The sequence below is a fragment of the Ruegeria sp. CK1 genome (assembly GCF_056536545.1).
Window position 1 is genome coordinate 167539 of the sequence record NZ_JBQFPX010000006.1, and the last position, 55254, is coordinate 222792.

Genomic DNA, 55254 nt, shown 5'->3' on the forward strand with positions numbered 1-55254 from the left:
GCGGCACCCTTGTTGTCTACGCTGGCTTTGGTTTTGGCCGGGATCGCCGCCCCGTCTTGGGGTTTGGCGATCGCGGCCGTGTTAATCACAGGCGGTGCGTTAATTGCGGCACGCGCCAGTATCAGACGCTAGTTAGACAGGCGTTCGATCTCTTCTTTTAGCCGAAGCTTCTGCTTTTTGAGTTGAGCTATATGGAGATCGTCGATGCCTGGCGAGCGTTGGGCTTGTTCAACTTCAAGACCGAGATTTTCGTGCTTTTTCTTCAGTTCGGTCAGATGTGCGCTCACGCTCATGGCGATACTCCTTTGTTGGTGTCTGAGTTTCACGTAGGAATTTGACCACATCGTTTCCAGCCTGTCACGCTGCAGACGCACAGAATCTGCAATAAATCCGACAAATTCGGCTGGTTAATGCCTATTGGCTGAAAAAATCGGTGATCGCTGCACCTTTGCGCAGCACGGCCGAGACCTGAGTCGTGTAGCTGTCACCATCTTTTTCGTGACGATCCCCGGCGTGCAAAATAAGCGGCGCATGCAGTCGAAATGCTGCTTTTCCACCCTTTTTGGCCCGTAAAATCACCAATTCTGCACTTCGACCGGCTCGAGCCGCCAGCGGCAGCACTTCAACCGAACCCAGACGCCCTACGCAAGCTGCAAGCATCTCGGGCAGGCGATCAGCCCTTTGGATCATATGAAGGTAGCCACGAGGCGCGAGGCGCTTGGCAGCCGTATCGAACCAGACATCAAGTGGCGTCACCTCACCTAACGCAACACTGCGCCCTTTGTCTGCCGCAGAGCTGTGCGCGCCGGCACGATAGTAGGGCGGATTGGCAATCACGTGGTCGAATTGGCGCTGTTTCAGATCTGCTGGCAAGGCGCCGATATCGGCCTCGACCACGTCCAGTTCTAAGTTGTTCTCAGCCGCGTTTCGACGCGCCAATGCGGCATATGGTGCCTGCAATTCAACCCCAACCGCTTGCAGTCCCGGCACTCGCGTCATCAGGCATAGGATTGCTGCACCGGCCCCGCAACCCAGCTCGAGCACGGTGTGACCACGTGTTGCCGGAATTGATGCTGCCAGCAGCACCGGGTCTACCCCAGCACGATAGCCCGAACAGGGCTGCCACAGACGCACCCGACCACCCAAAAAATCGTTACAGGTTAGGTCATTATCGGAAAACAGGCTCATCGGTCCAGTGGGATGTCATTGTCGCGCATAACCCGTTCGGCACGGATCAGGTCGTCTGCCCGAACCATCAGTCGACGAGGGAAAATTCCGATACCGCCTTCGAGGATGCTCATATTTACGTCCATTTGAAAGCAGTCTATATCCTCACCCTCAAGAAGTGCTGAAGCAAAGGCTAGGATCGTCGGATCGGTGCTGCGCAAAAGTTCTTTCATGGGGATGGATGTAAGGGCAAGGTACGCTGAAAGTCGAGCCTTGTATCAGGAGTTTGATGAATATCGACACGGTTACTAAACCGCATGAGCGACTAGCCGAGCTTCTTGCCGGCGAGATGGATGCGGTAAATGAGCTAATCCGCACGCGCATGGCCTCGGAACACGCGCCACGCATTCCTGAAGTTACAGCACATCTGGTCGAGGCAGGCGGTAAACGCCTGCGCCCTATGTTAACATTGGCGGCAGCGCGTTTGTTCGATTATTCCGGAGACCACCACCTGCGCTTGGCGGCAACGGTAGAGTTCATCCATACCGCGACACTACTGCATGACGACGTGGTGGACGAAAGCGCCCAACGGCGCGGACGACCAACCGCGAACCTTCTTTGGGACAACAAATCCAGCGTACTCGTTGGTGATTACCTGTTTTCCCGCAGTTTCCAATTGATGGTTGAGACTGGATCGCTGCGTGTTCTGGACATTCTGGCAAATGCCTCGGCCACCATTGCCGAAGGTGAAGTGCTGCAGATGACTGCCGCCACCGATCTTGGCACGGACGAGGCAATATACCTGCAGGTCGTGCGCGGTAAGACTGCGGCCCTGTTTTCGGCTGCAACTGAGGTCGGTGGTGTCATTGCAGGTGCATCAGAGGCACAAGTCAACGCGCTGTATGATTACGGCGACGCATTGGGGATCGCCTTCCAGATCGCTGATGATTTGTTGGATTATCAAGGTGATAGCAAGGCAACCGGCAAGAATGTCGGTGACGACTTCCGTGAGCGCAAGCTGACCCTTCCTGTGATCAAAGCGGTCGCGCAAGCCACTGCCGAAGAACATGCATTTTGGGAGCGTACAATTGGCAGGGGCCGTCAGGAAGACGGTGATCTGGACCACGCGCTTAGCCTGATGAACAAATACGGCACCCTCGAAGCCACACGATTGGACGCGTTGAATTGGGCATCCAAGGCCAAAGCGGCGCTGGACACTCTCCCAGATCACGAAATCCGCACGCTGCTGCGTGATCTGGCCGACTACGTGGTTTCGCGCCTCAATTAAGCTGCGTAGCGCGGCACCACCAATTGGGGTGGGCCGCGCCGATCTCATAAGCTGCGAAATGCGCGTCTTTCATGCTTGGGTAAATCGCAAAACAGGTTGAACCTGAGCCTGACATCCTAGCCAGCAGGACGTTTTTGGTATCTGCCAATTCCTCAAGAACTTGGGCCACGCCGGATGCCAATCCCATTGTCGGCAGCTCTAGATCGTTGCGTTGCTCCCTCAGCCAGACAGCGCACTCCTCGGGGGTTGCAAATACAGGAATATCCTCGGGCATTGGGGTGTTTTCTCGACTGTCCAAGGCTGAAAACACCGACCCTGTAGGGATTTCGACACCCGGATTGACCAGTAAAGCAGGTAATGAGGGTAAGGCGACCGGGGTCAGCTGTTCGCCAATACCGCGCATTCTAGTAGACCGCGCCAGCATGCATACGGGCACATCGGCACCAAGTGACAGCGCGGTGTTTTGCTGGATTGTCGCGCCCTGAGCCGCAGCCATCCTTAAGGTTGCAGCGGCGTCTGATGAACCTCCACCAATTCCACCGCCGTGGGGCAACACTTTGTTCAGACTGATCTGCCCGATCCAACCCGCTGCTTCAGCCGCTTTCCACACCAAGTTACGGCTGTCGGTGGGCACACCCGTTGCATGCTCACCAGTGACAGAGACTGAAAGCGCAAGTCCGGGTGTAAATTTCAGCGTGTCACCGACATCTGCAAACGCCACCAACGAATCCAAAAGGTGATAGCCGTCCGCCCGTCGGCCGGTCACGTGTAGGGTCAGATTTATCTTGGCGGGCGCGAAGGCCTCAATTGCCATTGGCAACCTTTAGCGGTTCCGCGCCTTCCTCAGCCAGCACGGCGTCCAGGCCGATTTCCAGCTTGCGACGAATGCGCTCGGGATCAGCCTCACCGTCCGTGTCTTCGGGGTCGATGAAGGACAAGGCGCGTTTCCATTGGAACTCTGCCTCGCGCGCGCGCCCGACAGCCCAGTAAACGTCGCCAAGATGATCATTCACAACCGGATCGACCGCCATCAACTCGACAGCGCGTTCCATGTGCTCAACCGCTTCGTCATACCGACCCAGACGGAACAAGACCCAGCCCAGACTGTCCACGATATAGCCACTTTCAGGTCGCGCGGCGACCGCGCGTTCAATCATCTCAAGCGCCTCGTCCAGCTTCTCGCGCCGTTCAACAAGCGAATACCCCAGATAGTTCAGCACCTGCGGTTGATCCGGGTTCAGCTCTAGCGCACGGCGAAAATCAGCCTCGGCCTGATCCCATTGTTTAAGCCGCTCATGCGAAATCCCCCTCGCATAGTGCAGGAACCAATTGCCGTCAGAGTTGCCCTCAGTCAGCTCTATGGCGCGATCGTAAGAAGCAACCGCGCTCTTGTATTCCTCTTCCTGGCGTTGAAGGTCTGCCAACGCGACATGAACACTAGGGAGATTCGGGTTTTGTGTTGCCAGAGTCTGCAATACCTCAGCTGCCGCACCCTTCTTACCTGAACGACTTAGCACTTCGGCCCGCCCCAACTCGGCTGCGTGGTAGTCGCTGCTGCTGGCGGGAACCATGCGATAGGCATCCACTGCCAGATCATATTGTCCCAGCGCGTCCAGAAGATCAGCGCTCAGCAAGATCGCATCCACATGGTCCGGGCGCAGGAACACAGCTGTGCGGACATACAGCAGAACATAGTTCTGAGACGCTTCGTTGCTTAGCGCCGCACCCACCGAAAAGAACACCTCGGCCATGCCATCCTGGGCAGATTGCACGTGAGTAAATGGTAAAGTCTCACCAGCCGTCAGGCGTGCGACATAGCCTTCAATAGAAGGATCGCTACCCGCGGCGAATACGTCTTCGACGAATTGCAGCGCTTCTTCATTGCGATCCAACTGCGATAGAACTTCGGTCCGCGCCAAAGCTGCACGGCGGGAAAAACGGCCAACAGCGCCATTATGCGCTGTGAAAACTTCTTCGGCTCCTTCGAAATCGCCGACCGAGGCCAGTGCCAGTGCTTTGTGATACAACGCAAAATCGCGCAAACCATCCTGCGTCGCAACTTCGTCAAACGCCTCCATCGCGCTGGTCATCGCACCTTGGCCAATATAGGCCCAACCTTGCATCAACCCATCAACCAAAGGGCCCACGCCCTCATTTTCAGGGTCGCGGTTCAGCAGTTCCTCTAAGTCACCTTCGGAGGCCAGATTGGCGTAGATCACCATTCGCGCCGCTTGGCTGGGTAAACCGGCGTCGTCAATCGCTTGCGCGATCGGCAAGGCACGCTCCACCTCTCCCAGAGACAGGCGGGCAACGACAACGCTTTCCAACAACGTTGCATTTTCGGGATCAGCCTTCAGGGCCTTGGCGTAATATTTCTCAGCTGCCGTATAGTCGTTCTCATAAATCGCCTGACGGCCAGCCAAATACGATCCCGAGCCGGTATCCGCGTAGACCGGAACCAGAATTGACGAAGTGAACAGCGCAGCCAGTGCTGCACGACGAACCAGAGAAGCCACCAAAATCCTGCCCTGTTAATTTGCTCTGCGAAACAAGCTAGGGCTTTGGTTGGCAAGAGGCAATGGCAGAGCCTTCACGACCCTGCCAGTGCCCGGTTTTTTGCTTACATGTTGGGATAGTTCGGGCCATCCCCGCCCTGAGGCGTGGTCCAGGTGATATTTTCGCTTGGATCCTTGATATCGCAGGTCTTGCAGTGGACGCAGTTCTGGAAGTTGATCACAAAGCGCGGATTGCCTTCATCCGCGACCATCTCATACACCCCTGCCGGGCAATAGCGCTGCGCTGGTTCGTCAAACTTGGGCAGGTTCACTTTGACCGGGATTTCAGGATCGGCCAGCTTCAAATGGCAGGGCTGGCTTTCCTCATGGTTGGTCATCGCGAACGAAACGTTTGTCAGACGATCAAAAGACAGCGTGCCATCCGGTTTGGGATAGTCGATGGGCTCATGCTTGCTGGCCTCTTCGGTCGATTGCGCGTCATTCTTACCGTGACCAACTGTGCCAAAGAGCGAAAAGCCCAGCGTATTGGTCCACATATCCAAACCACCAAGCATCAGAGACGCGGTGAGGCCGTATTTCGACCAGATCGGTTTGACGTTGCGCACTTTTTTCAGGTCGCTGCCGATGGCACCGTCGCGAACTTCGACCTCATATGCGGACAGTTGGTCGCCCGAGCGCTCGGCCTTGATGGCATCATAGGCGGCCTCGGCCGCGGCTTTACCCGACAGCATTGCGTTGTGGTTGCCTTTGATACGCGGCACGTTGACCATGCCAGCCGAACACCCCAACAGCGCCACGCCCGGCGCGACCAGCTTTGGCATCGACTGATAACCACCTTCGGTGATTGCGCGCGCACCGTAAGCCACGCGCTTACCACCTTTGAGCAGCTCGGCCACCATCGGATGGTGTTTAAAGCGCTGGAATTCCATGTAGGGATAGAGGTATGGGTTCTTGTAGTTCAGGTGAACCACAAAGCCGACATAGACCTGATTGTTTTCAAGGTGATAGATGAAAGATCCGCCACCTGCGTTGCTGCCCAGTGGCCAGCCCATGGTGTGCGTGACCGAGCCTTCTTTGTGTTTGGCCGGATCGATCTCCCAGATCTCCTTCATGCCGACGCCGTATTTCTGCGGCTCCTTTCCGGCGGAAAGGTCGTATTTGGCGATGACTTCCTTGGACAGCGAGCCGCGCACGCCTTCCGACAGGAAGACATATTTGCCGTGCAGCTCCATACCCGGTTCAGTGTTCGGACCGTAGGATCCATCGGGTTCAAGACCAAAGACACCGGCAACGACGCCTTTGACTTCGCCGTTCTCACCGTAAACCAGCTCGGAACAGGCCATGCCCGGGAAGATTTCAACGCCCAATTCCTCGGCCTGCTCAGCCATCCAACGGCAGACATTGCCCATGGAAACGATGTAGTTGCCGTGGTTGTTCATCAGCGGCGGCATAGGCCAGTTGGGGATGCGAACCTTGCCCGCCTCGCCCAGCATATAGAAGTTGTCTTCGTGCACTGGCGTATTCAGCGGAGCGCCTTTTTCTTTCCAGTCCGGAATCAGAGCATCCAAACCACACGGGTCCAGGACCGCACCCGACAGGATATGCGCGCCCACCTCAGAGCCTTTTTCCAAAACAACGACGTTCAGGTCTGCATCAAGCTGTTTCAGACGGATGGCTGCCGACAAGCCCGCGGGGCCTGCACCCACGATCACCACGTCGTATTCCATCGCTTCGCGTTCAATTTCGGCCATCGCGGGCTCCCTAGCTAACTTTCCGAATTGGCGCTTTCTTCGTGCGTTCGGCGCAATTTTGTTTCACGGCTGATTACCTGTTTGGGCAGACCTTGGTCAATCGAAACACGGCGTAACATAGTCACATTGCGGCAGTTCAGGTGTCTGGTGCGTCTCCCATCAGATATCTGGGGCCAGTGCCATGCAATTTGGCCCTGTCATCTGGGTTGTAAAGCGCGCATTTCGCAAGACTTAAGCACCCGCATCCGATGCAACCGTCAAGATTGTCGCGCAATCGCGTCAATGTGGCGATTCGCTGATCTAGACGGGCGCGCAAGCCGACGCTGATATTCTTCCAATCCTGAGGGGTTGGCGTTCGATTCCCCGGCAAGCCGGATAACACCTCACGAATCTCGGGCAGGGATAGACCAAATTGCTGCGCGATCATCACAAAACTCAGCCGCCGGATATCGGCGCGCTGGTATCGCCGCTGCCCACCTGCGTTGCGCCATGGCGCGATCAGGCCCTGCGCTTCGTAATACCGAATTGCGGAAACCGCCAATCCGGTGCGCCGGGCCAATGCGCCGATTGCCAACCCCTCTGAAACCACAATGATTTTCCTTCAATTTATACCTTGACCTAAAGTTAGGTTTAGAAATTACTGTGAGTCGGGACAAGCCTCAAATCACAAAGGAGATCCCATGATGGCAACGCTTGAACACACCAATTTCACTGTCCGCGACCCGAAGGCTTCCGCCGCTTGGATGCAAAAGGTGTTTGGTTGGAAAACTCGCTGGGAAGGTCCCGCGATTGCGGGCGGATACACTGTGCATGTGGGCAGCGCGCATACCTACTTGGCGCTATATGCCCCCAGCGATCCGAAACCATCTGTTGAAAGCAGTTATGACATTGTCGGCGGCCTTAACCATGTGGGCGTTCTGGTCGAAGACATCGACGCTATCGAACAAAAGGTGATCAATGCAGGATTCACCCCAAAGTCTCATGCGGATTACGAACCCGGCAAGCGGTTCTATTTTAACGATGACAACGGAATCGAATTCGAAGTGATTAGTTACAACTAAGCCGTAATCCGCGCGTTGCGCGGCCAAGCCCTCTTGCATTTCACGCTTCATTTGGGTCAGGTATTTGACGACCCAACAAATCGCCCCGACGCTGTCCTTCTGCGGCGGGGCGCATCACTTTATGCGTGGACGACAAGAACATGGAAAAAATTCCGATGACGCCTTCGGGCAATGCCGCGCTCGAGGCGGAACTTAAGAACCTGAAGTCCGTCGAGCGCCCAGCGATCATCGAGGCCATTGCCTCAGCCCGCGAATTAGGTGACCTGAAGGAAAATGCCGAGTATCATTCAGCCCGTGAAAAACAGGGATTTATCGAAGGCCGCATCAAGGAGCTGGAAGGAATCCTTTCGCTGGCTGATGTGATTGATCCTGCCAAGTTGTCAGGTGCCATCAAGTTCGGTGCAAAGGTCACGTTGGTCGATGAAGACACCGACGAAGAAAAGACCTGGCAAATCGTGGGCGAATACGAAGCCAATATCGAAAACGGACTGCTGAACATCAAATCCCCCATCGCCCGGGCCCTGATCGGCAAGGACGAAGGTGACAGCGTCGAGGTACGCACACCCGGTGGTGTGCGGTCCTATGAAATTCTGAGTATTGAGTACGCCTGATCGGAGCATTCCAATGTCCGAGCACACACCTGAGCACGAAATCGAACGGCCGACCCCATTGGGCGTTTATGACAAGCCAACGCGGCCATCTGTGACATCGATCGAGATTGCAGCCTTCGTGCTGAGCGTGGTTTGGCTGGTTTTTGCAGTTTTGTTTCTGGTTATTCCAGACAATGTTCAGGGTGGCGGGTTTGTGATCACGCTGTTGGCGGTTTTCATGCCGGTGGCGATGATCTGGGTCGCCTCAATGGCCATGCGCGCCAGCCGTATCATGCGCGAAGAAAGCGAACGCCTTCAAACGGCCGTTGACGCACTCCGGCAGGCTTATGTGGGGCAACAGCAACGTGCAGCGATTTCTCAGGAACCGGCTGTCAGCAAAAAACTGGACGAAATCGCGGAATCCGCGAAAAAGACCGAAAGCGCGCTGGCGACGTTTTCTACCAAGCGTGCAGACCCTGCGCCAGCGGCATCACCGAACGGAACAGGCGACCAAACCTTGCTGGAACTTGGCACCCAGGCCGAGGACATTGCTCCACCGTTGAGCACTAATATATTCATCCGCGCGTTGAATTTCCCCGAAACACCAGACGATACCGAGGGCTTCAACGCCCTGCGTTTGGCGCTGAAGGACCGTAAGACCGCCCAACTGGTACAGGCGTCGCAGGATGTTCTGACTCTGCTCAGCCAGGAAGGCATCTATATGGACGACTTGCGCCCTGACATGGCCCGTCCTGAGATTTGGCGCCAATTTGCGCAAGGGGCTCGTGGCCGATCTGTGGCGGCTTTGGGCGGTATCCGCGATCGTTCTTCGCTGGCGCTGACGGCAGCACGGATGAAGCAGGATCCCATCTTCCGTGATGCCGCACATCATTTTTTGCGCCGCTTTGACCACATGATTGTCGCCTTCGAACCCGAGGCCAGCGACGCCGATTTGACCGATCTGGGCGAAACCCGCACCGCGCGGGCCTTTATGCTGCTTGGACGCGTGGCTGGGACCTTCGACTAAAGTCCGAAACTTCCGTATGGGAAAAACCGGACCATGTCGCCCGGTTTGATGTGGCGTGCGCCGTCTTCAATCTCAACAAGCCCTTCGGCCCAGCTCAGCCCGCTGATCCGGCCCGATCCTTCCGAAGCAAACACCTCGGCCTGACCATCCCGGACGCGGGCGCGCAGATACTCACGGCGCCCTGGTTTTTTGCGTTTTTCGAACGCGGCGGGCAGGTCGAACCCCTGCGGATCCTGCCAACCTTCGCCCGCCATCAAGCCCAATGCTGGGCGCGCAAAGATCAACGTGCAAACCATTGCCGCGACCGGGTTGCCCGGCAGTCCAAAAACTGGCCTTCCATCCCACAGACCCAGCGCCAGCGGTCGACCCGGCTTCAGTGCAATACGCCACTCCTGCATCGCACCGGCCTCTTTCAACAGGGCCGAGACATGATCTTCATCCCCCGCCGACGCCCCACCGCTGGTGATAATCACATCCGCCTGCTTTGCCGCCGCGTTCAGGTGGTTATGCAGGGCCTCACGATCATCAGGCGCGCGCCCCATATCCACTGACTGAAACCCCATCCGATCGATCAACGATAACAGCATCGGGCGATTGGCATCGAATATTTGGCCCGGCCCGGCAGTGTCACCGGGTTCGACAAGTTCATCACCGGTCGACAACACCGCCACGCGCAACGTTTTACGCACCTGCACCACAGAATTGCCTGTTGCGGACAACAGGGCCAAGTCGGCAGGCGTAAGTCTGCGCCCTGCGGGCAGCACCGGATCGCCTTCGGCCACATCTTCACCGGCGCGCCGGGTGTTGGCGCCAAGTTTCAAAGGACCGTGAAAAGCGATATGGCCATCCTGAACGGTGACGTCTTCTTCTAGGATGACAGTGTCCACCCCATCGGGCAGGGCCGCGCCAGTCAGGACGCGCAGTGCCTGGCCATTCGGTACTGCTCCATCAAATGGAATACCCGCTGCGGCGCGCCCAGGATGTAGCGGTATCACATTGGGGCCTTCCGGCGCGGCACCTGCAAACCCATAGCCATCGACAGCTGTATTTGGCTGCGGCGGGTTTGAGCGTTGCGCAATGACGTCCTCGGCCAAAATGCGACCTGCAGCCTGAGCCAACAGTGCGTCTTCTACCGGGGTGACCACTGTCAACCTCTCACGCAGCAGCGCCAAAGCGTCGTCCACCGGTGTCCAGTTCACTCCGGCTGGCAAAGCAAAGCAATCGTTGCGCAACGGAGGCGGCGCGATGTTCGGTTTGCTCTGAGAAACTCCCAAAATCCAGCCTTCTTCTGCTGCGGTGACGTCCAGTTGCTTTGCGAGATCTTCGGCCGACATACCGGCCACTGACAACGCTATCTGCTCAACCTGCCAGGCGTCCTTGATTCGACCATCCGGTCCAGACCCAAGAGTAAGCGAGGGCCAGATTTCCACGAAGGCCACCGGCTTGTCCAGCGCTTCGAATGGCCAGACCGAAACCTTTCCCGCAAATTCGCGAAGTAAGCGGTTCAACACTGGCAGGCCGGTCATAACCTGACCACCCACTGCACCGGCACCTCCCATTTGCCAGCACGTAAAACTGCCTTTGGCTTCAGGCGTTAATTCCACGACGCGGCGTTCCGGGAAAGGGTTTTGATAGTTGGACTTGTTCTTGGGCAAACCATCGATACTGCGCTGCAAACCATTGAACCAGAACGGCCCTCTGCCACCAAATCGGCGATTGATCTCACCGGCCAAATCAAAGCGGCTATTGGTTTTGGGCGTGTCCTCGATTCGAGATTCGAACCACTCCCACACTTGCAGCGGATCATCCGATCCGGTGAGCGCTCGGGCAAAACCCTTCGGGTAACCGAACGGAAAATCAAACCCAACAAACAACCGCCGCCCTGCCGCAAGTTCAGCTGCGATCAAATCAAGCAGCCATTGCTCGGCGATTTCTCTGTTTCTGAGGTAGGTTGGTTCCTCTGCCTGTCCCTTGCGCACCACGCATGCCCAGATCGCATCTTTGCGTGGACGAGGACCGGTGTCATTGCCACCGGACCAATCAACCATGGCAAAACTATCGAAATCGGTCACAAACCGACCTCTTGCAGAATGAAGTCTGCGATCGCAGCCGTATCATCCAGATCGAAAACCGGCACCTGTATGTCCAAGGGCATATCGCTGGCCACGGCGCGAATTGTAGCGTTGTCCGGGGCCATCAGCGGGTTCCCGGCCTCAGCGCGATATGCCTCGACCTTGGGATGGGCTTCACGCTTGAACCCTTCAATCAGCACCAGATCGACTGGGGACAAGCGTTCCAGCAAGTCAGCCAATGCGGGTTCCGGCGCCCCGCGCAGCTCCTGCATGATCGCGACACGCTGCCCCGAGGCCAATAACACCTCGGACGCCCCGGCTGTCCGGTGCCGGTAGCTGTCGGTACCCGGTTGGTCGACATCAACACCATGATGAGCATGTTTCAGCGTCGAGACAGTGAATCCCCTACCGGTGACCTCGACCAACAACCGTTCCATCAACCCTGTTTTACCCGCGTTTTTCCAGCCGGTGACTCCGTAAACCCTCATGCCTGCTCCAGCAGTTTTTCTGCCTGCGCCAAATCTTCGGGTGTGTTGACGTTGAAGAAGGGATCGAAAGGCTCAGCAGAAAACAGCGCCTCGCGCCCATCGTGCTTGTCGGTCCAAAGCACAACCTTGCGCAAGCCATCGTTCAACGCGTCTCGCAGATCATTTCGCAAGGCTACAGGCCACAGCCCAAAGGTCGGGTGCCGATTGACCCGCTTCCCTCCGCCGGACTTCAGCGCCTCATCCCCAGAGCGCGGCGTAGTGGCCAGCACCAACGGATGCGCCTGTCCTTCTGCAGCTTGCGTGAGACGCGCCACCAGATCACGCGGGAAGAAAGGAGTGTCCGCGGCGGCTGTGACAATGCTGTCGGCGCCTTGCTCTTCCGCCCAGTCCAGCCCAGCGAGAACGCCCGCCAGAGGACCTGCGAACCCTTCGACCGTATCAGGAAGGACAGGCAGGTTCAGATCCGCAAACCGTGCGGGATCACCGTTGGCGTTCAAGGCAAGGCCGCCCACTTGCGGACCAAGCCGGTCGATCACGTAACCCAACAGGCTTTGCCCGCCAATCTGCAACAGGCCTTTGTCACCGCCACCCATTCTGGTAGCCAGCCCACCTGCGAGGATCACGCCAAGGGGATTGCTCATGTCCGCACCCAGTACCTTTTGTCCCAGCGATCAGTCATCCGCAGCTTTGTAGATCGAACTTAGTTCAATTGAAACGCAGTTGGGTACAAATGGTGCAGGACAAACAGCCACAGGATCAACGTGCCCACAGATAAGAAAGATGTTGCCGATACAATATGAGCCGCAAGCTGCGGTTCCTGGTCATAATGCTTTGCCAGCAGAAAGATGTTTTTAGCAGTCGGCACTGCCGAAGAAATAGTTGCGGCGATAGTCCACAACGGATCGAGCCCGATGAGATGCGCAGCCAGTAAAACAAGCCCGGGTGCCACGATTAATTTCACCAATGTTAGAAACAGGATCAACGGCCCCGTTTGAACAATCGTCCGCACGCTGGTTGTAAACCCGATCGCAAATAGTGCGACGGCGGCCAATGCCTGGCTTAGCAATTCCAGATAGTCTGAAACAGAGTCTGAGAACCCAATTCCCGTAAAGGAATAGGCAATTCCCAAAAGTGTCGCCGCGATAATTGGGTTCTTAAGGACATTTAGCAGTATCTTATAAAGCGGGGTTTTAGCAGTTGCCTTATGCCCGGCCGAGCTTTCGAGAACAGTGGTCATAACCAAAAGCAAAATTGCGACTACCAAGTTAGCCAGTACAGCTGGCAAAGCACCTTTAGAACCGAAGATTGCGTGAAGAACAGGCAGGGCAATCAACGCGGTATTCGATGCGACACCTGCGAATGCCGCAACTGTTGCCGACCCGACCTGAAGATTAAGAATGGTTTTCAGGCCTACAAACAACACAACGAACAAAACCAACAGCGTACCGCCGTAAGAGATGTAAAAACCATAGTTCAGAAGGTTCTCAAATTCCTCTTGCCCGATCAGGTAGAACATGATCGCCGGGATCAGGACATACACTGCAAATTGCACCAGTGCGTCCGAAGTGTCTTTGCTCAGAAGATTCGTCCACGAAAACACATAACCCGTCAGGATCACCGCAAAGACCGGAGCAATTAGGTTGATCAGTTCCATAGCTCTCCTAATTCGGCGTCACATACACCTCTTGCCGCTACGGTCGAGCTTAGGACACATCTGATTGAATTCGAAGAATTTTTTGCGGAAAATCTTTTTGATATATAAACTTAGTTCTGAGAGCTTTTTCGTTTGTGCTTTTTGTCTTCACTTGGAACAGTCGCGGGGTCCACGTCGCGCAGCAACCGGTCTTCACCCGACAAGCACACGAACCGCTGCCCGCGCATGCGGCCAATTAGGGTCAGGCCAACTTCTCGGGCAATCTCAACACCCCATGCCGTGAACCCTGAACGCGAGGCCAATACCGGGATACCCATCATTGCCGTCTTGATTACCATCTCAGACGTCAATCGACCCGTAGTGTAGAGAATCTTGTCTTCCGCCGCCTCACCTTCGGACAGCATCCAGCCCGCAATCTTGTCAACAGCGTTGTGTCGGCCAACATCTTCCATATAGACCAAAGGACGATTTTCGCGGCACAACACCGTGCCGTGGATCGCCCCGGCTTCAAGATACAGCGACGGGGTGCGGTTGATCTTGGCGGCCAGATCATAAAGCCACGAGGTCCGCACCTGAACTTGGGGCAAGCGAACGTCTTCCAGCCCCTCCATCATGTCGCCGAAAACAGTGCCGACCGCACAACCACTAGTGCGGGTCTTTTTCTTTAACTTGTCTTCATAAGAGGTTTCGCGTGCCGTGCGCACCACTACGGTTTCCAGATCGTCGTCATAGTCGACCCGCGTGATGTCATCATCCGGCAGCAGCATGCCCTGATTGCGCAGGAACCCAAGTGCCAGATACTCAGGGTAATCGCCGATAGTCATCGCCGTCACGATTTCCTGCGAGTTCAAGTAAATCGTCAGCGGGCGTTCTTCGACCACCGAGATTTGGCTGACCTCGCCATTCTGGTCCACGCCCTCGACCGCACGGGTCAAGCGGGCCGCGCCTGGATCAGGCGCGATGATGTAATCCGAAAGATCCAGTTCCCTAGCCAATTGCAACCCTTTCTCAAGACCGCTACTGCTGCGGTTGACACCATAGGATTTAGCCATGGCAGACACCACATCCAAGTCCTACTATTGGAAGGGTTTTCGCGACGGAACCCCATTCATCTTCGTGGCTTTCCCGTTTGGCATGCTGTTCGGTGTTTTTGCGACCGAGACAGGGTTCAATATCGTCCAGACCATGGCTTTTTCCGTCGCCGTGTTCGCGGGGGCCGCGCAATTCGCTGCCCTGCAATTGCTACAAGAAAACGCACCGACGGTAATTGTTCTAATCTCGGCCCTTGCCGTGAACCTGCGCGTTGCGATGTATTCCGCGTCGCTGACGCCTTACATGGGCGCGGCACCGTTGTGGCAACGGGCCTTTGCCGCGTTTCTGATCGTTGACAATTCTTACGCCAGTTCAATTGTGCAATTCGAAAACGAACCGCAGATGACAATACCACAACGGGTGGCCTATTTCTTTGGGTCGGTAACGCCTGTAACGCCAACCTGGCTTATGGCCACGTATTTGGGGGCAATGCTGGGAACGCAGATTCCAGAAAGCTGGGCACTGGACTTTGCTCTTCCGATTACCTTTCTAGCGCTGATCGGCCCGATGATGCGAACACTTCCTCATTTGGTTGCCGCTGCAGTTGCCATCATCGTAGCCCTACTGACGATCGGCGTTCCGTTCAATTTGGGCCTTCTGATTGCCGGGGCGGCGGGCATGATGGCAGGCGCACAGACCGAACTGGTGCTGGAGCGGAGAAACGCATGAACCAAATCGACCCCGTCACAATTTGGATCGTTATCTTCGGGCTGGCCGTAGGCAGCTATGCGTTGCGGTTCACCTTTATCGGCCTCGTGGGCGACCGTCCGATGCCGCCTTGGCTGCTGCGCCATCTGCGCTATACCGCAGTGGCGATTCTACCCGCGTTGATCGCGCCGCTGGTGGTATGGCCGACAGCAACTGAGGGCCAACCGGACATTCCGCGCATGGCGGCAGCGGCAGCAACGTTAGTCGTGGGATTGATTACAAAGAACGTGCTGGCCGCGATATTTTTCGGGGCAGCGACACTTTACGTGCTGTTGTATCTACTGGGCTAAACCCGCGTCCTGTTGGTTCAGAAGGGCGTTGTTTGCTGCCAGTCCGGCTTGCAGGTCAGCGTCGTCATTCTCGCGATACTCGGTGGTGGTTACCCCCGGCAGCTGACCAAACTGTTCGGACAGCTTGACCGGATAGAACGTTACGTCGATCTGTTCGAACCCCGGGACTTGCTGCAACAGGCGCGCGGTCGAATTTGCACAATATGCCCCCGGTACCGGCCCCATTTGTTTGGCCAGTTGAAGCGCAGTCTCGGCCTGTTGAGGGGTCACTTCTATGGTCTGAATACGCGCATAGTGTGTTTCACGGGCGTGACTGCTGCGATAAGCCCGTTCGACATTTGGCGTGATGCCGTAAAGCACGTCATCCTTGATCGGCACTACATCCGCACGGAACGAGCCCGCAGGATCAAAGATCACCCGCTCACTGCCGCTTATCATCAGCGACGTATGGGCACCCGAACCTGTTCGGGTACTGATCATCGTGTACAAGGTCAGAGTCGAAGGCCCAGGATCACGGTAGGACCGGGCCACGATCTCAGATTGATCCGCCTGAGGTCGCTGCGATCCTGTGCAGCCCGCCACTGTTGCTGCCAGAAGGCAGGCAAGCAATATCCTGATCACAATCGACCCCGATTTGGATTAGGCTGCGAAGACCGCCAGGAATAGGCAGAGGAAGGCAATGGCAACCACACACCATGTGGTGGCCTTGATGAAGCCGTGGAAGGTTTTTTCTTGGACTGTGATGTCCATTTCGCCGTGCTTGTGTTCAGCCATGACTCAGAGATTCCTAATTCGCGTGTTTAGAATGTTGGATAAATGAAAATCCGAGGGCTGTCACCACGTCATTCGCGCGCAGGGGTCACGGGCTTAAACACAGAACACCCCGGATACCCAAAACCCCATCGCCAAGGCAGACCAGAACACGGGCCACCACCCAATCTGACGGCGGCGTGCATGGCCTCGGCCGTGACGGAATGGGCCGTGCGAACCTGATCAGGCGTCATTTCGTAGCGATCCGCGAATTCCTCGGCATTGTCTTCTCCGTGTTTCTTGACGCAAGCGCGCAACGCATCATCCGCAGACACGCGCGCATCGAAACTGTCCTCGGCCTGCGACGCACCACCGGCGTTGTGGTAGGCGCGATCATGAAACACACAACAATACTCCCACGGCGGATGCGCCTCATAGAGCGCGCTGAACTTAGGAAACGTGTCAGCCACAAAACGCCAACTGGCAGACAAACCGCCCGAACACCCATCCGTCTCGAACGGGATTGGTTCGGCCTCACCCCGCTGTGCAATCAAAGCGCGGTGCGCAGGCATTTCGATATTACGCATAAAGTCCTGAGCCACCGCCGGAGTGGCAAGAAACGCGACCAAAGCCACAATCTTACGGACTCTCATCACGCATCGCCTGTGTATCAACGGACATGCCGAAGGTGGTAGCCATCCACAGCAGCAGCCGCTCTGCCGGACCCATTTCAGCACGCACCCGCAGAACTTCATTTGCCATCGCTGGACGATCTGTGATCAGGCCATCTACCCCCATAGAGGCCATGGCTGACATCTGCAGCGGGTCGTTCACCGTCCAGACATAGATATCCTTGCCCGCCTCATGGACCGAACGCACCAGTCCCGGAGTCGCCATCGCAGCGTTTACGGCAATGAAATCGCCCTCAAGCCCGGTCAGATCACCGACTGCCGTTGCCGCCAAGACCCCGGCGCGCCAATCGGGGCGAAGGGCCTTCAATTTTTGTACAGCAGGGTATTTCAACGACATGGTGGCGATCTCGTCCTGCATCTCCATCTCTTCGACAATAGCGGCGACCCGGTTTTCCAAGTCGACGTCATGACCGTAGTATTTCAGCTCGATGATGACCTTGGCTTTACCCTTCGCTGCCTCAAGCACGTCACGCAACGTGGGTGTGCGCTCGTCCGCGTATTCAGGGCCAAACCAACTGCCGATGTCGATCTGTTCAATGTCCTCCATCGTCGCGTCCCAGACCTTCAGGTCAACGCCCGCCAATTTCATAAAATCACTATCATGGGCAACGATGACCTCATCGTCCGCCGACTCTTGCACGTCAATTTCAACCCAGTCCGATCCATCTTCGATTGCTTTCAGCACCGAGGCCATGGTGTTTTCCGGTCTCAATGCAGCGGCGCCTCGATGGCCAATCACCTCAGCCCGGTCAGGCGCCTGTATGCGTTCCAGGATATGCTGGCCGAACCAGAGCCCGATCAACACAGCCACGACCGCCGCGCCAAGACCTGCAAACAATGGAATCCGAAGGCTACCAGGTTCAGGATGAGGCGGTTCTGATGTCTTGATCTCAAAAAAACTGTCCAGCAGCACCGCCAACGCGCCAAGGGCGGTCGCCGCCAGAACCAGCCCCGCCAGAGACCAAACTCCCGCCACTAAAAGGCTGTAGGTCAGTGCCAATCGCAGATGGCTGCTGCCTTGCAGCGGCACCAGAGCGAACAGAATACCGGCTACCCAGGCAATCAGACCCGCAATAATCAGCCGCAAAACCAGCCAAAGCGCCAATTCGATCTTTAAACGGCCCCGCTTGCCCTCCATCCGCGTGGCACTGATGTTGAAGGCATGTGCAGGATGAACGCTTTCAAACAGAACCAAATGCAAGGAAAGCGCCCAAGCTGACAGGCGCCGTATCAAAACCCAGGCCATGATCAAAACCACCGCGCCGATCAGCACAACGGCAACCCAGAAGGAGGGCGGGTGAAACGTCAGATAATAGTTGATGTCGTATTCGGTCAGCGTCCACCACGCGATCACGGCCGAGATCACTGCGAAGGGCAGGATAAGTAAAAGAACCCTCAGCACGAACCTTACTGCAAAGCTGAACAAAGAGGGCAGTCGAGATAGTATCAGCCCAATGGCGGAGCTTCCCGCGCGCCATGGCTCGGATTCTCCCATCCGCAGCGAACCTGCCATGACCGAGAAGACAAACACCTCTGCCAGCAGAAACAGACTGAGTACCACGATCGCTGCGATGAACCCGACAGGCGAAAGAATGAACGCTGCGATGGCTTGATCGGTCAAAGCAGTCTGGTTTGAAAGCGACACCGCAAGGTTTACGGTGATCGCCACGCCCGGCGCGATCAGTGCCACCAGTAAAAGGCGCACAACGATATAAATCGGCACGAATACGCGGCGACGCGCCCATGCGCCCTTGTAGGCACTTGAAACGGCTGAAAAACTGGTCACGCGTCCCCCCCCCAAAATGTTGAACTCATTCAAGGCTGCGCAAGCGTGAATTGCAAGTCAGGCGATCAGCTTTCTTCCAAATCCTTGGCGAGCCGAAACCCGATCCGGTTGGCCGGCTTGTCCTCAATCGATTTGGGCAAGGCCCGCAGCATCACGTTAAGTTGGCTCACATGCTGCACCAGTTGGGTTCGCGCACCAGCGCCGTCCGAGCCATAAAAGGTAATGATATCAGGATCGAAATAACCCATCCCCTCGATCCGCATTACTCCGGCATCGCCGCCAGTAAAGCCCATGGCGACTTCTTGATCACCGGTCAGAGTCTGTTCGAAATTCTGGATATAAAGAATCAGCCGTTCGTAAGCCCACTGCGCCGGACTTTTGGTTTCAACCGGCTTTTGAAAAGGACCGGACAAATCCTTGGCACCGGACTTTGCGTTCGGGTTGGCATGCACCTCGTAGCAACGGGGTAAAGCTGCCGCTTCTGCCGCCTCGGCCGAGGTTTCGATCTGGTCCTGCATGGCCTTACCCTTTGCGCTGAAACTCCCATGCCCCATCCGCACGTCGCGTCCGGGTCACACTTCCAATGTGGTAAAGATGATTCAGATGTGCAACCGCCTCGACCAGAGCCAGCCCATACTCTCCCTCGCCGATCTTGCGCTTGAACAGAGGCACAAAGCACTCAGCCGCCGTTTTTGGCGTGTCCAAGTAAGTCTGTAGACGTTCCAGCGCACCGTGGTGATTGTCGATCAGTTGCTGCATCCGCATCGGCAAGCCGGTGAACGGCAGCTTGTGTCCGCCCAGGGCGATATGGTCAGGTCGCGCCAAACCCTGCAGTCGTTCGCATGCCTCAAGCCATTCGGCCGCCGGATCAGCCATCGGTTCGGTGACATAAACGCCCAAGTTGGGGCTGATCGAACTAAGGATCTGATCCCCTGTGATCACCAGATTGTCGTCCCGGCTCCAAAACGTGGCGTGTTCAGGGGCATGACCGTTGCCCATATGAACATCCCAATCGCGCCCGCCCATGCGGATCACGCTGCCTTGCTTTATCCGCGTAAAGCCGAGGGGCATGGGATAAACACTGTCGCAGAAATTGAAGGGACGTTGGGTCATTCTATGGGCCAGAACTTCAGCATCCATCCCGGCGCTGCGGTAGTAATCCAAGGTCTCTTGCGGCCAGCTTTCCTGTACGTCCAGCTGCAACATCCGCGCAAATAACCATGCGGTGCGCGTAGTTACCAATTCAGCGCCCTGTTCAGATTGGAACCAGCCCGCGTTGCCTATGTGATCTGGATGGTGATGCGTCACCACCACGCGGTTTATCGGTTTACCGGCCAACGGCCCCGCCATCAGTTCCGCCCAGATACGGCGGGTCTTTTTCGAAGACATACCTGTGTCGATAACCGTCCACCCACCGCCATCGTCCAGCGCGTAGATATTGACGTGATCCAGCGCCATGGGCAACGGCAGCCGCATCCACAGAACCCCTTTGGCAATCTCAACCGCCTGACCCCGCGTCGGAGGCTCGGGCCACGGATATCGAATTGCCAAGGGGTTATCTCCGTCCATTATGCCACCAATTCATCCGTGCTGAGGGCATAAAGGTCCTCTGCCCCATTTTGCGCCTGCGCCAGCAATCCGGCAAATTCTGGCAACAACGCGTTGATGTAGTAACGCGCAAGCTTAAAATGTGGGCCATTGGGTTCGGCCAGCGCAGCCTTCAGATGGTAATGCGCGCCAAGCACGCGTGCAAACGCGTGCAGATAGGGCACCGCCCCAGCAAAGCGTGTGTTCATGTCAGACTGTGCCACGATCCATTCGGTTGTTTCGCGCAGACTCTCAGTCGCCTCCCACACCGGCCCCGCCAAGTCCGGCAGGGTGGCACGCGCCCGTTCGGCGTGATCCTCGATTTCATCCAACAGACGCGAGGCCGCCTCACCCCCGTCCATCATCTTGCGTGCAACAAGGTCCATCGCCTGAATGCCGTTGGTCCCTTCGTAGATCGCGGTCACACGGACATCACGATAATACTGAGCCGCGCCAGTTTCTTCGATAAAACCCATACCGCCATGAACTTGCACGCCGGTTTCCGAAACGCGCATCCCAGTTTCAGTCCCGAACGCCTTGCAGATAGGGGTCAACAAAGCGGCCCGCGCGCTCCATTCGGCATCATCCGTTGCATTGGCCAAATCGATGGCTGCCGCATTTGCAAGCATGATGGCCCGCGCGGCAAAGGTATCGGCGCGCATGCTCATCAACATCCGACGCACATCCGCATGGTCAATGATTGTGCCCGAGGGGGTTTTGCCCTGCTTGCGCTCCAGCGCATAAGCCAGCGCATGCTGATACGCGCCCTCGGCGGCACCAACGCCCTGACCACCAACACCCAGACGGGCGTTGTTCATCATGGTGAACATCGCGGCCATGCCGCCATGCTCTTTGCCGACAAGCCAGCCTTTCGCACCGTCATATTGCATCACGCAGGTTGGTGAGCCGTGCAAACCCATTTTGTGCTCCAGCGAGACGACTTTCAGATCGTTCGCCACTCCAGGTTTGCCGTTTTCGTCCGGCAGATATTTGGGCACCAGGAACAGCGATATCCCCTTGGTTCCGGGCACCCCGTCGGGCAGACGTGCCAAAACCAGATGGCAGACATTTTCAGTAAAATCGTTATCGCCCCACGAGATGAAAATCTTCTGCCCAGACACCGAATAGGTACCATCCCCGTTGGCCTCAGCCTTCGAGCTCAGCGCCCCCACATCCGAACCAGCCTGCGGTTCGGTCAGGTTCATGGTGCCTGCCCACTCGCCCGCCATCATCTTGGGCAGATAGAGCGCCTTCAATTCGTCGCTGGCGTGATGTTCCAGAGCTTCGATCTGTCCCTGCGTCATGAGCGGTGCCAATTGCAGCGATAGGCAGGCTGCCGACATCATTTCATTTACAGCCGTGGTCAGGGTCATCGGCAGCCCCATGCCACCATATTCGGGATCACCGCTCATCCCGACCCAACCGCCTTCGGCGATTGCTTTCCAGCCCTCGGTATAACCCGGCGAGGTTCGCAGCACGCCGTTTTCCAACCGTGCGGGTTCCATATCTCCGGGGCGTTGCAGCGGGGCCATCACCTCTTCGCACATCTTTCCTGCTTCGGTCAGAATCGCGCTGACGACGTCCTCGCTGGCTTCCGAAAATCTCTCAGTCGCGGCGATCTGGTCGAATCCGACGACGTGGCGGAACAACAACTCATAATCGGAAATGGGCGCGCGATATGGCATGGCTTCCCTCGGGGTTATCTGACTGGTTTTCGCGGGTGGGGTTGGAAAATTCAATACCCACCTTTATGCATCCTTGATTAACCGAAAACGTAACCGGCTTAATGTCACAAGCAATCAAAACGCGGCGTCACCAATCATGATCCCCAACGGCACTATGGATTTGTCCGCCGATCCGAGCGGAATCGCGCAGGCAGCGGACTTGCTGCGGCAGGGCTTGTTGGTCGCGTTTGCGACCGAAACTGTTTATGGGCTGGGCGGTGACGCACGTAATGGCGACACCGTGGCAAATATCTATGCTGCAAAAGGGCGACCCAGCTTCAACCCGTTAATTGCGCATGTGGCGTCCGTGGAAGCCGCGCAACGTTACGTGGAATGGACTGATAAAGCTGAGGCACTCGCCAATGCTTACTGGCCAGGTCCCTTGACGCTGGTGCTGCCGCTAAAATCTGGAAATGGAATTTCACCGCTGGTCACAGCGGGGTTGGATACTCTGGCGGTTCGGGTGCCAGCGCATGGCACAGCTCGGGCTTTGCTATCCGAATTTGACGGTCCCGTAGCGGCGCCTTCGGCCAACCCTTCGGGCCAAATCAGCCCTACCACCGCCGAACACGTGCGTGCGGGTCTGGATGGTCGTATCGCGGCGATTCTCGATGACGGTCCTTGCGGCGTCGGGCTGGAGTCCACAATCGTCGGATTAGCCGGAGAACCAACGCTTCTGCGCCCCGGAGGCGTGGCGCTGGAAGAGATTGAATCCGTACTGAACATACAGCTGCACACGCATCAGGCCGGAGATTTACTGACTGCGCCTGGTCAGTTGCAGTCCCATTACGCTCCGGATGCCCCGGTCAGGCTAAACGCGGAATCCCAGCAAGGTGACGAAGTTTTACTGGGGTTTGGTTCTGTTCCCTGCGACTTGAACCTGTCGGAAGGGGGCAATTTGACCGAAGCCGCAGCAAACCTGTTCTCGGCATTACATAAGTTAAACGCGACGGGCCGCCCAATTGCTGTCTCATCAATCCCGGATCAGGGTTTGGGCGCGGCCATCAACGACCGCTTGCGCCGTGCCGCGGCACCCCGCGACAGCTGATCAGGCGCGTCCAGCGCTGGCAGAAAGAGTCAGTGGATCAACACCCAGCGTAGCCAACGCAGCCTCCCACTTCTCATCATCGGGCACGTCGAAAACAAGTTTTGGCGTTGCGTCGGTCGTCAACCAACCATTCATGCCGATCTCATCCTCCAACTGGTCGGGTCCCCAGCCGGAATAGCCCAGCGTCAGCGTCGAATTCAAAGGACCGCGCCCCGAAGCCAGATCCTCAAGCACATCCAGCGTTGCGGTCATGCTGAAATCATCCGAGATTTTCATAGAATGCAGATTGGCGTCGTAGTCCGCGCTGTGCAGGACAAAGCCACGCGACATCTCAACCGGACCACCGAAATGAACCAGACGCTCACCCACTACCGGAATGCGGCACGCGATGTTCAGCTGGCTCAACAGAGTTTTGATCCGCAAATCCGACGGTTTGTTGATGATCAACCCCATGGCACCGTCATCACCGTGACTGCATATGTAAACCACTGAATGATCAAAGCGAGGGTCGCCCATGCCGGGCATCGCAATCAACAGTTTTCCGGTCAGATCCATGGATTTAAAACTCTTGTTTCGTAACCCCTTTAACAATGACCCCGGTGCACACGGATTGGCAAGGGATCAGGCCACATTTCGCCAGATTTCATTACGGTGACCGGAACGTGACTTGGAATCCAAGCCCAAACCGCGCATTTAAGAAAGTATGAAGCATTATTTGAAGTCGACTGCGATTGCTCTGACCGCCTGTTTTGCCTTGGCTACCCCTACGCATGCTCAGGCGCTGGACGGAGTCGTGCAATTGGACGTGCTTGATGGCGGGCGCACCGCGCAGGGCACATATCTGGGCGCATTGAAGCTTACGCTAAAAGACGGCTGGAAAACTTATTGGCGCGCACCCGGCGATGCCGGTATTCCACCGCAGTTTGACTGGAACGGCTCAAAAAACGTGGGCGAGGTGTCAATTACTTGGCCCACCCCCGAGGTGTTTATGCAAAACGGCCTGCAGTCCATCGGCTATGCCGGTCAATTGGTACTGCCCGTCGAAATCACCCCCAGCAACCCCGGCAAACCTGTGCGGCTGCGCGGAGATATGGATTTGGGCGTCTGCAAGGATGTCTGCATCCCCGAACGGCTGGACTTTGACCATACTGTGGACGCCGAGGCGGGCCGAAATCCGGCAATCGCTGCTGCGTTGGCACAGCGCCCCTATTCCGAGAAAGAGGCGCGCGTAACCGCAGCCAGCTGCCACCTGACGCCCACATCCGACGGCATGCAAATAGAAGCCCGCGTAACCATGCCGTCGGCTGGTGGGCGCGAGGTTGCGGTTATCGAACCGGGCAGTCCGTCGCTCTGGGCCTCGCAAACTGAAACCACGCGACAGGGCGATACCCTTGTGGCAACCTCTGAGGTGATCAGTGCGTCGGGCGGACCTTTTGCGCTGGACCGGTCGGAGATTCGGATCACTGTCTTGGGTGCAAATCACGCAGTAGACATTCAGGGCTGCAACGCGGGCTAAGGCATGGATAAAACCCCCAAGATCGGCGCGCTGGCCGTTGTGGTGCACGAGGCACGCGTGCTGCTGGTGCAGCGTAGCAAACAGCCCGACATGGGTTTGTGGGGATTTCCCGGTGGGCACGTAGAGTGGGGCGAGACTGTTATGCAAACCGCGCAGCGAGAGTTACACGAGGAAACCTCGGTCATTGCCGAACCACTGCGTTACCTCGATAATCTGGATCTTTTGCGCCACGACGAACAGGGCGGTGTGCTGTCACATTACTTGTTGGTCGGTGTGGCTTGCCAATACCGGTCGGGAACGCCACTGGCTGGGGATGATGCGCTAAATGCCCAATGGTTTCCGGTCAAGCAAATCCAGCAAGGCGATCTGCCCATGAGCAACCGGGTCATCGATCTGCTGGAAACCGCTCTGCGCGATAAACTGCACGCCCCTTGATACGCACGTATACAAGGCCGGACAACACGATGCTCAGCAACAGGATCGGCAACGCGCCAACGACAAAGGCGGCCAATCCCATCCGCAGGGCCGCGACACTTTCCGCACCGCCATAAAGCCCGGACAACAGGCCAATGGGTGTGCCGACAATCGCTGGCCAAGCAATGGTGACACCGAACCACAATAGAAGCGCCACCCCTGTTGAAGTCACGGCGCCCTGTACCACACGATCCGGTGCCTTAAGCGCTCGGCGCATCGCGGTCATCGGGCGCGATAAGTCATTCAGAATTGCCAGTAGCGCCGGTACCAAGAGCAGCACCAGCAGCATCCCGAAACCCAGCCCATAGACCAGAGTGATCACCGAGGGCTTGAGAAACTGCGCCTGTTGCGAACCCTCGTAGAGAAGTGGTGTCAAACCCAGAACGGTGGTCAATGTCGTCAGCATCACAGGCCTGAGCCGATCTGCGGTGCCTTCGACAATTGACGGCACCAACCCACGCTCTTGCTGATAGGCGTCAATGGTCGTCACCAACACAATAGAATCATTGATGATGATCCCGGTCATCCCCAACAGTCCGATAACGGTGAACATACTCAGCGGCACATCCCAGATGTAGTGCCCCCAGATCGCGCCCACCAACCCAAACGGAATGATTGCCATAACCACCAAGGGTCGTGTCCAGCTGGCGAATACCCAAGCCAGAACCAGATAAATTCCTGTCAGACAGAGGATCAGGCCAGTACGTGCCTCGGTCAGGAACTCATCCTCTTGTTCGCTCAGACCCGCCATTTGCCATTCGACCTGCCGTTCGGCTGCGATTTTTGGCAAAATCTCCTCTCTCATTGCGCGGGCAATTTCCGCAGCGCGGGTCGGATCATCTTCGGAGATATCTCCGTTCACCGAAATCACCCGCAGACCGTTTTCACGCCGCACTGTCGAAAACCCTGATTTTCTCTCAACCGACACGATGTCGGCCAGTGGCACGTACACCCCATCGGGCGTACGCATCAGGGTGCGTTCCAGAAAATCAGCAGTCAGCTCGCCCTCGGGCAGCTCCACGCGAATCTCGGCACTGCGCGGACCATCGGGGAAGGTCGCGGCTTCGATCCCGTTCAAACGGTCGCGCAATACGCGACCCAGCGTTTCAATACGAAAGCCCAGCGCCTGCCCCTTGGCAGTCAGGTCCAAGATGAAATCTTCCTTGTCGTAGGCTAGATTGTCCTCCAGCGCTGACACTTCGGGGTATTTCGACAGTTCGGCCTGCAATTCCTCGGACGCGGCCTTAAGCGTGTTTACGTCTGCGCCATACAACTGAACGTCAATCGCATCGCCACCTGGTCCAGAGCGCCATCCGCGGAAGCTAAGCACCTCAACCTTCGGGTGGCGGGGGACAAAGTCCTGCAATTCCCCGACAAACTCGAAACTGGAATAGGGGCGCAGATCGGCATCAATCAGTTCTATCGAAATCCCGCCCAGCAAGTCGTCATCCTTGCCATCTGCAGCGGACAGACCAAACCCGGCAGTTCCGCCGATCTCTGCCAGAACGTATTTAATTGGGTTGCGACCATGACGCTCTTCATAGATTTGGCCCAAGTCTTCTACCGCCACTTGCAACTGTCGCATCATGGCAAAAGTTTCGTCGCGGGTGGCACCTTCGGCCATGATGAAATTGCCCGTGACCGAACCCCGCTCAGGCGCGTTGAAAAAACGCCAAGTCACGTCGCCCTTGATGAACAAAGCAATCTGGCTGGCAAGGATAACAACCATAACGGCGACAACCACGTATCGCGCCCGAACGACCCAGGCCATCAGTGGACGGAACAGATGATCCCTCACCCATCGGAATCCACGATTGACCACACGGTTGGGCCAGTCATACCAGTGTTCCTTGGCCGAATGAGCGATTGCATGGGCCATGTGGTTGGGCAGGATCAGGAAACACTCGATCAACGAGGCGATCAGCACCGCGATTACGGTGAACGGGATGGCATAGATCAACTCTCCAAACCGACCACCGATTGCAGTCAGTCCAAAAAAGGCAATCACGGTGGTCAAGGTCGCGGCAAAGACCGGCATTGCCATACGCCGCGCAGCGCGTTCAGCTGCAACAACCGGCGCTTCGCCCAACCGCCGCGCGCGGAAATCAGCGTGTTCACCCACAACAATGGCATCATCAACGACGATACCCAACGTGATGATCAGCCCGAACAGCGAGATCATGTTGATCGACAGCCCACCGATATACATGAACGCAATCGCGGCAGACATTGCCACTGGAATACCCGCAGCAACCCAGAAGGCAATGCGTGCGTTCAGGAACAGAAACAAAAGACAAACCACAAGGCCCAAACCCACCAGCCCGTTGTCCACCAGAATGTCCAATCGGTCAGTGATCGCCTGCGCACGGGTCCGGATCAGCTCGACCGTAACACCTTCGGGCAGGCTGGCCTGAAGCTCGGCCACCACATCCTCAACCGAGCGTTGGATTTTGATGGCATCACCAAGGTTCGAGCGATCGACACGCACCGACATGGCCGGATTTTCGCCCACAAAGTAACTGCGGTTGCGATTGACCCCTTCGACCCGAATGGCCGCCACATCGCCCACATAGAGCTTGGATCCATCTGCAAAGTTACGCAGCGCTATGCCCTCAATCTCTTCAGGCGTGCGCTTTTCGGTGCCGGTCCGGATGCGCGCATTTGCACCGGTAACGTCGCCCGCCGGGTTGGCAATGGCTTCGGCCGCGATGGCACTGGCTATCTCGGATAAGCTAATGTCATTGGCGATTAACTGCGCCGTTGGCACCTCTACCACAACCCGCGGCGCGGCAAGGCCCCGGATCGTAGTGCGGGTCACGCCAACGGCGAACAGACGATTAATCAACTCATCGGTGAACTTGGCCAACTGGTCTGGATCGACCGGGCCGGTCACGACCACATCCGTCACACGATCCCGCCAAGCGCCGCGCCGGATCACCGGTTCTTCTGCATCCTCGGGCAGGTTGGTCACAGTGTCGACCGCTGTTCTGACCTCATCCACGGCGCGCGACATATCCCAATTGGGTTCGAACTCTAGCCGAACACTGGCGCGCCCTTCGCGTGAGCTCGCGCTTGTACTGGCCACGCCTTCGACTGCCAGTAAGGCCGGTTCCAGCAGTTGGACAATGCCGTTGTCTACGTCCTCGGGACCGGCACCTTCCCACTCGACATTCACATCGACACGTTCAAGTATCACGTCTGGGAAGAATTGCGCCCGCATCGCAGGGATCGCTGCCGCGCCCAGCACCAACATGACCAGCAGCAGTAAATTGGCGACCGTTCTATGACGGGTGAAATAGCTAAGAATGCCGCCCGCCGCGCCGGGGATTTCGCGCATCATGGCGCTTACCCTCCTGCCCGGTTTTCGATTCTGCGCACCAGTGAGGCAGGAACGCGGGCCCCATTCAATTGACCCATAACGCGGGCTTTAACGTCATTCGGCATCTGGTCGCTGGCTTCGACTTGCGCCATCAGTTGGGCGCGTAGCTCTTCCGACAGCTCGACCATATCGGGGTCAGCATTGGCCTCGACCCGAAGCGGCCGGACACGGACGCCGCTGCCCAACAGAGGCGTACGGCCAACAACGACTTCACGCCCAACTAGCCCTTGGCCGCGCAACAACACCTCATCCCCCTGACGGCGGATCAATTGCACTTGCAATGCCTCAAGCCGGTCGTTGGAACCCAGCACCAGTACCGTTCCAGCCGAATCCAATACCGATGCAGGCAGGCGCACTACGTTGTCCAGTGGCTGCTCTTCGACAGTGACCGTAACGAAATCGCCGGGTTTAAACCCCGGTGCATCATCCAGACGGGCATAGATCAAGCGGCCCGTCTGCCCTTCGCCCGCTGACCCACTGTCGCGGCTTATCCGACCATGCGCCACCAGATCAGTGCCCGTCACCTCAAGGGAGACCATGACAGGTGCGTTGATTAACTCTCCTTCGTCATCCAAAAGTCGCACAAACTGCGCGGTAGATACACGAAAAGCGACCTCAAGGGCTGTAGGATCGACCAATTCGGCCAGTTTCTCATTTGCAGAAACCAATCGTCCTTCGACCAGAGTCACATCAGTCAACGTTCCACCAAACCGTGCACGGACTGTCATATCGTCCAGATCGCGCTCAGCAGCCTCAAGCGCAATGCGGGCGCGGGCCAGAAGGGTCATGGCCTGATCAACCCGAGATTCCGCCTGAGCCAACGCTATGCGACGCGCCAAAACGGATTGCTGAGCGGCAGCCTCGGCCAATTCCGCTTCTTCCACCGCAGCTGGCGTGCCAACGCCACGGCTTTGCAAGTCTTTCTGACGTTGCAAAGCCCGCCCACGCAGACCCGCCTGTGCTTCGGCCGAGTTCAGCTCGTCCTGCGCCAAAAGTAGTGAGCGTTCCGCGTCACGCTCTTCGAACTGCGCGTCCAAAAGATCAGACTTAGCCCGATCCAGCGCAGATTGGGCATCAGCAGGATCAAGCTCTACAAGAACTTCACCGGCGGTGACGACACCTCCATCTTCGAAATCTTCGGCCAATGAGAGCACCCGTCCGCCCAGCGCTGCGCGCAGTTCCAGACGGCGACGGCTTTGCACCTCACCAAAGGCTTCGAGATATGGGGTGACGGTTTCCAGTTCCGCTGGCTGGACACTGACGGCGAAGATGCGCTCGCGGGCTTCGGGCGCGGTGTTTTCACGATTCAACGCCTCTTGCAGCGCACTGGTGATCAGTTGCACTGCGACAAAAACTAAGGCCAGCGTTAGAAACGCCAGAAAGACACCTACAAGGCTTTGCCTTAAAAATCGCATCAATCACTTACCCCGGTCAAATCAAGCCGCGAATACAAATGGTAACCGGGCATAGGAAAATGCCAAGCCACAAAGCGGTTACGAATAGTTATACGCGCAGCAAGTTTACTTCCGTCGCAGATTTTCGTCCAATCTGGGCATTATTTCCACAAAGTTGCAGGGGCGATGCCTGTAGTCGAACTGTTTTTCCAAAATCCCGTCCCACGCATCCTTGCAGGCGCCGGGGCTGCCTGGCAGCGCAAACAGATAAGTACCCTGCGCCACACCGCCCGTTGCGCGGGATTGCACTGCGGATGTACCGATCTTTTCCATTGAAATGATGGTGAAAACGGTTGCGAATGCCTCGATTTCTTTTTCGTAGACGTCCCTATGTGCCTCAACCGTCACATCACGGCCTGTCAGTCCCGTACCGCCAGTAGAAATCACGACGTCAATTTCAGGGTCACCCGACCAAAGGCGCAATTGCGCTGCGATCTCGCCGCGCTCATCCCGAATGATCTTGCGATCAGCCACCGAATGGCCCGCACGTTCGATCCGTTCAACCAATGTCTGACCCGAGCGGTCATCGTCCAGCGAGCGTGTGTCCGAGACGGTCAGGATCGCGATCCGGACTGGAATAAACTCCTGACTTTCATCAATGCGTGACATGTGGCGTCAAGCCCTTTCCATGATGGCAAGCCGGATGGCGAGGGACGCAAAAATCCCGCCCGTCACCCAGCCCATGATACGTGAGGCGCGCGGGTTCGAAATCAGAACCTTACCCGCACCGCCAGCAAAAATGCCCACCAACCCGTTCACCACGAAGCCTCCAAGCGCGATGATAACTCCGAAGATCAGAAACTGAGGCAGGATCGGGCCGGCAGACGGATCAACGAATTGCGGGATGAAAGCCAGCACGAACAGAATAACTTTTGGATTGGTCAGGTTCACAACTAACCCGTCACGAAATGCATGGCTTGTTGGTTTCGCAGGAGCGTCACCCGATACGGCCCCGTTCCGGATCGCACCCCAGGCCAGATACAGCAGATAGGCAACACCCATCCAGCGGATAACGTCAAACAACCACGGCAAGCTGTTCACCACCGCGCCCAAACCCAGACCGGCCAGCAATACGTGCACCATCAACCCCAAGGAAATCCCTGCACTGGCGACCAACGCCGGTCTGGCACCTGACCGCAAGCCCTGACCAAAGCAGAACATCATGTCAGCGCCGGGCGTGAAGTTCAGCACCAAAGCCGCCGGGATGAACGCCAGCAGAGTGACCGTCTCTATCATAAGATTGCCTCGAACCAGTTTACCCTCGGGCCCAGATTGGCAACCTGCGTGCGACCTATGCTGCCGCGATAGCCCCAACTGTCGTGGATGTGGCCGCAAAAAACGTACTGCGGCTGCAGTCGTTCAACGGCATCGCGCACGGCCACCGACCCAACCGCGTCACCTGACGATGTGACGTCGCCGAACCCTTTGGGTGGAGAATGCGCAATCAGGATATCCGCAGCATCGCATCGATCCAGTAATTCCGTGGCCTCGGCATCCGTCAGATCGCAGGACCAACCTCCGAAAGGCGTCCGTGGTACGCCATATCCCAGACCAAATAAGCGCAGACCATCCAGTGTCATACCGGTGCCGTGCAAAACGTGTACACCTTCAGGTGCGGCGTCGGTCAGTTCTTGCGCGCTTTCTGCGTTGCCGGGCACCAGCACCAAGGGCGCCGAGATGCCGGAGAGCATCATGATCGCCTCATCCAGCCCTTGCCGCATGTTGCAATAGTCTCCGGCTCCGATCACCAAATCAGCTTCCACGCTGGCCTTCACAACCTCGGCCGCGCGGTTGCGCGCCATGTGCAGGTCAGAAAAAGCCAAGATGCGCATCACTTGCCCTCCAGTCGGGCTTTTAACTCAAGCAAGTCCGCCCAAGCCTGACGTTTCACCTGCGGTTGCCGCAACAAGTAGGCCGGGTGGAACATCGGAATGACCGGCAGGTCCAGCGCTTGCTCCCATTTCCCGCGCAGCCTTGTAATGCCACGTTTGCCCAGAACCGCCTGACAGCTGATGTTACCCATGATGACCAGAACCTCGGGCTTGGCCAACGCCACGTGCCGTTCCAAAAACGGCTTCATCATACCGATCTCTTCGGGTTTGGGGTCGCGGTTTTGCGGAGGCCGCCAAGGCAGGACATTGGTGATATAGACGTTCCGGGTACGATCCAGATCAATCGCCGCCAGCATCCGGTCCAGCAATTGACCGGCACGACCAACGAACGGTTTACCCTCGCGATCTTCTTCACGACCCGGAGCTTCACCGATAATCATTACCCGCGCGCCGGGCGTGCCGTCGGCAAAAACCAACTGCCGCGCACCACGTTTCAAGTCGCAATGGCCGAACGCATCCATGGCTGCACGCAATTGATCCAGTGACCCTGCGCCCGTAGCCGCCGTTTTCGCCACCTGGACCGGATCGATCTGTTTGGGCTTTTCTGGTGCGGCCTGTTCTGCCGCAGGCTTTTTAATTTTGGGCGCATTATCAGGTAACACAAATCGGTCGACTGGAACGTCGCCGATTGCGTCTGTTGCGCCCAGTTCGATCTGCCATTCCAGCAGAGCCCGCGCAGTGTGATAGTCCAAAGCCGATTCCATACCCCTCAATCTAACCAGCTTTTGAACGAGGGAAAGCGAATAGGCCTTGATTGGGCGACCCGTCGCACCGACCATGAGGGCGTTTATGCCTGTTATCATGCGATTCCTATTGTTAATCCTGCTGCTGTTCTCGATCTGCAGCCCAGCGTTTGCGCAACTCCGCGACCGCAACAGCCAATGCCGTGGCGGCCAGTTTCAATGCGGTGCTCGGTGTTGTTCCGGAGGCCAGCGGTGCAGTTTCGACGGCTACTGCATTCCCATGGGTGGAACCTATTGCGGCGGCGGGCGCACTTGCGGAGCTTTTGAGCGTTGCGTGGCTGGGGGTGCGAGATGCGCACCCGCCGGAGCGAACAAATGCAGGTCACGCTTGGATTGCCCGGGAGGAACCACCTGCAACGCACGGGGAGAATGCGAGAGTATTTCACCCGGTTTCGAAGCGGATTCGGCAACACCTAGGCTAAAAACCGTGTGCGATGATGGCCTGACCTGCACAGGCGGAACGTCCTGCCTTCCGGGTGGCGGATGCTCACGTCCTGGTTGGTTCGTTTGCGAAGAAACGGGATCGCAATGCCGCCCCGGATTCAAATGTTCAGAGCATCAGGGCTGCGTCCCGGTCAAGGCCGTTGACTGCGGTTACGGCAAATGGTGCAAACCTGGTGAGCAATGCCAGCCAGAGGGAGGATGCGAGAAACTGCCCGAAGGATCTGATCCTTAGGTTGCCTAGGCGCGCGGACCTTTCTATAAGCGGCCCGATTGTCAGACAGGAGCCCGCCCATGCGTTTCGCCCATCGACACCTTCTTGGCATCGAGCACCTGTCGCAATCCGATATTACTGCCATCCTTGATCTGGCCGAAAAATACGTCGACATGAACCGGCAATCGACCAAGCACTCCGACGTGCTGTCGGGGCTGACGCAAATCAACATGTTCTTCGAAAACTCGACACGAACACAGGCCAGTTTCGAAATCGCAGGCAAGCGGCTGGGTGCGGATGTGATGAACATGGCGATGCAGGCCAGCTCGATCAAAAAGGGCGAGACCCTGATCGATACCGCAATGACCCTGAACGCGATGCATCCGGATCTGCTGGTTGTACGGCATCCGCATTCCGGCGCGGTCGATTTGCTGGCCCAGAAAGTGAACTGCGCTGTTTTGAATGCGGGCGATGGTAGGCACGAACACCCGACACAGGCCCTATTGGACGCCTTGACCATCCGGAGGGCCAAGGGTCGCCTGCACCGTCTGAACATCGCAATCTGCGGTGACGTTGCCCACTCCCGCGTGGCCAGGTCAAATCTGATCCTGCTGGGCAAGATGGAAAACCGCATCCGCCTGATCGGCCCCCCGACACTGGTTCCCGGTCAATTCGCCGAGTTCGGGGCCGAGATTTACGACGACATGAACGAGGGCCTCAAAGACGTCGACGTCGTCATGATGCTCCGCCTTCAGAAAGAGCGGATGGATGGCGGCTTTATCCCGTCCGAGCGCGAGTATTATCACCGCTACGGTCTGGACGCCGCAAAGCTGGCGCTGGCCAAACCCGACGCCATTGTCATGCACCCTGGCCCAATGAACCGCGGGGTCGAAATTGACGGCACGCTGGCGGATGACATCAACCGTTCCGTCATACAGGAACAGGTCGAAATGGGCGTTGCCGTCCGCATGGCAGCGATGGAGTTGCTGGCCCGTAATCAGCGCGAGGCAGCATGAGCAACCTGACCGTCGCCCCCCACGAACGCGGGGTAATCCGCCTGTTCACCTTGGACATGCGCCCAGAAGTGGCAAAGTTTCTGCGCGAACCTGCTGCCGCGGATCAGGTTCTGGGCGTCATAGGCTTGGACTCGACTCAGATCGACATCTTCCCTGTTTCCGATCTGGATGAACTAGGGCTCTATGGCTATCTCACCGAAGGCTGCGGCGTTTCTGAAGATCAGCTTGACCGGGCGGTACTGGATCAGGTCGAGGGCTGGGTGATGGTCCTGCGCAGCGCTGCGTTCGGCGGAGAAGCAGCCGAACTGAGCCCAGACCCACGTCTGCACCTGATCGGAGTTTACACCGAAGAAGTAACCAACTGGACCGGAGGTCCAATCGAAGCCGACAGCGCCAAACCTTTCTCAGCCCAACCCAAGGTGACAACCGACAACGGCCAAACCAGTCGCATCGGCTCGGCCATTCTGGCGCTGATTATCCTGTTGGCCATCGGGGGCGTCTTATGGCTGATCCTGTGATCTTCACCCCGGACAAAGGCGCCTATATCCGCACCAACGCTTGGTTGGCCGCTGTGGCAATGGCAGGCGCGATGGTCCTCCTGTGGCTGATTGGCAATCCTTATCCTTGGACCGGCGCGCCTGCCGGGCTGGCCGCAATTGGCATACGTGCTTGGTATCTCGCCTCGGAAGAGCTGGTAGGCACATGGGACATGACAGACACTACCCTAACCGGCCCCGGCCCGCGCAAGGTGCCGCTGAACCAGATCGCAGCCGTCAACGTCATGGGCAGCTTCGTTCAGATCGTCACCAAAAGTGGCGAAAAGCACCTGATCAAATACCAAGCTAACCCCGCAGCCACCAAAGCCGCAATCGAAAGGGCCATGGCATGAGCAACCTGACTTTCACCAACGCCCGTTTGATCAACCCAGAAACCGGAGCAGACAGCCTCGGCTGGCTGCAGGTTACTGAGGGACGGATTGCCGGGCACGGTGACGGCGAAGCTCCAGCCTCGGACGCGCAGGTCGTGGACTGCGGCGGGCATTGCCTTGCCCCCGGCATTGTCGATATCGGCGTCAAAGTGTGCGAACCGGGTGAACGCCACAAGGAAAGCTACAAATCGGCCGGTCTGGCGGCTGCGGCTGGGGGTGTGACCACGATCATCACGCGTCCCGACACCAGCCCTTCAATCGACACACCGGAAACGCTGGAGTTTGTCACCCGTCGCGCGCAAGCAGATACGCCGGTAAATGTTCTTCCTATGGCCGCACTGACCAAAGGCCGTGAGGGTCGCGAGATGACCGAGATCGGCTTTCTTCAGGATGCCGGAGCAGTTGCCTTTACCGACTGCGACCATGTCATAACCAACACCAAGGTATTTTCCCGCGCACTGACCTATGCCCGGTCGTGCGACGCGCTGGTGATCGCGCACCCACAAGAACCCGGCCTAAGCGCAGGAGCAGCGGCCACAAGCGGTAAATTCGCCACCTTACGCGGCCTGCCCGCCGTCTCGCCCATGGCCGAGCGGATGGGACTGGACCGTGATATTGCTTTGCTGGAAATGACCGGCGCCAAATACCACGCTGACCAGATCACCACAGCCCGTGCCCTACCCGCATTGGAACGGGCCAAACGCAACGGGCTGGACATCACCGCCGGGACGTCGATCCATCATCTAACACTGAATGAGCTGGATGTGGCTGACTATCGAACTTTCTTCAAGGTTAAGCCGCCCCTGCGATCCGAAGACGACCGACAGGCAGTGATCGAAGCAGTTCGGACTGGGCTGATCGATATTATCAGCTCAATGCACACCCCGCAGGACGAAGAAAGCAAGCGACTGCCGTTTGAAGAAGCCGCATCGGGCGCCGTAGCGCTTGAAACGCTGCTGCCTGCGGCGCTGCGACTGTACCACTCGGACCAGCTGGACCTGCCTACGCTGTTCCGAGCCATGGCGCTGAACCCGGCAAAACGGTTGGGCCTAGACAGTGGTCGTTTGGCCGAAGGCGCGCCCGCTGATCTGGTGCTGTTCGACCCGGATGTTCCCTTTGTGCTGGACCGGTTTTCGTTAAAGTCGAAATCACAGAACACACCATTTGACGGACAGCGGATGCAGGGTAAGGTCACAGCAACTTATGTTGCAGGCCAAGAAGTTTACCGGAGACCTTGATGCCGCCAATTGACAGTACGACGACCCAGTTGATCCTCTGGACCGCGCTTGGCTATCTGATGGGGTCGATCCCATTTGGCATGATTATCGCCAAGGTCATGGGGTTGGGCAATCTGCGCAATATCGGGTCCGGCAATATTGGCGCGACCAATGTGCTGCGCACCGGTAACAAGGCCGCAGCGGCCCTGACTTTGATTTTCGATGCCGCCAAAGGCGCAGCGGCTGTATTGCTGGCCCGCGCCCTAGCCGGAGAAGACGCTGCCCAAATTGCTGCGCTGGCTGCGTTTCTGGGCCACTGCTTTCCGGTTTGGCTCGGATTCAAAGGTGGAAAAGGCGTAGCGACCTTTCTGGGTTTGTGGTTAGCACTGGACTGGCGCGTGGGCGTGGCGTGCTGCCTCACATGGTTGGTGACGGCCGCAATCTGGCGGATTTCTTCCCTCGGCGCGCTGATCGCGGCGGCAATGTCGACCATCTGGGTCCTGATACTAACCGATGGGTCGACATTCCTACTGGGCATCGTTCTCACCTTGTTGGTCTACTGGCGTCACAGCGCCAACGTGGCCAGGATCAAGGCAGGTACAGAGCCCAAAATCGGTCAATCTTGACTGCAACCAGCTCTTTCCTTTCCGCATTCTTCGCCATTCCGCTGGGAACTTCGGAGGGTAAAAGCAATGGTCGTCGTTACATTGTAAGCCGCTCGGAACTGGTCTCGGGAAAGTCTCAAAAGCTGGTGGCGCATGAGTTGGGCGGTTCTGATTACATCAGCCTAAACCTCTACCGAACACGTGACAGCAGTTGGCTGCTGCGTCCGTGTGAGATGCCAGCAGAAAAAGTCATCTACTTTGTGATTGCGTTCAGACCGCGCAAATGACCCCGGTCTGCGCATTTTTGAACAACGCCCCTGTATCCTTGCACAATCACAATTGATTGCTTTGAACGTGATGAATTGGCTTCCCAGCTTGGTTGCGTGCCGGACAATTACCGTTCGCACATGACAAAATCCAAGGGGGGTGCCAGTGCGCAATTTCGGCGTCGCAAGGTATCTCAGTTCACGAAAGGTGAAACCAATGAACAAGTTCAAATCCATCCTGGGCGGCGTTGCCCTATCGGTCGCGATCGCAAGCTCGGCACTGGCCGCAGGCGTTGAGCTGAACGCAAGCTCGACCGGTCTGGCATTGCAAGGCTATGACCCCGTTGCCTATTTCACCGAAGGCGAACCGACCAAAGGTGACTACCGCATAACTGCGCTGCACAATGACGCCATGTACCGCTTTGCCAACGAAGAAAACAAAGCTGCGTTCGAAGCCAATCCAGACGCTTACCTGCCCGCATACGGTGGTTATTGCGCCTTCGGCGCCGCAATGGGCTTCAAATTCGACGGTGACCCAACGTATTGGAAAATTGTCGACAATAAGCTGTACCTGAACTTGTCTGAAGACATTCAGGAACGTTGGGAAGGCGATATTCCGGGCTTTATCGAGCAAGCCAGCACCAATTGGGAAACCATTGCCGACAAAACTCCGGCCGAGTTGCAACAGTAACTCCTCGACATCTGTCAGAATTACGGTGGCGAGGAGACTCGCCACCGTTTTAACTTTTCCGTCTCAGCGCTTTGGACCTGGCAAGTTAAGATTGCACACGCGCAACGGCTAATACGGCTGATGCAACCAATCCAACAGCGGTAATTTGCTGATGAAATCAAACGGATCGGCAGAAGATCACCCGAGTGATTTCAGTTGTTTGAAACCGCATACTCTTAACCCTAGGTCCTAAGTCACAGACACACCCTCACTTTGCGGACGCGTGCCACTGGCACTCAACGCGCGGGTACGACCCAAGGGTGGGGAATTTTCTAAAAGACTATGATCCGGCTGAGAAGCCGGGCCGTAGGAAAATTACAGACGGGAGAGCAGCACAAACCTGCTGTGGACCAATTCAAAAGAAAGGTTACGAAATGACAGGTAGATTTCTGTTGGCTTCAGCAATCGCAACAGTCACCGCTGGATCGGCGTTGGCGCAATCTTCAGGCGACTGGACCGGGTTCTACGGCGGTGGTCAATTAGGTTATGCAGATATTGACACCAACCTATCGGGTGTAAACGGCGATGGTGCCATCGGCGGTATCATTCTTGGATATGACTATGACCTAGGTGACTGGGTTGTAGGCGGCGGCTTTGACTATGACTGGACCGGCATTGATCTGGCCCCAGGCGTCGAGGTCGAAGACGTTTGGCGCGTCAAGGTGCGTGCGGGGTACAACGTTATTCCAGAAGGCCTGCTATACGGTGTAGGTGGTTACGCCAATGCGGGAACCGACAACCTTGGCAGCGATGACGGTTGGTTCATCGGTGCTGGTTACGAACAGATCGTCGCACCGAATATCAGCGTCGGTGGTGAAATTCTGTATCACGAGTTCAACGACTTTGACTCGACCGGTATCGACGTTGAGGCAACCACCTTTCAGATCCGCGCAGCCTATCGGTTCTGAGATTTGAAAATCAGGCCCGGCACGATATCGCCGGGCCTGACCTAACCTGTATTATAGCTCCAATACAGTGCTGCCTGTGGTCTGACGCGCCTCAAGTGCGCGATGCGCATCAGCCACCTGATCCAGTGGGAAACGCTGATCAATGTGAACTTTCACTTCCCCACCCTCGACCTTTCCGAACAGACGCCGAGCCATCGCCTGACAAGCCGCCTGATCGGAAATATGCGTAAACAGCGTCGGGCGCGTGATCTTCAGCGATCCCTTCTTGGCCAGCATACCAAGGTCAATTAGCGGCACTCGGCCCGAGGCGTTGCCGAATGAAATCATCATTCCCAGTGGTTTCAGGCTGTCCAGCGACCCGTTGAAAGTGTCTGCTCCAATAGAATCCATAACCACATCCACGCCTTTACCCCCGGTGATCTCAGCCACCCGTTCAGCAAAGTTTTCCTTGCGGTAGTTGATGCAATGGGACGCGCCGTTAAACTGGGCCAAGCTGCATTTCTCGTCCGTTCCGGCGGTGCCAATCAGGGTAATCCCCTCGGACTTCGCCCATTGGCAAGCAATCAGGCCTACCCCACCGGCAGCCGCATGAAACAATACTGTGTCTCCGCGTTTCAGGGGCGTTGTACGGTTAAACAGGTATTCGACAGTCATCCCCTTCAGCATCATTGCCGCCGCCGCATCGAAAGAAATATCATCGGGCAGCGGGCACACCTGCGCCGCGCTCATTACGCGTGCTTCAGAATACGCACCGGATGGCGCAGCGGCATAAGCCGCGCGTTGGCCGGGCTCAAGATGGGTTACACCTTCGCCGACCGCTTCGATCACACCGGCAGCTTCCATACCCAATGCATGCGGCAAGTCTAGCGGATAGAGCCCAGTACGCTGATACACATCAATGAAGTTCAATCCACAGGCCTGATGACGGATACGCACCTCTCCGGGTCCGGGATCACCCACCGGGCGGTCTTCGATCTTTAAAACTTCGGGGCCGCCGTGTTCATGAATGACGACGGTTCTTGCCGTTTGCTGCATGCTGACCTCCTGTTGCCTTACGCCAAGCTAACACGCCTGAAAATAAGGGCAATCGACACAATTCCGTGTCACGCAACCACAAGATGAAAAATTGTGCTATACTATTCAACGTGCGTTGCCGGCTGGTCCGGCCAAGGGCAACCGATGCCGGATTCACTCTGCTGCGCTGATATGCAAAGGGAGAGGAAAAAGATGGCCAAAACGATTGGAAATCCGATCAGCTGGGCCGCTCAGAATATCGGTGCGACCGGCGATCATATAGCAGAAAGCGTGAACCGTATCGGCAGTGCGGACACACGACACCTGCCGGTGGTGCAAACCCTGACGATGCAGGACCTAAAAGCATGCTTGAAGGCTGGGTATAACGACTTTCTGGAAACACGGGCCGACGCCATATTCATCGTGCTGATATACCCCATTGCAGGGCTGCTGATGTTCGGCTTCGGCATGAATCGCAACATGGTGCCGTTGTTGGCACCGTTGATCATGGGTTTTGCCTTGATTGGCCCGATCGCTGCGGTGGGACTGTATGAAATCAGCCGCAAACGCGAGCAAGGTGGCGAGGTGCACTGGCTTGACGCATTCGGCGTGTTCCGGTCGCCCTCATTCGGCGCAATTCTGATGTTGGGCTTTTATCTGGTTATGTGGCTGCTGATCTGGCTAATGGTTGCGCAGAGCATTTATGTCCACACCCTCGGCCCTGATCTACCCACATCTTTAGGCGCGTTCTTGACGCAGGCATTCACCACCAGCGCAGGATGGACGATGATCATCTTTGGCAATGCAGTGGGTTTCTTGTTTGCCCTCGTTGCATTGGCAATTAGCGTCGTCAGCTTTCCGCTGCTACTGGATCGCAAAGTGGGCCTGCCGGTCGCGGTCGTAACCTCTGTTCGTGTACTCCGGCGCAGTCCCAGTGTCATTCTGGCTTGGGGCTTCATCGTGGCCGCGTTGTTGGTAGTTGGGGCGATTCCTATGTTGCTGGGGCTGATCGTGGTGATGCCGGTTCTGGGTCATGCAACATGGCACCTGTATCGTCGAGCCGTCGCTTGACGGCTGGCGCGGGAATAGCTCCCGCGCAACCGTGCTAACCTGCGACCTTCAGGACGATCTTGCCAATATGGCCAGAGCTTTCCATCCGGGTATGAGCCGCAGACGCTTCGGCCAATTCGAACTCGCTGTCCATAACGGGGGCAACCTTTCCTGCCTCTAGCAACGGCCAAACCGCCTCTCGCAGATCCTGAGCGATTTTTGCCTTGGCTAAATCGCTTTGCGGGCGCAGGGTGCTGCCAGTCAACGTAAGGCGCTTGACCATCATCATAGCAAAATTCAGCTCGACCTTCGGCCCTTGCAGGAATGCGATCTGCACTAAGCGCCCATCCTCGGCCAAGGCCTTAACGTTGCGCGGAATGTAATCACCGCCCACCATATCGAGGATCAAATTCGCGCCGCCCTCAGCTCGAATGACAGCCACGAAGTCTTCATCTCGATAATTTATTGCCCTCTCGGCCCCCAGCGCAATACAAGCCTCGCACTTTTCAACCGATCCAGCCGTTGCAAAAACGCGTGCTCCAAAAGCATTCGCCAATTGGATAGCCGTTGTGCCGATGCCGCTGGACCCGCCGTGGACCAAAAACCGTTCACCGGCTTTCAAGCCACCTCGGGTAAAGACATTGGACCAGACGGTAAAAAAGGTCTCGGGTAGGCACGCGGCCTCTTTCATCCCCATACCCGTCGGAACTGGCAAACAATGTGCAGCAGGCGTGGCGACATATTCCGCATAACCGCCGCCGGGCAACAACGCACAAACCCGGTCCCCGACCGAAAGGCCTTCGACGCCCGTTCCGACAGCAACGACTTCGCCAGACGCTTCCAATCCCGGCAGGTCGCTGGCACCCGGAGGTGGGTCATAAGCCCCTGCCCGCTGCAACGCGTCCGGACGATTCACCCCTGCATAGGCCACTTTGAGGATCACCTGACCCGCCCCAGGCTCGGGCACGGGACGCTCCGTCAATTGCAAAACATCCGGCCCACCGGGTTCGGTGATCTCAACAGCACGCATCATCTGGGTCATGGGCAAATCTCCTTTGCCCAATGCGTAGCAGGCAATTTCCGTAAGGCCCAGCCGCTTACTTGCGGGGGTTCAGCATACCCGGCAAATCGGCCCGCATCTTCATCGGTGGCTTGACCTGCTTGGCAAACCAATTCGGCACCGCGAGAAACGGCTTGAACAACGGGTTGTCATTCACCTGCGCCTTGAGTTTTTCGATCTGCATTACATTGTCGATCCGGCGATCCAAGAACTCCCACGTTTTCTGATGATCCGGAGAATCATCGCCCAGCCAGAAAAGTAAGGTAGAGGAATACACCCCCGACAACGTTGCACGCTTAGTATACCAATTCACATCATCCGACGTGTCACCCAGCGTGTCCCAAATCAGATCACACGTTTGCCACAACGCCTTGGCTCCGTCCGCCGCATGTGTTGGCAAGGAAAACAGTGTCATTCCGCGACGCACCAGTTCCTTGTCAGACACGGCCTCAAGCCGGAACCGGACCGCAGCGGCGACACGATCGCGGAACTTCATCTCGCTCAGATCCGCTGAATTCAGGCGTTCGACCATCTCGGCATCGCCGCGCGCGTGAAATGCCAAAGCAAGATCGACCGCACCGCGGGGACAGATCGCCCGCGCCAGACCGTCATCCAAATCGCAATCTGTGATCGCCGCGCGAAAGCTGGTTTCGGACCAACCATCGAAGGGAACATGGGACAGCATCGCGTCCAAAAGCTGTTGTTTTGCATCTTCATAGGTAACGGTCATGGCGGATCTCCGGTTCTTGCGGGCCAGACTAGACAAGTTAGAGCGGCTTTGCTATACGGCCACTTCCTGCAATTTCCTTGCAACTCTATCTAGAAAGGTGGTGACAACCACATGCAGGTTAGTGTTCGCGACAATAACGTCGATCAGGCGCTTCGTGCCCTGAAGAAAAAGCTGCAGCGCGAAGGCGTGTTCCGTGAAATGAAGCTGAAGCAACATTTCGAGAAACCGTCCGAGAAAAAAGCGCGCGAGAAAGCTGAAGCGATCCGCCGTGCCCGTAAACTGGCACGCAAGAAAGCCCAGCGCGAAGGTCTGCTTTAAGATCTCGCTCGTCCAGCTTTGGATGACACTATTTGACGACCCCCGAGGCAGCGCCCGGGGGTTTGTCGTTTCTAGCACCGGTTGTATTTCGCCGAATCCACCTTAGGATTAGGCGACAAGCTGCTAATCTTGTTTCAGCAACATTTTGCCCGGCGTTTTGCAGCGCAGCGAATCTTGTTTCGCTAGCGTACCCGCGCTGAAATTTGCCCGGAAATCCAGTCGCTCTACCCGATCCTTCACAGCCCCCTGTAACTGGCCGCGTCTAAAAAGACGACCACTAAAAAGGAGGCTACCATGTCAACAGCAAGTACATACGAGCAAGAAATGCTAGCGCTGATCAATGCTGAACGCGCATCTCACGGGTTGAACCCGCTGCAATTGGAAACCCAACTGAACGACTCGGCCGAGGATCACAGCGCCTGGATGCTGGACACCGACACTTTTAGCCATACTGGCGACGGTGGATCCAGCGCCACCGAGCGTATGGAAGATGCCGGGTTCGATTTCACCGGCAGTTGGAGCTCGGGCGAGAATATCGCGTGGCAGTCGGAACGCGGTCTGGATGGCATCAGCGATGATGTTGAGCAGCTACACCAAAACCTAATGAACAGCCCCGGACACCGTGCCAACATTCTGAATCCCGACTATGAGTACATTGGGATCGGCATTGAAGTAGGAGACTATAATGGTTGGGATGCCGTCATGGTGACCCAAAACTTTGCGACCACCGATGCCGAGGTCATGCTGGACACCGGCGACGCGCCGACACTGCCCGTGGAAGATGTGGATGAAGTAGAAGATCCGGTGGCCGAGGTCCCGGTTGAAGAAGTTCCTGACAGCGATGTGACTGAGATCGAAGATCCCATTGAGGAAACCCCGGATACAGAAGTCACCGACACCGAAGATCCAACCGAAGAAACGCCGGACACGGAGATCACCGAAACCGAAGACCCCGCCGGCGAAACGCCAACCGTCGACACTACTGCAACCGAGGACCCGCTAGAGGACGCTCCAGCAGCGGATGTCACGGATGTCACGGATGTCACGGATGTCACGGATGTGATTACCCAAGATCGCTTTGACGTCGATGCCTTCCTTGCCGCCATCGAAGATTTCGTAAATGATCTTTTGCTTCTAGTCGACGACTTCAGAATGAATGTGCCGCCGACAACAGAAACCGTCGCCACAGGCACGGATTTTATGTTCATCCGACACCACCGTGATGACGCTCCGGAAGCGCCAGATGCTTCTGCAGAGATCACACCGGACATGCCGGACGATTTCTTTACCATTATGCCCGTCGACATGGGCTGCATGATGGAATTCGTTTAAGTCTCATTTCGATTGCAGGACGTCACTCAGGCGTCCTGCACCCAGGCTCAAACAGATCAGTTGAGCAATTTCTTGCACAAACTCAACGAGATTGGCGGTGACAATTCGCCGAACAGCCTGGGCGTCTGAATTGCGACCTCTTCCCGCCAAATTCTCGCCATTAAGGTCACTGCAAAATAACAGAATCATTTGGAGGCAGAAACATGTCAACCGCGAGCGATCTTGAACGGCAAATGCTAGCGCTCATCAATGAGGAACGCACAAGCCGAGGGCTGCAGCCTCTCGTACTGGAGCGGCAACTGAACGACTCGGCCGAAGATCATAGCGAGTGGATGTTGAACACAAATACGTTCAGCCACACCGGCGCAGGCGGCTCCAGCGCAACGCAACGAATGAGAGATGCGGGTTTCGATTTCACAGGCAGTTGGCGGTCCGGCGAAAACATCGCGTGGCAATCAGAGCGCGGCCCGGATGGCGCTAGCGACGACGTGGTTCAGCTGCACCAAAGCTTGATGGACAGCGAGGGCCACCGGGCAAATATTCTAAACGCCGACTTTAAATATATCGGTATTGGCATTGAAGAAGGTAACTTCAATGGGTGGGACGCCATTATGGTGACCCAGAATTTTGCACTTACATCCGCGCCTGTTCAGTTGGATATCACATCATCGTCAAGCGCACCCATTGCTCCATCGTCAAGCGCACCCATTGCTCCAGCCGCGCTAGAAGACGCCGCCTCGGATCCGGTTAAAAAAGTCGTCACCAAAACGAAATCGGGGACCGACGGGGATGATTGGTTTGTCCTCAAAAAAGGCGGAAACCTATATGGTCGGGATGGGGACGACATTCTTATCGGCTCATCCAAGAACAACAAGCTTGTCGGCGGCGAAGGTAATGACCGGCTGGAAGGACGTTCAGGCAACGACAAGGCCTACGGCGGCATCGGGGATGACTTGGCAAAGGGTGGCGGCGGAAAAGATCGCCTGTACGGTCAGGAAGGTAGCGACAGACTGTATGGTGGCGGTAAGAACGACAAACTCTACGGCGGCAGCGACAACGATGTTCTTAAGGGAGGAAGTGGAAAGGACAGATTGAACGGCGGTTCAGGCGATGACGTTATGGTCGGAGGAAAAGACGCCGACAGATTTGTCTTCAGCTCTGGCAATGATCGTATAACCGACTTGGCTGGAAATGATTTAATCGACCTTCGCAAGGTGGATACGATCACCAGTTTTAGCGATTTGAAAAACAATCATATGCAGGTGTCCGGATCAGACGTAATTATTTATGACGGACTTGGAAACACACTTCTTTTGGAAGATACATCCATCGGAAGCTTGGGCAGCAATGACTTCCTGATCTAAAAACTACCCCACAGATAGAAACAACCCGCTGAATGGCGGGTTGTTTTTGTTTTAGCCTGACGTGTGCAGGTCAATAAATCTTGGGAACGTGCAACTCATCTGGAAGAACGCGACGTTCGTATTCGGGATTATACCGCCGGTCCGGAAGGTTTACCTTTTCTTGTGGCACGTCCCCATAGGGAATCTTGGTCAGCAGATGCTCAATGCAGTTCAAGCGCTCGCGTTTCTTGTCGTTGCCTTCGACGATGTACCAAGGGGCTTCTGGGATATTGGTTCGAAATAACATATCCTCCTTGGCTTTCGTGTAGGCTTCCCAGCGAATGCGAGACTCCAAATCCATTGGTGACAGTTTCCATTGTTTCATGGGATCGTGGATACGCATGAGGAATCGTAACTGTTGTTCTTCGTCCGTAATAGAGAACCAGTATTTCAACAAAATGATCCCCGACCGAACCAGCATTCGCTCGAATTCAGGAACGTCCTTAAAGAACTGTTCGACCTGATCCTCGCTGGCAAAACCCATCACCCGCTCTACCCCGGCACGGTTATACCAGGACCGATCGAACAACACGATTTCTCCGGCGGCAGGAAGGTGTGGTACGTAGCGCTGGAAATACCATTGGCTTTGCTCTCTGCGGCTGGGTGCAGGCAATGCAACCACACGCGCAACCCGAGGGTTCAGACGTTGGGTGATCCTCTTGATCACACCTCCCTTGCCGGCGCTGTCACGCCCTTCGAACAGGATACAAACTTTGGCCCCGGTATGCTGTACCCAGTCCTGAACCCGGATCAACTCGGCCTGAAGGCGCAACAGATTGCGGAAATAGACTTTGCGGTCCAGCATGTCGGGATGCTGATCCTTGTAGATTTTGCGGACTTCCATCGAGAGCATGGGCTCACTGAACTCAATCTCAAAATCTTCGTCCAGCGTGTCTTCCAACTCGGCTTCCAGCCAGTCTTTGGGGGCATCGTTGTTATCGTAAACCAAGGTCTTATCCTTATCGTCTTTCGGGTCCGGACCGTACAGCGTGCGTGTAACCGCCTGATGTCATCAGAAGAATTGAATCCACCCTTCGTTTGCGAAACCGAGTATGGCAATCCGGTCGGGGCGGTAAACAGGGGTTTGGTCTTTTTATAAGCTTGAACCCTCTTCCATTGGGATACAAGCGTCAGAATTGACGCATTGCCAACGGGTTGAAGTAAGTTCGTCGTTTGCCTGCTTGCCTTACCGCAACGTCTGACGGCATCAATGAGCCAATCAAACCAACGAGGCGACCGTGGCGCATTTCGTTTCCCTGCTTCCCACAATTTGGCCCTGGTTCATTTTGATTGCCGCACAACTCAGCGCAATTTCGGGCCGTCAAGTGTTGGGCCTCACTTTGCTGGCAACCTTCGGGGGCATCGCACTCGTGCTGGGTTTAGTGACACCGCTGGCCGCAGCAATTTCATTGATAGGGTTGATAGCAGCGGCATTTTTACCCCGCCTGCAGGGGCCTGCCGCCTTCCCAGGTCATCTGGCGCTTATCTTGTTCAGTTTGGCTTTGGGGGCACATTTGTTGCCCGGTTTTCACAGTCTTTTGGTTCTGGATCAAGTACAGGCAAAGCCAGGAAGTTCAGCCTTCACGATGTATCTGAACCTGGACAAACCACTGGTTTTGTTCGCTGTTTTGTTGGCTTGGCCTAGTATGATCCACGGCGCAAGGCCAAGCCGGCTTGGACCGTTATGCGTTGGGCTTTTCGCCTTGCCGTTGTTGTTTGGGCTAGGCATTGCCTTCGGCGCGGTGAGGCCCGAGGTCGGTCTGCCCACTTGGTGGCTGATTTTTGCCCTGTCGAACCTGTTTTTGACCTGCTTGACGGAGGAGGCTTTTTTTCGCGGTTACCTACAATCGGTACTCATCTCGAAAACCGGCGCGGTCCTGGGTATCACGGTTGCCAGCATCATGTTCGGTCTGGCCCATCTGGGCGGAGGTCTGGCACTTGTGATCTTTGCCTCGATCCTCGGCGCGGTCTGTGGGCTTGGCTATTACGCAACTGGTCGGCTTTGGGTGCCAGTATTGATGCATTTCGGATTCAACGCTGCGCATCTGATCCTGTTCACTTATCCCGGCCCAGCCTAAGCGCTATACCGGCAATGCCGTGGTTTTAAACACCGTGCGCAGCGCAAACGAGCTTTGCATCTGTGCCACTCCGGGCAGCCGCGACAAGTATTGGCGGTGGATGCGGGCGAAGTCTTCGGTGTTTTCCGCGACGACTTTCAGAATGTAATCGGCCGTTCCGGCCATCAAATGGCACTCCAAAACGTCTGGAATACGAGCTACTGCCTTTTCGAAGGCATCCAAAAGCTCTTCCGCCTGCCCTTGCAACGTAATCTCAACGAAGACGGTGGTCGGAACATTCATTTTACGTGCGTCCAGCAACGCCACGTAATTTCGAATATACCCATCCGCCTCAAGCCTCTGAACGCGCCGGTGGCAAGCCGAAGGCGATAGATTGACCTGCTCAGACAGTTCGGCATTCGACATACGACCATCTCGCTGAAGGGCCGCCAGAATCTTTTTATCTGTCGTATCCAGGCTCATTCACGCAATTCCTTTGCACAGTTTTGGCAATGTAGTAGAAATTCTCCTAAACGAAAGCCAATTCGCAGGCAGAGTTTCACAGAAATTGCACCCCATAATGCCCATTATTTAAGCAGTTTAGGATCGGAGTAGCAAAAATGAAAATCGGTTGCCCCAAGGAAATCAAACCCCAGGAATTTCGGGTTGGGATGACACCCAATGCCGCGCAAGAGGCTGTCGCACGCGGTCATGAGGTTTTGATCGAAACCAATGCCGGGAACGGCTCAGGCTTTGACAATGACGCCTACATTGCTGCGGGCGCTCGGATCATTGACACCGCGGAAGAGGTGTTTGCCACCGCTGACATGATCGTCAAAGTTAAAGAGCCACAAGCGATTGAGCGCAAGATGCTGCGCGAAGGTCAGCTGTTGTTCACCTACCTGCACTTGGCACCGGATCCGGATCAGACGCACGATCTGCTGGAATCGGGTTGCACCGCGATTGCCTATGAAACCGTAACTGACTCAAGTGGCGGTCTGCCCCTGCTGGCGCCGATGTCCGAGGTCGCGGGTCGTCTGGCCCCACAGGTCGGCTCGTGGACCCTGCAAAAAGCCAATGGCGGCCGTGGCGTATTGATGGGCGGCGTGCCCGGTGTTGGCCCGGCAAAGGTGGTCGTGATAGGTGGCGGCGTTGTGGGCACTCACGCCGCGCAGGTCGCTGCAGGCATGGGCGCAGATGTCACCGTGCTCGACCGGTCGCTCCCGCGACTCCGTTATCTGGACGATGTGTTCGGTCGCCAATTCAAAAACCAGTACTCGACCGCCGGTGCCACGGCCGAACTGATCCAGGACGCCGACATGGTGATCGGTGCGGTGCTGATCCCCGGTGCAGCAGCACCCAAGCTGATCAGTCGCGACCAGCTATCGACCATGAAACCCGGCGCGGTTCTGGTAGACGTGGCGATCGATCAGGGCGGCTGCTTTGAAACCTCCAAAGCAACCACCCACGCGGACCCGATCTATGAAGTCGATGGCGTGATGCACTACTGCGTGGCCAACATGCCGGGTGCGGTTGCGCGTACTTCGACCATCGCACTTGGCAACGCAACGATGCCGTTCATGCTGGCGCTGGCCGACAAAGGTTGGAAGCAAGCCTGTCAGGACGACGAGCACCTGTTGAACGGTCTGAACGTGCACGCCGGACAACTGACCTATTACGCGGTTGGCAAGGCACTGGGGATCGACGTCGTTTCCCCCAACGTGATCGTCAAATCCTGAGGCCTCCCGCCCCTGAAAGCGCCCTCTGACGAGGGCGTTTACAACGTTGGGCCGGGCGCCGCCCCTGCGGTGCGGAGCGGTCGATCTTTGACCCGACGGTCCAACAAATGAAACGGCGCCGCGCGTTTAGCGCGGCGCCGGGCCCAACCGGAGGAGGGCATTTCAACGCCCGTTCGACGGGCGGGAGATTTTAAGCCTGCTTGTGTATTTCCACCGAATGCGGATACGGAATCGACACACCTTTGGCATCGAACGCTTCTTTCACAGCTTTCGTGACTTCGAATTTCACATCCCAATAGTCCGCAGCATTACACCAAAGGCGCGCCGTCAGATCGACCGAACTGTCGCCAAGATTGGTCACCCGCACCCAAGGTTCGGGATCGTTGTGAATACGTTCATCAGCCTTGGCAACGTCCAGAATGATCTTCATCGCCTCATCCGCGCTGTCGCCATAGTCGATACCAAACACCAAATCGACGCGGCGTGTATCATGGGCCGAGTAGTTGGTGATGACAGAGCCCCATGCCTGCCCGTTAGGTACAATGATTTGTACGTTGTCCGGCGTTACCAGCTCGGTCGTGAATAGGTTCAGGTCTTTAACCGTCCCCGCCGTGCCGCCAATATCCACATATTGGCCCAGCTTATAGGGGCGGAACACCACCAGCATGACGCCTGCCGCCAGATCACTCAGAGTACCCTGCAGCGCCAGGCCAATCGCCAGAGACGCAGCACCAAGGATGGCAACGATACTGGTGGCCTCGATCCCAAAGATACCAAGGACGGCGACCAAGACCATTGCCAGGATAACCCACTTGACAAGGCTTGCCACAAAATTGCCCAGCGTCGGGTCAATTTGCGGGGTCGAATTTATCCGTCGACGCACCATGCTGCCGATGGCCCCGGCGACGATCCAACCAATTATAAGAACGATCAACGCCTTGACCGCGCTCATAATCAGCGGGGCGAAAGTGCCCACCTGTGTTACGACCTCATCCACATGCATCTCCTTTCAACAACAAGAAACCCGCGCCGTACGCGCGGGGTTTGTTAAATATTGAGGCAAAATCCCTGTTCGGTCTAGGTTTCAGTTTCTTGGCATTTCCCCGTTGTTCACTGACAAACACGCACTGACAGGCTGCGCACAGCTTCAGGGCTTTCAAGACACCCCCTCAACACCTACTTATGTCTGAACGCCTAAACAGGAGCCTTAAGATGCTGGACAACAAATCACACCCGATCATGAACCGCTGGCCAGCTCAGTTCCCGGATCGAATTCAGCTCTATTCTTTCCCCACGCCGAATGGTGTAAAGGCGTCGATCATGCTGGAAGAAACCGGTCTGCCGTATGAAGCCCACAAGGTAACCCTGTCAGATGCGGATGTAAAAAGCGCCGAGTTCCTTTCGCTGAACCCCAACAACAAAATTCCTGCGATCATCGACCCCGACGGCCCGGATGGAGAACCGATTGGTCTGTTCGAAAGCGGTGCGATCCTGCTGTACCTTGCTGAAAAGAGCGGTAAGTTCATCGGTCAGACACAGACCGACAAGCACCGTGTCACCCAATGGCTAATGTTTCAGATGGGCGGTGTCGGCCCGATGTTCGGGCAACTTGGCTTTTTCCACAAATTCGCTGGCAGCGAGATCGAAGACCCCCGCCCGCGAGACCGTTATGTCAATGAAGTCAAGCGCCTGCTCAACGTGCTAAACCAACAGCTTGAGGGTCAAGACTGGATCGCCGGAGACTATTCCATTGCCGACATCGCCACCGCACCTTGGCTGCGCGGGCTCGACTTTTATGGAGCAAAGGAGTTGGTCGGCTGGGACGATCACGCCAACGTGGTGGCCTATCTTGACCGCTTTCTTGAGCGGCCCGCCGTGCAAAAAGGGTTGGTGACACCCGCACGGGACTGATAGCCAAGCAACCCTCGCAAAATGGGCTTGCGGCCGTACCGGCGCAAGCCCTTTTCGTTTTCTTAGCCCGGAAGCTTGCCGGTCAGCACGTAGCGTAACACTTCGACGACTTGGCTCGGCTCTTCTGCAACGGCCAAGGCAGCGGCATCGACCTCTTTCAGCGCATGCTGGTGATCAGGGCCGTGCAAAACGATCAGCGAGATGCCCAGCGCAGCGGCGTAACCCGCATCAAATGCAGCGTTCCACTGTTTGTACTTCTCACCAAACCGAACCACGACCACATCGGCGTCGGCGATGCCTTTACGGGTGCGTATCGCATTGATCATCGCGCCCTTGTGGTCATGCCAGTACTTGTTCGGCTCTGCCCCAAGAATGGCCACGCCACAATCATCGCTGGCATCGTGATCGGTGACGGGACTGTTGAAAGTGATATCCAGTCCCTTCGAACCATTGATGATCTGTTCGCGCCAGTCGGTGTGGATTTCGCCAGAAAGGTAAACGTTCAGGCTCATGGTTTCCTCCGCAATTGTTCAGAGCCTACTTAAGCCGCAATCACGCAAAGCCCAATGCGGAAATCGAAGAAACCGGTGATGTTTACTATTTCTTTCGCGCCACCAAATAGCGCGACGGTGGTTTTGCCGGATAACTCCCACTTTCGATCACGTCGAACCCGGCCCTTGCAACGGCGGTTTCAAAAGTATCGACGTTGAACAGATTGACAAAGGGCGCTTTGCCAACAAGCTGCATCACCGGCAACATGAGTTTCAACAACCCAAACTTCAATCCCAGACCACCCTCGGCGAGGCAGGGTGTTTTGGAGATGAACAGACCGCCGGGTGCCAGTCGCTTATTAATGTCTGCAAAAACCGCTTCAATATCAGGGACAAGATGAAACAGGTTGAAACCAAGTATGGCGTCAAAGGTCTGCCCGTCGTTTGGTACGGTAATATCAATCGTCCGGAACGAGATGTTTTCAACCCCTTCCACCTTTGCTTTGTCCCTGCCAATTTCCAGCATGGCTTCGGAAAAGTCGCTGGCCGTGATATGCTCTACCGACGATGCAAGCAGCAGTGCCGTTGAACCCGTCCCACAGCCAAGCTCAAGAACCTCGTCCTGCTTGGACAGATAGGACTGGGTCCGCCCCAGTGTGTACTTATATGATTCCATGTCACGGATTGGGCTGCGCGAGTATTTTGCGGCAACGCCGTCCCAGAATTTTGCAGCGGTCGTCATGGTCGATCTCCTTTGCCGCCTATCTACTCATGCGTAGATCGAAGAGGAATTGCGAATAATTGCAGAACTCTTATACATATTTGCATGAGCACCATCGGCGGGTTTGACTGGAACCATATGCGCGCCTTTCTGGCGACGGCGGATACCGGATCGCTTTCAGCGGCTGCGCGGCAATTGGGATTGACCCAACCGACCTTAAGCCGCCAGATCGCTGCGCTCGAGTCTGATTTGGGTGTTTTGCTATTCGAACGTATTGGTCGCGCGCTTGAGATCACACAGGCCGGTGTCGAACTTCTGGAGCACACTCGCATCATGGGAGAAGCTGCCAATCGCATTGCGTTGACAGCGTCTGGTCAGGCGCAATCGATCGAAGGAAGCGTTCGAATAACCGCCAGTGACATCATGTCGGCCTATATCATGCCCGATCTGTTGCGCCAGATCAGGACGCAGGCGCCGCGTCTTCGGATCGATGTGATTGCATCGAACGACATCCGCGATTTGATGCGACGCGAGGCAGACATTGCGATCCGCCACGTTCGACCGGATCAACCCGAGCTGATCGCCAAACTGATACAGGACGCGCCTGGACACTTCTATGCATCCACCGAGTATCTGAACCGGATGGGACGCCCTGAATCCAAACGCGATTTGTCACAGCATGATTTCATCAGCTTTGGTGATACGGATAAGATGATCGCCTATCTGGAACCGCTCGGCTTCGACCTGACACACGACAATTTCCGACTGGGCTCGCAGAACGGGATTGTGTCTTGGGAATATGCCAGACAAGGCTTTGGCATCGCACCCATGTCCCAATTGGTCGGAGACGCAACCGCGGGCATGGAGCGTATTCTGCCAGAGATGGAGGCCATTACATTCCCGATCTGGCTAACCACCCATCGCGAATTGCACACTAGCCGCCGAATCCGGTTGGTCTTTGATCTGCTAGCCGAATTCCTGTCGAAGTAAAAAACGCGCCCGAAGGCGCGTTTCTCTTACAAGCTACGAATGTGTTACCCGCGCAGAACGCCGCCGGTTGCCTTAGTAACTTTGGCAATGATCTTCTCGGCCACCGCGTCGATGTCTTTTTCCTTCAACGTCGCATCCGTTGGCTGCAGACGCACGGTGATGGCTAAAGACTTTTTGCCCTCACCCAAGCTGCCACCGATGAATTCGTCAAAGACGCGAACATCCTCGATCAGTGCTTTGTCGGCCCCTGCTGCGGCATTCACCAGCGTCAGAGCCTCGACACCCTCATCAACGACAAAGGCAAAGTCACGCTCGACCGCCTGCAGGTCACGCAGTTCCAACGCGGCGCGGGTGGCACCGGTTTTACGCGGCAACGGCACCTCGTCCGGCCATATGGTAAACGCCATCGCCGGTCCTTTGATATCCATCGCCTGCAGGATGCGCGGGTGCAATTCACCAAAGACGCCCAACACCTTTTTCGGGCCCAGGCAAATTTTGCCATGACGGCCCGGATGCCACCAGGCATCACCGTCGCGCAGAATCTGCACCTTGGTTGGCGCGCCGATAGCGGCCAGTACGGCCTCGGCGTCGGCTTTGACGTCAAACACGTCAACGGGACGAGACGCACCGTGCACATCCTTCGGTCCATTGCGACCAACCAGCAGACCAGTGATCTGTGTGGTTTGCTCTCCGGGTTCACCGTCATGGAAAACAGGACCAACCTCGAAAAGGGCAACGTCTGCATATCCACGCGCCTGATTACGAGCCGCTGCTTGCAGCAGGCCAGGCAGCAGATCGGGGCGCATATGGCTCATTTCGGACGAGATCGGGTTTTCCAGCTGCGTGGCTTCATCCCCGCCACCGAACAGAGCGGCAGAGGCCTGATCAATGAAGGTGTAGGAAACGCACTCATTGTACCCCAGCGCCGCACAGGTTCGCCGTGCCATCGACTGACGGCGTTGCGTCGGGGTCATCACAGGTTTCGGGATGCCATTCGTCACACGCGGCAACGGCTTGCCCTGCAGTTTGGTCAGCGAAGCAATCCGCGCGACCTCTTCCACCAGATCGGCCTCACCCATGATGTCGGGGCGCCAGCTAGGCACATGCGCCATCTCACCTTCCAGACGGAAGCCCAGACGGGTCAGGGTCTGGCGCTGCTCGCTTTCGGGAATGTCCATTCCGACCAGAGACTGCACACGTTCCGCATCCAGCTTATAAGCGCGTGCGTGGTTCGGCGCTTTGCCAGCCTCAACCACCTTGGAGACCTCGCCACCGCAGATATCCAAAATCATCTGCGTCGCCTGCTCCAACCCTTCCAGCGTGTATTCCGGGTCCACGCCACGTTCAAAACGATAGCGCGCGTC

61 protein-coding genes (2 of these 61 cut by a window edge) are annotated in these 55254 nt (G+C 56.6%); 26 read left to right on the forward strand and 35 right to left on the reverse strand.

The genetic code is table 11. From position 1 onward, the window contains the following. On the forward strand, positions 1 to 132 hold the final stretch of the coding sequence (gene yddG / locus ACR0L3_RS15045) for an aromatic amino acid exporter YddG (RefSeq protein WP_480746578.1). 735 nt of this gene lie to the left of the window's left edge; 132 of the gene's 867 nt are visible here — the last part of the coding sequence; its start codon lies beyond the left edge, outside the window; its stop codon occupies positions 130 to 132. On the opposite strand, the gene ACR0L3_RS15050 is transcribed toward yddG, so the two are convergent. The 3 genes from ACR0L3_RS15050 to ACR0L3_RS15060 form a co-directional block, all read right to left on the reverse strand. Beyond that, positions 129 to 293, reverse strand: a complete 165-nt coding sequence (locus ACR0L3_RS15050; RefSeq protein WP_170385717.1) for a YdcH family protein — start codon at positions 291 to 293, stop codon at positions 129 to 131. The genes yddG and ACR0L3_RS15050 overlap by 4 nt on opposite strands. Before the next feature lie 121 nt (positions 294 to 414). Then, positions 415 to 1188 carry a tRNA1(Val) (adenine(37)-N6)-methyltransferase gene (locus ACR0L3_RS15055; RefSeq protein WP_480746579.1) on the reverse strand — a complete coding sequence of 258 codons (774 nt, stop codon included), beginning with the start codon at positions 1186 to 1188 and terminating at the stop codon, positions 415 to 417. Next, positions 1185 to 1400, reverse strand: a complete 216-nt coding sequence (locus ACR0L3_RS15060) for a putative signal transducing protein (RefSeq protein ID WP_480746580.1) — start codon at positions 1398 to 1400, stop codon at positions 1185 to 1187. Before ACR0L3_RS15060 ends, ACR0L3_RS15055 begins: the two co-directional genes overlap by 4 nt. A 56-nt stretch (positions 1401 to 1456) precedes the next feature. On the opposite strand from ACR0L3_RS15060, the gene ACR0L3_RS15065 reads away from it, so the two are divergent. Further along, positions 1457 to 2455 (forward strand): polyprenyl synthetase family protein, encoded by a 999-nt coding sequence (locus tag ACR0L3_RS15065; protein WP_480746581.1) that lies wholly within the window; start codon positions 1457 to 1459, stop codon positions 2453 to 2455. Here ACR0L3_RS15065 and ACR0L3_RS15070 read toward each other — a convergent pair. The 4 genes from ACR0L3_RS15070 to soxR form a co-directional block, all read right to left on the reverse strand. After that, positions 2448 to 3269, reverse strand: a complete 822-nt coding sequence (locus ACR0L3_RS15070; protein ID WP_480746582.1) for a 4-(cytidine 5'-diphospho)-2-C-methyl-D-erythritol kinase — start codon at positions 3267 to 3269, stop codon at positions 2448 to 2450. The genes ACR0L3_RS15065 and ACR0L3_RS15070 overlap by 8 nt on opposite strands. Further along, the gene (locus ACR0L3_RS15075; protein ID WP_480746583.1) at positions 3259 to 4974 is read right to left on the reverse strand and encodes a tetratricopeptide repeat protein; all 1716 of its coding nucleotides are present in this window, start codon (positions 4972 to 4974) and stop codon (positions 3259 to 3261) included. The genes ACR0L3_RS15070 and ACR0L3_RS15075 overlap by 11 nt, the downstream gene beginning before the upstream one ends. A gap of 101 nt (positions 4975 to 5075) precedes the next feature. Continuing rightward, positions 5076 to 6722 (reverse strand): electron transfer flavoprotein-ubiquinone oxidoreductase, encoded by a 1647-nt coding sequence (locus tag ACR0L3_RS15080; protein ID WP_480746584.1) that lies wholly within the window; start codon positions 6720 to 6722, stop codon positions 5076 to 5078. Positions 6723 to 6858: 136 nt separating this feature from the next. Next, on the reverse strand, positions 6859 to 7314 hold the full coding sequence (gene soxR / locus ACR0L3_RS15085; protein WP_480746690.1) for a redox-sensitive transcriptional activator SoxR: 456 nt from the start codon (positions 7312 to 7314) through the stop codon (positions 6859 to 6861). An 88-nt stretch (positions 7315 to 7402) separates the two neighbouring features. Here soxR and ACR0L3_RS15090 point away from each other — a divergent pair, with 88 nt between their 5' ends. From ACR0L3_RS15090 to ACR0L3_RS15100, 3 genes are all read left to right on the forward strand, one after another. Beyond that, on the forward strand, positions 7403 to 7783 hold the full coding sequence (locus ACR0L3_RS15090; RefSeq protein ID WP_480746585.1) for a VOC family protein: 381 nt from the start codon (positions 7403 to 7405) through the stop codon (positions 7781 to 7783). A 140-nt stretch (positions 7784 to 7923) separates the two neighbouring features. Further along, on the forward strand, positions 7924 to 8394 hold the full coding sequence (gene greA / locus ACR0L3_RS15095) for a transcription elongation factor GreA (protein WP_480746586.1): 471 nt from the start codon (positions 7924 to 7926) through the stop codon (positions 8392 to 8394). Positions 8395 to 8407: 13 nt separating this feature from the next. Continuing rightward, positions 8408 to 9400, forward strand: a complete 993-nt coding sequence (locus tag ACR0L3_RS15100; protein ID WP_480746587.1) for a hypothetical protein — start codon at positions 8408 to 8410, stop codon at positions 9398 to 9400. On the opposite strand, the gene ACR0L3_RS15105 is transcribed toward ACR0L3_RS15100, so the two are convergent. The 5 genes from ACR0L3_RS15105 to ACR0L3_RS15125 form a co-directional block, all read right to left on the reverse strand. Further along, a complete protein-coding gene (locus ACR0L3_RS15105; protein WP_480746588.1) occupies positions 9397 to 11472 on the reverse strand; it encodes a molybdopterin-binding protein in 2076 nt (691 codons plus the stop codon). The two genes, ACR0L3_RS15100 and ACR0L3_RS15105, sit on opposite strands and share 4 nt — an antisense overlap. Beyond that, positions 11469 to 11960, reverse strand: coding sequence for a molybdopterin-guanine dinucleotide biosynthesis protein B (gene mobB, locus ACR0L3_RS15110; RefSeq protein ID WP_480746589.1), 492 nt, complete (start codon positions 11958 to 11960; stop codon positions 11469 to 11471). Before mobB ends, ACR0L3_RS15105 begins: the two co-directional genes overlap by 4 nt. Next, positions 11957 to 12601, reverse strand: a complete 645-nt coding sequence (gene mobA, locus ACR0L3_RS15115) for a molybdenum cofactor guanylyltransferase MobA (RefSeq protein ID WP_480746590.1) — start codon at positions 12599 to 12601, stop codon at positions 11957 to 11959. Before mobA ends, mobB begins: the two co-directional genes overlap by 4 nt. Before the next feature lie 59 nt (positions 12602 to 12660). Next, positions 12661 to 13614, reverse strand: coding sequence for an AEC family transporter (locus ACR0L3_RS15120; protein ID WP_480746591.1), 954 nt, complete (start codon positions 13612 to 13614; stop codon positions 12661 to 12663). Positions 13615 to 13724: 110 nt separating this feature from the next. Next, complete coding sequence (locus ACR0L3_RS15125; RefSeq protein WP_480746593.1) at positions 13725 to 14666, reverse strand: formate dehydrogenase accessory sulfurtransferase FdhD; 942 nt, start codon at positions 14664 to 14666, stop codon at positions 13725 to 13727. On the opposite strand from ACR0L3_RS15125, the gene ACR0L3_RS15130 reads away from it, so the two are divergent. Together ACR0L3_RS15130 and ACR0L3_RS15135 are read left to right on the forward strand one after the other, a co-directional pair. Continuing rightward, on the forward strand, positions 14665 to 15375 hold the full coding sequence (locus ACR0L3_RS15130) for an AzlC family ABC transporter permease (protein ID WP_480746594.1): 711 nt from the start codon (positions 14665 to 14667) through the stop codon (positions 15373 to 15375). The genes ACR0L3_RS15125 and ACR0L3_RS15130 overlap by 2 nt on opposite strands. Next, the gene (locus ACR0L3_RS15135; protein ID WP_480746595.1) at positions 15372 to 15704 is read left to right on the forward strand and encodes an AzlD domain-containing protein; all 333 of its coding nucleotides are present in this window, start codon (positions 15372 to 15374) and stop codon (positions 15702 to 15704) included. The genes ACR0L3_RS15130 and ACR0L3_RS15135 overlap by 4 nt, the downstream gene beginning before the upstream one ends. Here ACR0L3_RS15135 and ACR0L3_RS15140 read toward each other — a convergent pair. The 7 genes from ACR0L3_RS15140 to ACR0L3_RS15170 form a co-directional block, all read right to left on the reverse strand. Continuing rightward, positions 15693 to 16325: a hypothetical protein gene (locus tag ACR0L3_RS15140; RefSeq protein WP_480746596.1), complete on the reverse strand. Its 633-nt coding sequence runs from the start codon at positions 16323 to 16325 to the stop codon at positions 15693 to 15695. The two genes, ACR0L3_RS15135 and ACR0L3_RS15140, sit on opposite strands and share 12 nt — an antisense overlap. 18 nt (positions 16326 to 16343) lie before the next feature. Then, complete coding sequence (locus tag ACR0L3_RS15145; RefSeq protein ID WP_480746597.1) at positions 16344 to 16478, reverse strand: aa3-type cytochrome c oxidase subunit IV; 135 nt, start codon at positions 16476 to 16478, stop codon at positions 16344 to 16346. 68 nt (positions 16479 to 16546) lie between these two features. Beyond that, positions 16547 to 17107 carry a hypothetical protein gene (locus ACR0L3_RS15150; protein WP_480746598.1) on the reverse strand — a complete coding sequence of 187 codons (561 nt, stop codon included), beginning with the start codon at positions 17105 to 17107 and terminating at the stop codon, positions 16547 to 16549. After that, on the reverse strand, positions 17094 to 18932 hold the full coding sequence (locus ACR0L3_RS15155; protein ID WP_480746599.1) for a glycerophosphodiester phosphodiesterase family protein: 1839 nt from the start codon (positions 18930 to 18932) through the stop codon (positions 17094 to 17096). The genes ACR0L3_RS15150 and ACR0L3_RS15155 overlap by 14 nt, the downstream gene beginning before the upstream one ends. Positions 18933 to 18997: 65 nt before the next feature. Beyond that, positions 18998 to 19450, reverse strand: coding sequence for a DUF6173 family protein (locus ACR0L3_RS15160; protein ID WP_480746600.1), 453 nt, complete (start codon positions 19448 to 19450; stop codon positions 18998 to 19000). Positions 19451 to 19454: 4 nt separating this feature from the next. Next, complete coding sequence (locus ACR0L3_RS15165; protein WP_480746601.1) at positions 19455 to 20501, reverse strand: MBL fold metallo-hydrolase; 1047 nt, start codon at positions 20499 to 20501, stop codon at positions 19455 to 19457. After that, entirely contained in the window at positions 20501 to 22204 is a 1704-nt protein-coding gene (locus ACR0L3_RS15170) for an acyl-CoA dehydrogenase family protein (protein ID WP_480746602.1), read from the reverse strand. The genes ACR0L3_RS15165 and ACR0L3_RS15170 overlap by 1 nt, the downstream gene beginning before the upstream one ends. Before the next feature lie 136 nt (positions 22205 to 22340). On the opposite strand from ACR0L3_RS15170, the gene ACR0L3_RS15175 reads away from it, so the two are divergent. Further along, positions 22341 to 23291 (forward strand): L-threonylcarbamoyladenylate synthase, encoded by a 951-nt coding sequence (locus ACR0L3_RS15175; protein ID WP_480746603.1) that lies wholly within the window; start codon positions 22341 to 22343, stop codon positions 23289 to 23291. Here the strand turns inward: ACR0L3_RS15175 and ACR0L3_RS15180 are convergent, their stop codons facing one another. Next, a complete protein-coding gene (locus ACR0L3_RS15180; RefSeq protein WP_480746604.1) occupies positions 23292 to 23846 on the reverse strand; it encodes a YqgE/AlgH family protein in 555 nt (184 codons plus the stop codon). 148 nt (positions 23847 to 23994) lie between these two features. On the opposite strand from ACR0L3_RS15180, the gene ACR0L3_RS15185 reads away from it, so the two are divergent. Then, the gene (locus ACR0L3_RS15185) at positions 23995 to 24807 is read left to right on the forward strand and encodes a protein-disulfide reductase DsbD domain-containing protein (protein ID WP_480746605.1); all 813 of its coding nucleotides are present in this window, start codon (positions 23995 to 23997) and stop codon (positions 24805 to 24807) included. A 3-nt stretch (positions 24808 to 24810) separates the two neighbouring features. Next, positions 24811 to 25242 carry an NUDIX hydrolase gene (locus ACR0L3_RS15190; protein ID WP_480746606.1) on the forward strand — a complete coding sequence of 144 codons (432 nt, stop codon included), beginning with the start codon at positions 24811 to 24813 and terminating at the stop codon, positions 25240 to 25242. Here ACR0L3_RS15190 and ACR0L3_RS15195 read toward each other — a convergent pair. The 6 genes from ACR0L3_RS15195 to ACR0L3_RS15220 all read right to left on the reverse strand — a co-directional run bounded on the left by ACR0L3_RS15195 (position 25193) and on the right by ACR0L3_RS15220 (position 32710). Then, on the reverse strand, positions 25193 to 28621 hold the full coding sequence (locus tag ACR0L3_RS15195; protein WP_480746607.1) for an efflux RND transporter permease subunit: 3429 nt from the start codon (positions 28619 to 28621) through the stop codon (positions 25193 to 25195). The two genes, ACR0L3_RS15190 and ACR0L3_RS15195, sit on opposite strands and share 50 nt — an antisense overlap. A gap of 5 nt (positions 28622 to 28626) precedes the next feature. Next, on the reverse strand, positions 28627 to 30075 hold the full coding sequence (locus tag ACR0L3_RS15200) for an efflux RND transporter periplasmic adaptor subunit (RefSeq protein ID WP_480746608.1): 1449 nt from the start codon (positions 30073 to 30075) through the stop codon (positions 28627 to 28629). Between the two features lie 105 nt (positions 30076 to 30180). Beyond that, positions 30181 to 30723 carry a molybdenum cofactor biosynthesis protein B gene (gene moaB / locus ACR0L3_RS15205; protein WP_480746609.1) on the reverse strand — a complete coding sequence of 181 codons (543 nt, stop codon included), beginning with the start codon at positions 30721 to 30723 and terminating at the stop codon, positions 30181 to 30183. A 6-nt stretch (positions 30724 to 30729) separates the two neighbouring features. Continuing rightward, positions 30730 to 31350, reverse strand: coding sequence for a LysE family translocator (locus tag ACR0L3_RS15210; RefSeq protein WP_480746610.1), 621 nt, complete (start codon positions 31348 to 31350; stop codon positions 30730 to 30732). After that, a complete protein-coding gene (locus ACR0L3_RS15215) occupies positions 31347 to 31946 on the reverse strand; it encodes a metallophosphoesterase family protein (RefSeq protein WP_480746611.1) in 600 nt (199 codons plus the stop codon). Before ACR0L3_RS15215 ends, ACR0L3_RS15210 begins: the two co-directional genes overlap by 4 nt. Then, positions 31946 to 32710, reverse strand: coding sequence for a uracil-DNA glycosylase (locus ACR0L3_RS15220; protein WP_480746691.1), 765 nt, complete (start codon positions 32708 to 32710; stop codon positions 31946 to 31948). The genes ACR0L3_RS15215 and ACR0L3_RS15220 overlap by 1 nt, the downstream gene beginning before the upstream one ends. A gap of 774 nt (positions 32711 to 33484) precedes the next feature. On the opposite strand from ACR0L3_RS15220, the gene ACR0L3_RS15225 reads away from it, so the two are divergent. From ACR0L3_RS15225 to ACR0L3_RS15260, 8 genes are all read left to right on the forward strand, one after another. Then, complete coding sequence (locus ACR0L3_RS15225) at positions 33485 to 34420, forward strand: aspartate carbamoyltransferase catalytic subunit (RefSeq protein ID WP_480746612.1); 936 nt, start codon at positions 33485 to 33487, stop codon at positions 34418 to 34420. Further along, on the forward strand, positions 34417 to 34938 hold the full coding sequence (locus tag ACR0L3_RS15230) for a hypothetical protein (protein WP_480746613.1): 522 nt from the start codon (positions 34417 to 34419) through the stop codon (positions 34936 to 34938). The genes ACR0L3_RS15225 and ACR0L3_RS15230 overlap by 4 nt, the downstream gene beginning before the upstream one ends. After that, positions 34923 to 35309: a hypothetical protein gene (locus ACR0L3_RS15235; RefSeq protein WP_480746614.1), complete on the forward strand. Its 387-nt coding sequence runs from the start codon at positions 34923 to 34925 to the stop codon at positions 35307 to 35309. Before ACR0L3_RS15230 ends, ACR0L3_RS15235 begins: the two co-directional genes overlap by 16 nt. Continuing rightward, entirely contained in the window at positions 35306 to 36586 is a 1281-nt protein-coding gene (gene pyrC / locus ACR0L3_RS15240) for a dihydroorotase (RefSeq protein ID WP_480746615.1), read from the forward strand. The genes ACR0L3_RS15235 and pyrC overlap by 4 nt, the downstream gene beginning before the upstream one ends. After that, positions 36586 to 37191 (forward strand): glycerol-3-phosphate 1-O-acyltransferase PlsY, encoded by a 606-nt coding sequence (gene plsY / locus ACR0L3_RS15245; RefSeq protein ID WP_480746617.1) that lies wholly within the window; start codon positions 36586 to 36588, stop codon positions 37189 to 37191. Before pyrC ends, plsY begins: the two co-directional genes overlap by 1 nt. Then, positions 37188 to 37457 carry a hypothetical protein gene (locus ACR0L3_RS15250; RefSeq protein WP_480746618.1) on the forward strand — a complete coding sequence of 90 codons (270 nt, stop codon included), beginning with the start codon at positions 37188 to 37190 and terminating at the stop codon, positions 37455 to 37457. Before plsY ends, ACR0L3_RS15250 begins: the two co-directional genes overlap by 4 nt. 196 nt (positions 37458 to 37653) lie before the next feature. Then, the gene (locus tag ACR0L3_RS15255; RefSeq protein ID WP_480746619.1) at positions 37654 to 38127 is read left to right on the forward strand and encodes a YHS domain-containing (seleno)protein; all 474 of its coding nucleotides are present in this window, start codon (positions 37654 to 37656) and stop codon (positions 38125 to 38127) included. A gap of 413 nt (positions 38128 to 38540) precedes the next feature. Next, positions 38541 to 39074: an outer membrane protein gene (locus tag ACR0L3_RS15260; protein ID WP_480746620.1), complete on the forward strand. Its 534-nt coding sequence runs from the start codon at positions 38541 to 38543 to the stop codon at positions 39072 to 39074. A gap of 51 nt (positions 39075 to 39125) precedes the next feature. On the opposite strand, the gene ACR0L3_RS15265 is transcribed toward ACR0L3_RS15260, so the two are convergent. Continuing rightward, entirely contained in the window at positions 39126 to 40109 is a 984-nt protein-coding gene (locus ACR0L3_RS15265) for a quinone oxidoreductase family protein (RefSeq protein WP_480746621.1), read from the reverse strand. Between the two features lie 192 nt (positions 40110 to 40301). Here ACR0L3_RS15265 and ACR0L3_RS15270 point away from each other — a divergent pair, with 192 nt between their 5' ends. Beyond that, positions 40302 to 41159, forward strand: coding sequence for a DUF2189 domain-containing protein (locus tag ACR0L3_RS15270; protein WP_480746622.1), 858 nt, complete (start codon positions 40302 to 40304; stop codon positions 41157 to 41159). 34 nt (positions 41160 to 41193) lie between these two features. Here ACR0L3_RS15270 and ACR0L3_RS15275 read toward each other — a convergent pair whose 3' ends face one another. Then, positions 41194 to 42180 (reverse strand): NAD(P)H-quinone oxidoreductase, encoded by a 987-nt coding sequence (locus ACR0L3_RS15275; protein ID WP_480746623.1) that lies wholly within the window; start codon positions 42178 to 42180, stop codon positions 41194 to 41196. A gap of 55 nt (positions 42181 to 42235) precedes the next feature. Beyond that, a complete protein-coding gene (locus ACR0L3_RS15280; protein ID WP_480746624.1) occupies positions 42236 to 42928 on the reverse strand; it encodes a COQ9 family protein in 693 nt (230 codons plus the stop codon). Positions 42929 to 43039: 111 nt separating this feature from the next. Between ACR0L3_RS15280 and rpsU the strand changes: the two genes are divergently transcribed. The 3 genes from rpsU (at position 43040) to ACR0L3_RS15295 (ending at position 45942) form a co-directional block, all read left to right on the forward strand. Further along, positions 43040 to 43246 carry a 30S ribosomal protein S21 gene (gene rpsU / locus ACR0L3_RS15285; RefSeq protein WP_005614280.1) on the forward strand — a complete coding sequence of 69 codons (207 nt, stop codon included), beginning with the start codon at positions 43040 to 43042 and terminating at the stop codon, positions 43244 to 43246. Between the two features lie 294 nt (positions 43247 to 43540). Beyond that, positions 43541 to 44578, forward strand: coding sequence for a CAP domain-containing protein (locus tag ACR0L3_RS15290; RefSeq protein WP_480746625.1), 1038 nt, complete (start codon positions 43541 to 43543; stop codon positions 44576 to 44578). Positions 44579 to 44781: 203 nt separating this feature from the next. After that, on the forward strand, positions 44782 to 45942 hold the full coding sequence (locus tag ACR0L3_RS15295) for a CAP domain-containing protein (protein ID WP_480746626.1): 1161 nt from the start codon (positions 44782 to 44784) through the stop codon (positions 45940 to 45942). A 70-nt stretch (positions 45943 to 46012) separates the two neighbouring features. Here ACR0L3_RS15295 and ppk2 read toward each other — a convergent pair whose 3' ends face one another. After that, positions 46013 to 46930: a polyphosphate kinase 2 gene (gene ppk2 / locus ACR0L3_RS15300; RefSeq protein ID WP_480746627.1), complete on the reverse strand. Its 918-nt coding sequence runs from the start codon at positions 46928 to 46930 to the stop codon at positions 46013 to 46015. A gap of 289 nt (positions 46931 to 47219) precedes the next feature. Here ppk2 and ACR0L3_RS15305 point away from each other — a divergent pair, with 289 nt between their 5' ends. Continuing rightward, the gene (locus ACR0L3_RS15305; protein ID WP_480746628.1) at positions 47220 to 48059 is read left to right on the forward strand and encodes a CPBP family intramembrane glutamic endopeptidase; all 840 of its coding nucleotides are present in this window, start codon (positions 47220 to 47222) and stop codon (positions 48057 to 48059) included. A gap of 3 nt (positions 48060 to 48062) precedes the next feature. On the opposite strand, the gene ACR0L3_RS15310 is transcribed toward ACR0L3_RS15305, so the two are convergent. Continuing rightward, positions 48063 to 48521 (reverse strand): Lrp/AsnC family transcriptional regulator, encoded by a 459-nt coding sequence (locus ACR0L3_RS15310; protein WP_170488558.1) that lies wholly within the window; start codon positions 48519 to 48521, stop codon positions 48063 to 48065. Positions 48522 to 48658: 137 nt separating this feature from the next. Here ACR0L3_RS15310 and ald point away from each other — a divergent pair, with 137 nt between their 5' ends. After that, on the forward strand, positions 48659 to 49777 hold the full coding sequence (gene ald / locus ACR0L3_RS15315) for an alanine dehydrogenase (protein WP_480746629.1): 1119 nt from the start codon (positions 48659 to 48661) through the stop codon (positions 49775 to 49777). Positions 49778 to 49967: 190 nt separating this feature from the next. Here the strand turns inward: ald and ACR0L3_RS15320 are convergent, their stop codons facing one another. Further along, entirely contained in the window at positions 49968 to 50729 is a 762-nt protein-coding gene (locus ACR0L3_RS15320; protein WP_480746692.1) for a mechanosensitive ion channel family protein, read from the reverse strand. 260 nt (positions 50730 to 50989) lie between these two features. Between ACR0L3_RS15320 and ACR0L3_RS15325 the strand changes: the two genes are divergently transcribed. Next, on the forward strand, positions 50990 to 51688 hold the full coding sequence (locus tag ACR0L3_RS15325) for a glutathione S-transferase family protein (protein WP_480746630.1): 699 nt from the start codon (positions 50990 to 50992) through the stop codon (positions 51686 to 51688). A gap of 62 nt (positions 51689 to 51750) precedes the next feature. Here the strand turns inward: ACR0L3_RS15325 and ACR0L3_RS15330 are convergent, their stop codons facing one another. Together ACR0L3_RS15330 and ACR0L3_RS15335 are read right to left on the reverse strand one after the other, a co-directional pair. Continuing rightward, complete coding sequence (locus ACR0L3_RS15330; RefSeq protein ID WP_480746631.1) at positions 51751 to 52200, reverse strand: YtoQ family protein; 450 nt, start codon at positions 52198 to 52200, stop codon at positions 51751 to 51753. Positions 52201 to 52285: 85 nt separating this feature from the next. After that, positions 52286 to 52921: a class I SAM-dependent methyltransferase gene (locus ACR0L3_RS15335; RefSeq protein WP_480746632.1), complete on the reverse strand. Its 636-nt coding sequence runs from the start codon at positions 52919 to 52921 to the stop codon at positions 52286 to 52288. An 84-nt stretch (positions 52922 to 53005) separates the two neighbouring features. Here ACR0L3_RS15335 and ACR0L3_RS15340 point away from each other — a divergent pair, with 84 nt between their 5' ends. Beyond that, positions 53006 to 53890, forward strand: coding sequence for a LysR family transcriptional regulator (locus tag ACR0L3_RS15340; RefSeq protein ID WP_480746633.1), 885 nt, complete (start codon positions 53006 to 53008; stop codon positions 53888 to 53890). Between the two features lie 44 nt (positions 53891 to 53934). Here ACR0L3_RS15340 and pheT read toward each other — a convergent pair whose 3' ends face one another. After that, positions 53935 to 55254, reverse strand: the 3' portion of a protein-coding gene (gene pheT / locus ACR0L3_RS15345; protein WP_480746634.1) for a phenylalanine--tRNA ligase subunit beta. 1077 nt of this gene lie beyond the right edge of the window; 1320 of the gene's 2397 nt are visible here — the last part of the coding sequence; its start codon lies beyond the right edge, outside the window — the gene reads right to left on this strand; it ends in the stop codon at positions 53935 to 53937.

Coding starts and splice junctions, on each gene's coding strand:
- ACR0L3_RS15050 (WP_170385717.1), bottom strand. CDS start 293: ATGAGCGTGAGCGCACATCTGACCGAACTGAAGAAAAAGCACGAAAAT.
- ACR0L3_RS15055 (WP_480746579.1), bottom strand. CDS start 1,188: ATGAGCCTGTTTTCCGATAATGACCTAACCTGTAACGATTTTTTGGGT.
- ACR0L3_RS15060 (WP_480746580.1), bottom strand. CDS start 1,400: ATGAAAGAACTTTTGCGCAGCACCGATCCGACGATCCTAGCCTTTGCT.
- ACR0L3_RS15065 (WP_480746581.1), top strand. CDS start 1,457: ATGAATATCGACACGGTTACTAAACCGCATGAGCGACTAGCCGAGCTT.
- ACR0L3_RS15070 (WP_480746582.1), bottom strand. CDS start 3,269: ATGGCAATTGAGGCCTTCGCGCCCGCCAAGATAAATCTGACCCTACAC.
- ACR0L3_RS15080 (WP_480746584.1), bottom strand. CDS start 6,722: ATGGCCGAAATTGAACGCGAAGCGATGGAATACGACGTGGTGATCGTG.
- ACR0L3_RS15090 (WP_480746585.1), top strand. CDS start 7,403: ATGATGGCAACGCTTGAACACACCAATTTCACTGTCCGCGACCCGAAG.
- greA (WP_480746586.1), top strand. CDS start 7,924: ATGGAAAAAATTCCGATGACGCCTTCGGGCAATGCCGCGCTCGAGGCG.
- ACR0L3_RS15100 (WP_480746587.1), top strand. CDS start 8,408: ATGTCCGAGCACACACCTGAGCACGAAATCGAACGGCCGACCCCATTG.
- mobB (WP_480746589.1), bottom strand. CDS start 11,960: ATGAGGGTTTACGGAGTCACCGGCTGGAAAAACGCGGGTAAAACAGGG.
- mobA (WP_480746590.1), bottom strand. CDS start 12,601: ATGAGCAATCCCCTTGGCGTGATCCTCGCAGGTGGGCTGGCTACCAGA.
- ACR0L3_RS15120 (WP_480746591.1), bottom strand. CDS start 13,614: ATGGAACTGATCAACCTAATTGCTCCGGTCTTTGCGGTGATCCTGACG.
- ACR0L3_RS15130 (WP_480746594.1), top strand. CDS start 14,665: ATGGCAGACACCACATCCAAGTCCTACTATTGGAAGGGTTTTCGCGAC.
- ACR0L3_RS15125 (WP_480746593.1), bottom strand. CDS start 14,666: ATGGCTAAATCCTATGGTGTCAACCGCAGCAGTAGCGGTCTTGAGAAA.
- ACR0L3_RS15135 (WP_480746595.1), top strand. CDS start 15,372: ATGAACCAAATCGACCCCGTCACAATTTGGATCGTTATCTTCGGGCTG.
- ACR0L3_RS15145 (WP_480746597.1), bottom strand. CDS start 16,478: ATGGCTGAACACAAGCACGGCGAAATGGACATCACAGTCCAAGAAAAA.
- ACR0L3_RS15150 (WP_480746598.1), bottom strand. CDS start 17,107: ATGAGAGTCCGTAAGATTGTGGCTTTGGTCGCGTTTCTTGCCACTCCG.
- ACR0L3_RS15160 (WP_480746600.1), bottom strand. CDS start 19,450: ATGCAGGACCAGATCGAAACCTCGGCCGAGGCGGCAGAAGCGGCAGCT.
- ACR0L3_RS15165 (WP_480746601.1), bottom strand. CDS start 20,501: ATGGACGGAGATAACCCCTTGGCAATTCGATATCCGTGGCCCGAGCCT.
- ACR0L3_RS15170 (WP_480746602.1), bottom strand. CDS start 22,204: ATGCCATATCGCGCGCCCATTTCCGATTATGAGTTGTTGTTCCGCCAC.
- ACR0L3_RS15175 (WP_480746603.1), top strand. CDS start 22,341: ATGATCCCCAACGGCACTATGGATTTGTCCGCCGATCCGAGCGGAATC.
- ACR0L3_RS15180 (WP_480746604.1), bottom strand. CDS start 23,846: ATGGATCTGACCGGAAAACTGTTGATTGCGATGCCCGGCATGGGCGAC.
- ACR0L3_RS15185 (WP_480746605.1), top strand. CDS start 23,995: ATGAAGCATTATTTGAAGTCGACTGCGATTGCTCTGACCGCCTGTTTT.
- ACR0L3_RS15190 (WP_480746606.1), top strand. CDS start 24,811: ATGGATAAAACCCCCAAGATCGGCGCGCTGGCCGTTGTGGTGCACGAG.
- ACR0L3_RS15195 (WP_480746607.1), bottom strand. CDS start 28,621: ATGATGCGCGAAATCCCCGGCGCGGCGGGCGGCATTCTTAGCTATTTC.
- ACR0L3_RS15200 (WP_480746608.1), bottom strand. CDS start 30,075: ATGCGATTTTTAAGGCAAAGCCTTGTAGGTGTCTTTCTGGCGTTTCTA.
- moaB (WP_480746609.1), bottom strand. CDS start 30,723: ATGTCACGCATTGATGAAAGTCAGGAGTTTATTCCAGTCCGGATCGCG.
- ACR0L3_RS15210 (WP_480746610.1), bottom strand. CDS start 31,350: ATGATAGAGACGGTCACTCTGCTGGCGTTCATCCCGGCGGCTTTGGTG.
- ACR0L3_RS15215 (WP_480746611.1), bottom strand. CDS start 31,946: ATGCGCATCTTGGCTTTTTCTGACCTGCACATGGCGCGCAACCGCGCG.
- ACR0L3_RS15220 (WP_480746691.1), bottom strand. CDS start 32,710: ATGGAATCGGCTTTGGACTATCACACTGCGCGGGCTCTGCTGGAATGG.
- ACR0L3_RS15225 (WP_480746612.1), top strand. CDS start 33,485: ATGCGTTTCGCCCATCGACACCTTCTTGGCATCGAGCACCTGTCGCAA.
- ACR0L3_RS15230 (WP_480746613.1), top strand. CDS start 34,417: ATGAGCAACCTGACCGTCGCCCCCCACGAACGCGGGGTAATCCGCCTG.
- ACR0L3_RS15235 (WP_480746614.1), top strand. CDS start 34,923: ATGGCTGATCCTGTGATCTTCACCCCGGACAAAGGCGCCTATATCCGC.
- pyrC (WP_480746615.1), top strand. CDS start 35,306: ATGAGCAACCTGACTTTCACCAACGCCCGTTTGATCAACCCAGAAACC.
- plsY (WP_480746617.1), top strand. CDS start 36,586: ATGCCGCCAATTGACAGTACGACGACCCAGTTGATCCTCTGGACCGCG.
- ACR0L3_RS15255 (WP_480746619.1), top strand. CDS start 37,654: ATGAACAAGTTCAAATCCATCCTGGGCGGCGTTGCCCTATCGGTCGCG.
- ACR0L3_RS15260 (WP_480746620.1), top strand. CDS start 38,541: ATGACAGGTAGATTTCTGTTGGCTTCAGCAATCGCAACAGTCACCGCT.
- ACR0L3_RS15265 (WP_480746621.1), bottom strand. CDS start 40,109: ATGCAGCAAACGGCAAGAACCGTCGTCATTCATGAACACGGCGGCCCC.
- ACR0L3_RS15270 (WP_480746622.1), top strand. CDS start 40,302: ATGGCCAAAACGATTGGAAATCCGATCAGCTGGGCCGCTCAGAATATC.
- ACR0L3_RS15275 (WP_480746623.1), bottom strand. CDS start 42,180: ATGACCCAGATGATGCGTGCTGTTGAGATCACCGAACCCGGTGGGCCG.
- ACR0L3_RS15280 (WP_480746624.1), bottom strand. CDS start 42,928: ATGACCGTTACCTATGAAGATGCAAAACAACAGCTTTTGGACGCGATG.
- rpsU (WP_005614280.1), top strand. CDS start 43,040: ATGCAGGTTAGTGTTCGCGACAATAACGTCGATCAGGCGCTTCGTGCC.
- ACR0L3_RS15290 (WP_480746625.1), top strand. CDS start 43,541: ATGTCAACAGCAAGTACATACGAGCAAGAAATGCTAGCGCTGATCAAT.
- ACR0L3_RS15295 (WP_480746626.1), top strand. CDS start 44,782: ATGTCAACCGCGAGCGATCTTGAACGGCAAATGCTAGCGCTCATCAAT.
- ACR0L3_RS15310 (WP_170488558.1), bottom strand. CDS start 48,521: ATGAGCCTGGATACGACAGATAAAAAGATTCTGGCGGCCCTTCAGCGA.
- ald (WP_480746629.1), top strand. CDS start 48,659: ATGAAAATCGGTTGCCCCAAGGAAATCAAACCCCAGGAATTTCGGGTT.
- ACR0L3_RS15320 (WP_480746692.1), bottom strand. CDS start 50,729: ATGAGCGCGGTCAAGGCGTTGATCGTTCTTATAATTGGTTGGATCGTC.
- ACR0L3_RS15325 (WP_480746630.1), top strand. CDS start 50,990: ATGCTGGACAACAAATCACACCCGATCATGAACCGCTGGCCAGCTCAG.
- ACR0L3_RS15330 (WP_480746631.1), bottom strand. CDS start 52,200: ATGAGCCTGAACGTTTACCTTTCTGGCGAAATCCACACCGACTGGCGC.
- ACR0L3_RS15335 (WP_480746632.1), bottom strand. CDS start 52,921: ATGACGACCGCTGCAAAATTCTGGGACGGCGTTGCCGCAAAATACTCG.
- ACR0L3_RS15340 (WP_480746633.1), top strand. CDS start 53,006: ATGAGCACCATCGGCGGGTTTGACTGGAACCATATGCGCGCCTTTCTG.